The organism is Sphingomonas pseudosanguinis, from assembly GCF_052056765.1.
Taxonomy (GTDB): domain Bacteria; phylum Pseudomonadota; class Alphaproteobacteria; order Sphingomonadales; family Sphingomonadaceae; genus Sphingomonas; species Sphingomonas pseudosanguinis.
Genome location: NZ_CP189888.1, coordinates 1337612 through 1395127, shown reverse-complemented (window position 1 = coordinate 1395127; position 57516 = coordinate 1337612). Strand labels below are relative to the sequence as shown.

Here is a 57516-nt window from a genome sequence, read left to right as displayed (position 1 = left end):
CCGGTTCGCGCAGCTGTGCCGCCGCCGTGCGCGAGGCTAGCGTCACGCCCTCGAACACGCCGCCGGCATAGTTGGGCAGCATCTGCTCGATCGCGCCCCGGAAGGCCGCGCCGTCGTAAATGCCCCGGATCGAGTCGGCGAGCTTGGCATCGCTGCCGATCGCGGCGTCGATCGCATCGAAGGCGCTGACGCCGGCACCATTCAGCCCGAGTTCGGTTTTCGCCTTACGGCTGACCTCGACCGCGATCTCGTTGGGCTGGGTCGCGACGATCGCGCCCTTGTAGAGGAAGGGCATGGCCGAGGGCGCGAGCGACAGATTGTTCGCCCCCGTCAGCGTGCCCGAACGCAGGACGATATAGCGTCCGGTCACGTCCGCCCCGCCCGAGACGCGCAGCGCCAACTGGCTGTTCGCGCCGATGGTGGTCGCCCCGCCGACCTGGATCAGGTTGGCGGTGGGGTTGGTCTTGTCGAGCGCAACGCTCAGGATCGACTGGTCACCCATGCTCAAGGAGGCGATGTTGGTCACGCCATTGGTGGCGAAGGTGCCGCCGCCGCTGGCGACGCTGACCGCGACATGGCCGCTATTCGCCAGCCGTCCGGCGAAGACGCCCTTGCCGGTGATCGACAGCGTATCCTGTCCCAGCCCGGCGAAGTCAGCGACCCCATCGAACCGCGCCGTGCCGCCGATGACCAAGCTGTCAGCACCGCTGCCGAAGGTCGCGGTGCCGGCATAAACACCGGTGCCGCTCATCTCCAACCGGTTGTTGCCGGCCCCGAACCCGACATCACCCGAGACGGTGCCGGCCGCGATCTCCAGCCGGTCGTTGCCGCTGCCGAAGCGGATCGCCCCGGTGATGGTCGGGGCGGCCGCACCCGTCGCCGGGGCGATCTGGCGCACCACCGCGCCGCTGCTGTTCGCCGACAGGTCGATCGCGACGCTGCGCGACGAATCCGCGCCGGCGCCCGCGATCGCGCCACTATTCTCGACCAGGGTCAGACCGCCGGTGCGGTCGAGGATCGCGGTGGCCGAGGCGGTGGCGGCGTTCGCCTTGATGCTGCCGCTGTTGCGGATCGTCGGCAGGCTGGCCCCGCTGTCGATCAGCACCGCCGTGGTGACGGTCGCGGGCGCTCCCCCGCCGGTCGCGGTGATCGTGCCGCCATTGCGGAGTTCCGGGGTAGAGGCCCCTGCGCCGAAGCGGATCGCGGTCGCCTCCGCGCCATTGGCGCTGGCCTGTATCGTTCCGCCGACCGCGACGCCTTGCGCGATCTGGACATTGCCGCCGAGGCCACCGATCGCCAGCGCGGTAGCCTTCACCCCGCTATAGACGCCGACGCCCGAGATGCGGCCATTGACCACCAGCCCCGCCGCCGGGGTCGCGCCACCGGTCGCGCCGATCACGATCGCCCGGTCGGTCGCGCCGATCTGCATCGCGGGGGCGGCGCCGTTGGAGATGATGTCCGCCACCTTGCCCGTGGCGTTGCCCAGCGTGATCCCGCCCGCCACATTGCCACCCACGATCAGGGCCGATCCACCCTGCAGCAGATCGTCGGGATCGAGCTTCGACACATCGGTCGGCAGCGTGGTATAGCGATAGCCGGTCGAGCCGATACCGCCCTCGATCGTGAGCGCGCCGCCGACATCGCCGTCGATCCGCGCGCCCACCGCGCCCTGACCGACCGCCGTGGTGGTGCCGCCCAGCGTCACGTTGCCCGACACCGCACCGGTGCGGACACCGACCGACCGGTCGCCCAGCACGTTGACCTTGCCCGACTGCGCTAGATTGCCGGTCAGCGGCCCGTTCAGATGGATGCCGGCCGAGTCGTTGCCCTCGATCGTGATCTCGCCGCTATTGGTGACATTGCCGGCAAAGGCTCCCGCCGTGCGGATGCCGGTGCGACGCGATCCTTGCGCGAACGGGCCGTCCAGATCGCCGTCCTTGTCGAGGTCGGTCGGCGTATAGCTCTCATCCAGAATGATCTTGCCGCTATTGGTGATCTCGCCCCTCACCCCGGCGGCCGCGCCGATGCCGATCGCGTCATTGGCGTCGGTGATCTGGATGGTGCCGGCATTGGCGACCTTGTTGTTGCTGTCGAGGCTGACCGCCGTCCCGCCGCTGGTGACGACGCTGCCCGCCGCCACGATATTGATGTCGTCGGCCGCGCCGTTCTTGATGGTCGCGGTGCGGACAGGCGTGGTCCGCTTGGTGTCGATCACGGTCTGGGCCGACGCCGCCGAGCCGGCCACCAGGGCAAGCGTCGCGGTCGAGGCGAAAAGCAGGCGATGCACGGATAAGGTCCCCTTTGGATGCTTTTGCCCTTCCAGACGGAGCCGGCGCCGGGGTCCCTTGGTCGCTTCGTGAAAAAAGTGTCAGGGGGCCGGAACTTTCCCGCGCGGGTGTTGACGACCGTCCGCCCCGAGCGCAGAGGGCGGCGCAGGCGTGGGAGCCCCCGCGTCGTTCCAGAAAGCGAGAACATGTCCAGCGACAGTTCCAGTAGCGCCGCACGCCTCGGGCTCGACCGCTAGTTTCGCGACTGGCTTTCGTCCGCCCGGGTCGTGCGGTCGAAAGGTTTACCATGGTCAACGATCTGATTGCCGGCGTCGCCGCCGGTTTCCGTTCATCCCGTCGCGGCGTGTCCATCGCCGACCTCGTCGACATGCTCCAGTCGCTTCCCCTCGAGGATGCGGCCGATGCCCTCACGCAGATGCCCGACGCCCGCGCCGTCGCCGTGCTGGACAGCCCGGAACTGCGCTGCGCCGCCGACCTGCTGACGCGCCTGGCGCCCACTCGCGCCGTCGCGCTGATCTCGCAAATGGCGGAGGACCGCGCCGCCGACGTGCTGGCCGAGATGGACGAGGAGGATGCCGCCGCGCTGCGCGCCGGCCTGCCCGCCACCGTCCGCGCCTCGATCGACACGCTGCTGCGCTGGCCGCCCGACAGTGCCGGCGGCATGATGACCACCGAATATGTGGCCAGCCCCGCCGACGCGACCGTCGCGGACGTGCTGGCGCATATCCGCACCGTCGAGCGCAGCCGCGAGACCGTCTATTCGGTCTTCCTGCTGGAGCCGCAGGGCCGGCTGGTCGCGACCGTCTCGCTGCGCCAGTTGATCGCCGCCGAGCCGGCGTCGCTGGCGATCGATCTGGCGCGCGGCCATGACCCGATCACCGTCGCGCCGACCACCGACCGCGAAGAGGTGGCGCATCTGATCCGCCGCCACGATCTGCTCGCACTGCCGGTCATCGACGAACAGGGCCGCCCGATCGGCATCGTCACCGTCGACGACGTGCTCGACGCGCTGGTCGAGGCGCATACCGAGGATACGCAGCGCTTCGGCGGCGTCGAGGCGCTCGACAATCCTTATCTGGAAACCGGCTTTCTCGCGATGATCCGCAAGCGTGCGGGCTGGCTGAGCATCCTGTTCTTCTCCGAGATGCTGACCGCCAGCGCGATGCAGCATTTCGAGTCCGAGCTGGAGCGCGCCGTCGTCCTGACGCTGTTCATTCCGCTGATCATGAGCTCGGGCGGCAATAGCGGCAGCCAGGCGACCTCGCTGATCATCCGTGCGCTGGCGCTGGGCCAGGTGCGGGTGCGCGACTGGTGGCGGGTTGCTTTGCGTGAATTGCCGGCGGGGCTGACGCTGGGTGCGATCCTGGGGCTGCTCGGCATGGCGCGGATCGCGCTATGGCAGACTTTGGGCTTTTACGATTACGGCCCGCATTGGGGGCTGGTCGCCATGACGGTCGGCACCGGGCTGGTCGGGATCGTGACCTTCGGATCGCTGGCAGGATCGATGCTGCCCTTCGTCCTGCAAAAGCTGGGCTTCGACCCGGCCAGCGCCTCGGCGCCGTTCGTGGCGACGCTGGTCGATGTTACCGGCCTCGTCATCTATTTCACGATCGCGCTGGCGATCCTGTCGGGGACGCTGCTCTAGAGCGTGATGACGTCGTACTCCATCAACACGAGCCCCTCCCCTTCAGGGGAGGGGTTGGGGTGGGGCGTCACCGCAAACTGCCGGCCTATGGAGGCGCCCCACCCCCGGCCCCTCCCCTGAAGGGGAGGGGTGAGTTCATCTCATGTCGTCCCGCTATAAGGCTCCTTCCCATATCGGGGAGGTCATTTTGCCTGCCAATAGCGCACGTAATCGACCGACATGCGCTGGGGCAGCGCGGCATCGTCAACGCCTTTCTTGCCGCCCCAGTCGCCGCCGACCGCCAGATTGAGGATCAGCGCATAAGGTCGGGTGAAGGGCCAGGCCGCCGCCCCGCCCGGCCGATCGTTGCGCACCTTCATATAGGCGCGACCATCGACGCCGATCGTGATCGCCTGCGGCGTCCAGTCGAGTTGATAGCGGTGATAGGCGGTACAGGCATCGGCGACGCGGGTCTCCGCTCCGCGCTGCGTCCCCTTGGCATGATTATAGGCGGCGGAATGGATGGTCGCATGGACGACGTCGGGGTTCCAGCCGACCATCTCCATGATGTCGATCTCGCCCGCCGCCGGCCAGGGACCGCCACTCGTCGGCAGCAACCAGATCGCCGGCCACATGCCCCGCCCGCATGGCAGCCTGGCGCGGACCTCGTAAAAGCCATAGCCAAGCGACTGGCGCGTCACCAGCTTGGCGGAGGTATAGGCCTGCCCACCCCAGTCGGGCGCATCCTTCGCCGCTTCGCGCCGCGCCTCCAGCACCAATGCGCCGTTTTCGACCCGTGCGTTGGAGCGGTCGGGACCGGCATAATATTGCAGCTCGTTATTATACCAGCCGGCCTTGTTGCGCTCGGTATCCCAGCGCCACCGGCCCGGGCCGATGCGCGTGGCGAACTCGTCGCGGAAACTGGGCGCGCCGCCGGGCGTCGGCATAGGCTCATCGGCGGCATAGTTGGTCGCGCCCAGCGAGCCTGTCGGCGTCTCCTGCGCCGCCGCCCCAGTCGCCAGCAACGCCACCGATGCCAGCAAGACCCAATGCCTATCCATGATCCCCTCCGCTTTTGCGCGACTTGTCCCTTCAGCGGACCCGTCGCGCAAGCGGAAAGGTGGATGCCTTACCCGGCGATGGTGAACACCGACCCGGAGTCGACGCGGATACCGGCACCGTTGATGAAGCTCGCCCGCTCCGAACAGAGAAAAGCGACCGCCGCGGCCACTTCTTCGGGCCTGCCGCGCCGCTTCAGCACCATGCCGGGGCGCTCCTCCTCCAGGAAGCTGTCGATCGCCTCGTCGAAGCTGGTGCCCTTCTCCTTGGCCCGCTTCTCCATCATCTTGTCGGTCATCGGCGTGGCGATGAAGGCCGGCGATACCGTGTTCACCAGCACATTGTCGCAACCATAGGCCTTGGACAGCCCCTTGGCCAAGCTGAGGATGCCGGCCTTGGCGGCGCAATAGGGAAGCTCGTCGATATAGGGCTGCACCGCATCCTCCGAAGCGAACAGCACGATCCGGCCCCAGCCCTTGGCGCGCATCGCCGGGATCGCTTCGCGGCACATGCGCACCGCGCCCATCAGGTCGATGTCGAGCGTCTGCTGCCAGCCGGCATCGTCGATCTCTAGGAAGTCGCCGGTGGCCCCGGTCACGCCGGCGGCGTTGACATAGATGTCCGGTTTGCCCAGCCGCTCGCGTACCTCACGCCACAGCGCGGCGACATCGTCGGGCTTGGTCACATCGCCGGTGACCGCGATCACCTCGCCCAGCGGCGCCAGCTCGGCGACCGCCTCGTCGATCGTGCCGCCCGGCTTGTCGGTCAGCGCGACGCGAACGCCGGCCTCCAGGAGCAGGCGTGCGGTTTCCTTGCCCATGCCCGAATCCGATCCGCTTATGAGCGCGATGCGCCCCTTGATACCCAGGTCCATCGTCTCTCTCCTCACTCGACAGGGGCGACCAGACGATGGGCGGACCATCATCTGGATCAACAACCTGGCCTTGAAGAGCCGAAGGCCGATAGGGTTCCTCCGCTAGGAGGCGTGCAAGTCCTTGAACACACGCGGAACAGCGGATGTCCCGATCCGTTCGAACCTCGCCGTCATCTTGACCCAGGCCATTGGCACCGCTGCGCCACCCGGATTAGATGGTCGTGATATTCGAGGACCTCCCATGCCCTTTTCCACGCCCTACACCGCCGATGCCCACCGTTATGACGCCGGCATGCCCTATCGCCGCGTCGGGCGCAGCGGCCTTCGCCTGCCGGCGATCAGCCTGGGGCTGTGGCAGAATTTCGGCGGTACGGACGTCTTCGAGACGGGCCGCGCGATCCTGCGCCGCGCCTTCGATCGCGGGGTCACCCATTTCGACCTCGCGAACAATTACGGCCCGCCCTATGGTTCGGCGGAGGAGAATTTCGGCCGCGTGCTCGCCAGCGACTTCGCGCGGCACCGCGACGAACTGATCATCTCGACCAAGGCGGGATGGGACATGTGGCCGGGGCCTTATGGGGACATCGGCTCGTCCAAAAAATATCTGATCGCCAGCTGCGACCAAAGCCTGAAGCGGATGGGCGTGGACTATGTCGACATTTTCTACTCGCACCGCGTCGACCCGACCACGCCGCTGGAAGAGACGATGGGCGCGCTCGTCCAGCTCCACCGGCAGGGCAAGGCGCTTTATATCGGTCTGTCCTCCTATGAGCCGGGCCTGACCCGCCGCGCCGCCGCGATCCTGGCGGAGGAAAAGGTGCCGCTCTTCATCCACCAGCCCAGCTATTCCATCCTGAACCGGTGGATCGAGCGCGAGCTGCTGGCGACGCTGGAGGATCTCGGCACCGGCTGCATCGCCTTCTCGCCGCTGGCACAGGGCATGCTGACCGACAAATATCTGAACGGCGTTCCCCAGGATGCGCGCGCCAGTCGCGGCGGGTCGCTGTCGCAATCGCTGCTGACCGACGCCAATCTCGCGGCGATCCGCCGGCTGCACGAGATCGCGGCGGCGCGTGGACAGACGCTGGCGCAGATGGCCATCGCCTGGACCCTGCGCGATCCCCGCGTGACCTCCGCCTTGATCGGCGCACGCACCGTCGAGCAGCTGGACGACTCGCTCGACGCGGTACGGCGATTGGACTTCTCGACCGAAGAACTGGCCGCCATCGACCGGGCGGCCGAGGATGGCGGAATCAACCTGTGGGCGGAGTCCTCGGACATCGTCGACATGCCGGCGGCGCAGGGGGTTCCGGTCAACTCGTAACCGCCGCCCATCCTCATATGCGACGGTCGGGTGTCCGACCTGAAAGCCCTTTGCGGACGGTGCGGATTTGCCCGCGTCCGTCCCAAAGGCGAACACATCTCGAAACGCGGCTCCGTCTTCAACGGGCATGTCCGGGCGCATGGCTCGAATGGCTGACGGCCGGCCGCACTAAGGATATGCGACAGGAGTCCGTGCCAAGATTCTGTTTTAAGGTTCTTTTCTGATCTTATCGGCCAACTTCCAAGCCTTGGCGAAGCGGATGCATCACCGGCGCGTCACACGCCGAATGATGCGATTTAACGGGGGCCAATCTCCATACAGCCCGCACGCCATCCGCGTTGCGTCGCACAAATCGCCTATCTAAGCCCGACCCATCGAAGGGGTTGAGATGATCATGGGCTTTGACACCGTGCGATCGGGGATTGGGCATGTCGCGACGGGATCGCTCACGGCGTTCGTTCGGCCGCGCCGGACCGTCGACCTGTATCACGCATAAGCCGGACGGCCCGTCACCATGTCCTCGACCACCCATAACGGCAGCATCGTCGATCCGTTCATCCGTCCAACAGCCATGAATGACCACGACCATCGGCCGGCCGCCGTCGATGACACGCCCGCCGCGCCGCTTCAGCCCAGCAAGATCGCCTACCGCGCCGATATCGATGGCCTGCGCGCGCTGGCGATCGTGCCGGTCGTGCTCTTTCACGCCGGAGTGGAGCTGTTTCGCGGCGGCTTCGTCGGCGTCGACGTCTTCTTCGTCATCTCCGGCTTTCTTATCACGACGGGCCTGCTCCAGGACTCGTCGATCACCCGCTTCTACGAACGCCGCCTGCGCCGCATCCTGCCGGCACTGACCGCGATGATGACGATTTCGACGGTCGCGGCCCTCGCCCTCCTGCTGCCCGGTGACCTGCTGGCGTTCGGCAAGAGCATGGGGTCGGCGCTGCTCTTCGGCTCGAACGTCTATTTCTGGCGGCAGTCGGGCTATTTCGCCACGATCACCGAGACATGGCCGTTGCTCCACACCTGGTCGCTGGGTGTCGAGGAGCAGTTCTACATCTTCTTCCCGCTCTGCATCCTGGTGCTGGGGCGGTGGCACCGGCGGGTCCTGCCGATCGCGATCGTCGCGATGATGATCGCGTCCTTCTGGGCCGCGCAATTCCTCGTCGGGAATATGAAGGGCGTGATGGCCTTCTATCTCATGCCGTCGCGCGCATGGGAATTGCTGGCGGGATCGCTGCTGGCGACGGGGATCATACCGGGGGTGCGCAACCGCGTGATCGGCGCCATGGCGGCCCTCGCCGGCGTGGCGATGATCGTCTATTCAGTCCTGGCCTATAGCGCGACCACTCCGTTTCCGGGCCTCAGCGCCATTCCCCCCGTGCTGGGATCGGCACTGATCATCTGGGCGGGGCAAAAGGGCGAGCATGGCCTGTCGCCCGTCCTGGGGGCGGCACCGCTGCGGTTCATCGGCCTGATCTCCTATTCGCTCTATCTCTGGCATTGGCCGATCTTCGCCTTCGTCCGCTACGCCTATATCGACCCCATCACGCCGGTGATCGCGACGGTGGCGGTCGCGGCGTCGGTCGGCGCGGCCTATCTGTCCTGGCGCTATGTCGAGCGTCCGTTCCGGCATCTGAATTCGTGTGCGAAGATCTGGGGCTGGTCCGCCGCCGCCGGTGCCGTCATGGCGCTGGCCAGCCTGGCGCTCATCGTTGGCAACGGCTTTCCGCAGCGTTTTTCGCCCGCGATCGTCGCCCTGAACGCCGATCAGGACGATAGCTGGCGGTGTGGCCCTTCGTCCTTCGTGCGGCTGGGCGCCTATTATGCCTGCGCGATCGACCTTCCCTCACGCGATCCGCGCAAGGCCGACGTCATCCTGTGGGGCGACAGCCATGCCCAGATGTATGTCCCGGCCTTGCGCGCCGCCTTGCATGGCCGCTCGGCGGTGCTGGTCAACGCCTATGGCTGCGCGCCGACGGTGAACGGCGGACAGGACGCCAATTGCGCGCAAATCCAGAACCGCAATTTCCGCGAGATCGTGGCGCTCCCCGCCAAGACCGTGATTCTGGCGCAGAACTGGCCGCAATATCGCAAGGAGGTCGGCAAGCGGCTGGGCCGCGCCACGCCGCCCGATCAGCGCTTCCTGCCCGCCGCTCGCCGCTTCGCCGAAACCGTCGATGCACTCAACGCGGCGGGGAAGACGGTGTACGCGGTCGCCGCCATCCCCAATCCGGAATATGAATTGCCCAGCGTCGTGTCGCGCGATCTGGCCTTTCATGGCCGACCGCGTCATCGCACCGGCGTGACGAACGCCGCCTTCCGTCAGGACTTCGCCAATGTCCTCGACACGGAAAAGCGACTGGTGTCGGATGGAAAATTGTCGCTGATCGACGTGCGCAAATTCGTCTGTCGGCGTGACGTGTGCAACTTCATCCAGAGCGGCCATAGCGTGTTCGCCGATCACGGCCATGTGACCAATGCCTTTGCGCGCGCCATGGGCCCGACCTTCGACGCGACGCTTCGCCTGGGACCGGCGAAGCCGTGACGGTTCGTGCCCCGACCTTCCCCGGCTTTCGCCATCCCGCCGCCGGTCGGGACATGCGCCCGCGTCCCGCCGCCCCGCCCCGCCATGGCAAGGGGTGGATGGCCGCCCCCTTTTCGGGTCTGGTCTTCCTGTTGCTGACGCTCCGCTTCGGGATGGACCGCGTGCTGATGGGCACCTCCATCTCGCTGGGCTCCACGAACGTCACGCTCGGTATCCTGTTCAACTTCGCCTTCGTGTTCATCGCGTTCAGCCTGCTGGGCTTCACGCTGTTCTCGAACCGGGCGATGCAATCGGACGCCGTCGTTCCGCTTGCCCTGTGGCTTCCCTTCCTGATCTCGCTGTTCGGATCGCTGGCCTATACCGCCTATCCGGTGGACGGGATCAAGTTCGTCTGGAACGTCCTGACCTTCTTCTGCCTGTTCGCGATCGGCTATCATTACAGCCGGTATTTCTCGATAAGCCGGGTCGCCGACGTCATCATCGTGACCGGCATATTTCCGATCCTGATCTCGATCGTCTTCTATGCCATGGACGGGTTCGGACAGCGCCTGCAAGGTGCGGCGGGCCATCCCAACATGCTGGCCTTCTTCCTCTTCTTCTATGTCAGCTTCTGCTATCACGGGCTGATCTGGGGCTGGATAAAGAGCCGCGCGATCCGCAACGTCGCGATCCTCTTCTGTGCGGTGGCGACCCTCGAACTGCTGCTCACGGGCACCCGGTCCGCCTTCGTCGCCCTGTTCGCGTTCATCCTGGTATCGACGCTGCGCCGCCCCCTGTGGCTGTTGATGGTCCTGCCGGCGCCGTTGCTCGCACTGGCCATACCCAGCGTCAACGAGCGCATCACCGAGGTCTTCCATTCCAAGCCGACCGTCAGCTACGAATATTTCGTCGCAACGGCACGCGGCGACACCGAAACCGAAGGCGGGGTGGAAGCCGATTCGGGGACGTGGCGCATGTTCCTGTGGAAGGCGGCGTGGCCGGTCATCCTGGAGGCACCGCTGCTGGGCCACGGCGCCTATTCCTTCCTGCCTAGTTCACCCGACTTCTTCCCGTTGAAGGCGGCCGGCGGATCGGGGGCGCACAACATCTTCGTGCAGATCACGTTCGAACAGGGCTTTGTCGGGCTTGCAACCTATCTCTGGCTGATCTTCGGGATATGCGCGCTGGCGATCACCCGGTTCCGGCGTGACCCCGGGCTGGCGATCTTCATCATCATGCTGACCCTGTGCTTCAACGTCGCCGGGCTGAGCGACAATATGCTCTATTATCTGATCGACCAGATTTATATTTGTTTCGCGTCGGGCATCACGCTGGGCCTGTTGATGCGCGCACCGCCGCCCAAGCCAGCGGCATTCAGGCGGTTCCGCGCGGCGTAGCAAGTCCCGCCGGAAAGGCTCCGTTTCGCGAAACGACGCATCCGCCCTGATGCGTCGGACACGCATTGTGCCTATCTTACCCCCATGAAAAAGATCGGCTTCCTCTCCTTCGGCCATTGGTCCGCCTCGCCCCAGTCCGCCACGCGTTCGGCGCAGGACGTGCTGCTCCAGTCGATCGACCTCGCGGTCGCAGCGGAGGAACTGGGGGCGGATGGGGCCTATTTCCGGGTCCATCATTTCGCGCAGCAGCTTGCCTCGCCATTTCCGCTGCTCGCCGCCGTCGGCGCGCGGACGTCGCGGATCGAGATCGGCACGGGCGTCATTGACATGCGCTATGAGAACCCGCTCTACATGGTCGAGGATGCCGGGTCGGCCGATCTGATCAGCGGCGGCCGCTTGCAGCTGGGCATCAGCCGGGGTTCGCCCGAGCAAGTGATCGATGGCTGGCGGCATTTCGGCTATGGCCCGGCGCAAGGTGAGACCGACGCCGATATGGGCCGTCGCCATGCCGAGGTCTTCCTGCACCTGCTGAACGGTCAGGGCTTCGCCAAGCCCAATCCGCGGCCCATGTTCCCCAACCCGCCCGGCCTGTTGCGGTTGGAGCCGCATTCGGCCGGTTTGCGCGATCGCATCTGGTGGGGGTCCGCGTCCAATGCGACGGCGGTCTGGGCGGCGCAACAGGGCATGAACCTGCAGAGCTCGACCCTGAAGGCCGATGAGAGCGGCGAGCCGTTCCATGTCCAGCAGGCCAAGCAGATCCGCGCCTATCGCGAGGCATGGGCGGCGGCGGGCCATCAGCGAGAGCCGCGCGTGTCCGTCTCCCGCTCGATCTTCGCGCTGACCAATGATCAGGACCGCGCCTATTTCGGGCGCGACGACAGCAGCGATCAGGTCGGCGTCATCGACAATATGCGCGCCGTCTTCGGCCGTTCCTATGCCGCCGAGCCGGAAAAGCTGATCGAGCAGCTCCGTGTCGACGAGGCCATCGCGGAGGCGGATACGCTGCTACTCACCGTGCCCAATCAACTGGGCGTGGCGTATAACGCGCATGTGATCGACAACATCCTGCGCCACATCGCCCCCGCCCTCGGCTGGCGCTGATCGCCTTGCTGCGTCCCGGCATCGGGCCGGGGCGCCGCATGCGGCGAGGCACGCTGGATGACGGTGCGTTGTTTTATCGATGATAGAAAATGGCGCGCCCGGAACGATTCGAACGTCCGACCCTCAGATTCGTAGTCTGATGCTCTATCCAGCTGAGCTACGGGCGCGCATGGGGCCTCTGTCGAGGCCTGATATGTGATCCACTGGCGCGCCCGGAACGATTCGAACGTCCGACCCTCAGATTCGTAGTCTGATGCTCTATCCAGCTGAGCTACGGGCGCGCTGTGGAGGTGGGCTGATAGAAGTCGTTTCGGATTGTGGCAATAGCCTTTCTGCGGTTATCCACAATTTCTTCGCGCACGGCACGCAAGCGCGTTTGCGGCATTTTCTCGGCGCGCCTTCCATGTCTAGGGTGATCCGCGATGATGCACGCTTCTCTCCGCCCCCGCCCGGCCCTGTCATGGCTGTTCCTCGGCGTCGCGCTGGCCGCGCCGCTCGCCGGATGCTCGCGCGATGCCACCCGCTATCCCTCGCTCGCGGTTCGCCCCGCCGAGAAGCAGGGTTTCGCCGAGCCAGAGGTGACGCCGGTTGTGCTCAAGCCCGACCCGGCGCTGGACAGCGCGATCGGCGACCTGAGCGGCCGGCTGGACGCCATCGAGGCCGAGTTCGCCAAGGCCCACGCACAAGCCCGCACCAGTGCGGGCAAAGCGCGCGGACAGGCGGTGGGCAGCGAGGCCTGGCTGACCGCGCAGACCGAATTGGCGACGCTGGACGAAATCCGGGCGCGCACCTCGGCCATTCTCGCCGAGATCGACGACCGCGCGATCGCCCGTGCGGCCGAACTGCTGCCCGACTATCCCGCGCTGGTCGCCCTGCGCGCCCGTACCACAGAGGTCATCGCGCGTCAGGGCAGCCAGATCGATACGCTGGCGGCCAGCCTGCCGACCGCCTGAGACGGTCAGAACCGGCGGATGAAGGGCAGGACCGTCGAGTAATCGTCGGTCCAGGCGCGCAGGCCTGGCGGTGCGGTGACGGTCGTCCAGTCGCCGCCCGTCGCTTCCAGCGCGGCGAGCATTCCGCGATCCCGCGACAGGGCCAGCCACACCGAGTTGGTCGCCTGCACCTCGCGGTCGAGATCGGTCGGGTTATAGGCCAGCTTGCGCACCACCCAGCCGCCTGCGCGCGCGGCGGCGGCCACCACCGGTTCCAGATCGACGAAGCGGTTGGAGATATGCACGAGCAGCAATCCTCGCGGCGCCAGGACCCGGCCATAGGTCGCAAATGCCTCCTGCGTCAGGAGATGGGCCGGGACTGCATCGGAGGAGAAGGCGTCGAGTGCCAGCAGGTCCAAACTCGCGCTGCGATCCTGGCTCAGACGGATACGCGCGTCGCCGATGCGAATGACCGGGTCTGGCCGGCAATGCCGCAGATAGGTGAACTGGCCGGTATCGCGCGCGATACGAACCATGACCGGATCGATCTCGTAGAAGCGCCAGTGCTGGCCGGGCCGGGCATAGCAGGCCAGCGTTCCGGTCCCCAGACCGACGACCCCGATCCGTGCGCCAGGGCCATATAGCGAGGGCGCGGCCCGCATGGCACGGCCCACCCCCGAAAAAGGCGCGTAATAGGTGGTGGGGGTCCGCTCACGCTCGACCGAGCCGCGCAACTGGATGCCATGGACGGTCGATCCGTGATCCAGCTCGCGATAGCCGGCGACGTCGCGCACCGTGTAGACGCCGAAATAGCTGCGCATCCGGGCGTCGTGCGCCATGGAGAGCGCCAGCGAGCGATAGCCGCCGAACATGACGAGCGTCACCGCCAATAGCAACGTGAAGCCCGCGCGTGCACCGATCGTCAGAAACCCGAACGTCGCGATGACGAGGAAGGCCGGCCCTTGCTGATCCTCGCCGAACCAGCGATCCGGCCCGACAAGTCGCAGGTCCAGGAACACGCCCAACATAACCGCCAGCGCGATCAGCATCGTCCGATGATGTCGCCGCCACAGCCGCCGCAATCCCTCGGTCAGGAACATCTGCGGGATCAGCGCGCCCGCCGCCAGGATCAGCAGCGGATATTCATAGGTCCAGTCGAAGACGACCGGCGCGACCATGCCGGCGAAAATGCCGCCCAGAACGCCGCCGACCGCCATCCAGAGATAGAAGCCCGTCAGCCGGTCCGCCGCCGGCCGCGCGCGATAAAGTGCGGTGTGCAACCCGACCGAGACCATGAAGAGCAGCGCCAGCGCGACGCCGGCGTTGAAATAGGGACGCTGCGGATGGCCATCCATGATGACCCCGCCGAACAGCAGCAGCGTCACCGGTGCGATCCGGGTCAGGATGTCGGCCACCCCGCGTCGGGTGGCGAAAGCGATGATGAAGCTGAGCAGATACAGCCCCAACGGCAGCACCCAGAGCAGCGGCATCGCGACGATGTCGGTGGTGATATAGGTCGAGGTCGCGAGCACCAGCCCCGAGGGCACCGCCGACAGCGCGACCCACAGGCCGATCCGCCGCCACCCGGGTGCCGGCGATGGTTCGGGCACCACCGCCGCGTCCCGACCGATCGCCGGCAACCGGGTCGCGCAAACCAGGACCAGCAGCCCGAGCAGCGCATAGCCCGCGCTCCACATCAGGCTTTGCGCATGCAGCGCCATGCTCGGCTCGACCAGAAGCGGATAGGCGACCAGCCCGGCAAAGCTGCCCAGGTTCGACGCGGCGTAAAGCGCATAAGGATTGCGCCCCGGCTCGGCGAGCGCGAACCAGCGCTGGATCAGTGGCGCCTGCGCGGACACGGCGAAGAAGAGCGGGCCGATCGACAAGCCCAGCAGCCAGGGCACCCATATGGCCGGTTCGGCATCGGCCGAGGGCTGCACCGCGATCAGCCCGATGGGCAGCCACAAGGCCGCGATCAGCAGCACACCGATATGGATCGCCGCCTGCACACGCGGCCGCCATCGCCCCAGGGCGTGCGCATAGGCATATCCGCCCAGCAGCAGCGCCTGATAGACCAGCATCGCCGAGTTCCACACCGCCGGCGCGCCCCCCAGCCGGGGCAGCGCCATGCGCGCCACCATCGGCTGGACCAGGAACAGCAGGAACGACCCGGTCAGGATCGTCGCGACGAACAGCGGGCGTACCAGACGCGTCAGGGGCATCACGGGCGGCGGAGCGGGCGCGGCGATGGTCAGGCGTTCAACAGGCGCGCGGCATGGGCGGCATGATAGGTCAGCATCCCCGAACAGCCGGCGCGCTTGAACGCCATCAGCGTCTCCAGCACCATCGCGTCACGGTCGGCGGCACCGGCGGCGACCGCCGTCTCGATCATCGCATACTCACCCGACACCTGATAGGCGAAGGTCGGCACGCGGAACTCCTCCTTCACCCGGCGGATGATGTCGAGATAGGGCAGGCCCGGCTTCACCATGACGCTGTCGGCGCCCTCGGCGAGGTCGAGCGCGACCTCGCGGAGGGCCTCCTCGGCATTGGCGTGATCCATCTGATAGGTCTTCTTGTCGCCCTTCAGCAGGCCGCGCGTGTTCACCGCGTCGCGAAACGGGCCGTAAAAGGCGCTCGCATATTTGGCGGCATAGGCCATGATCTGGACATTGGCGAAGCCCTCCGCCTCCAGCGCGCTCCGGATCATACCGATCCTACCGTCCATCATGTCCGACGGCGCGATCACGTCCGACCCCGCGCGCGCCTGGGTCAGCGCCTGCTGGACCAGCGCGTCCGCCGTGCTGTCATTGACGACATAGCCAGCCTCGTCGACCAGCCCGTCATGGCCGTGCGTGGTATAGGGATCGAGCGCGACATCGGTGAGTACGCCGATCTCCGGCACCGCATCCTTGATCGCGCGGATCGCGCGGCACATCAGATTGTCGGGGTTCAGCGCCTCGCGCCCGTCGTCGCTGCGCAGGTGCGACGGCGTATTGGGAAACAGCGCCAGGCAGGGGATACCCAGATCGGCCGCCTCGCGCGCGCGCGCCACGATTCCGTCGAGCGACCAGCGCGATACGCCGGGCAGGCTGGCGATCGGTTCCTCCACCCCCTGCCCCTCGGTCACGAACAGCGGCCAGATCAGATCGGCCGGGGTCAACACCGTTTCGGCATGAAGCCGCCGGCTCCAGGCGGAGGCGCGAGTACGGCGAAGGCGAAGCGCGGGATAGGAAGCGGTCATCATATTGGCATTTGGGGGATCATACCCGGCTTGCCAAGCGTTGCGCGAGCGAAAGGAACCCAGGTTGAGAGAGATACGATCGGCCGCCATGGTCGTGAACGCCAAATCCCGGCGCGGCCAGGCGCTGTTCCGCCGTGCCTGCGCGGCGCTGTCCGACCTGCCCTACAAGGTCGACGCGCGCGCCGTGGAGGACCCCGAGGAGCTGGAGCCGACGGTCCGCGAACTGCTGGCGGCCAAGCCCGACCTGCTGATCCTGGGCGGCGGCGACGGCACGATCAGCGGCCTTGTCGACCTGATGGTCGGGCATGACGTGATGCTGGGCGTGTTGCCGCTGGGCACGGCGAACAGCTTCGCGCGCTCGCTCGGCATCCCACTCGACATCGAGGGCGCGGTGGAGGTGATCCGCACCGGTCGCCCGCGCCGCATCGACCTGGGCATGATCGACAACGACTATTACGCCAACTGCGCCGCGATGGGGATCAGCCCCAAGATCGCCGAGACCGTGCCCCATGGCCTGAAGCGCGTGGCGGGGCGGCTCGGCTATCTCGGCTGGGCGGCCTATCAGTTCCTGCGCTTCCGCCCCTTTACGCTGATCGTCGAGCAGGACGGCCAGCGCGAGCGGCTGCGCGTCGTCGAGGTGCGGATTTCCAACGGCCCCTATCATGGCGGCACCGAGTTGGTGGAGTCCGCCGCCGTCGATTCGGGCGAGATCGTGGTGCAGGCGGTGTGCGGCCATGTGAAGCGCCGGCTGATCGTCAACTGGGGCGCCAGCATCCTGCGCAGCGACTATCGCAAGGAAAAGGTGCGCGAGTTCCGGGGGCGTGAGATCAAGCTCAACACCATCCCGCCGCTGCCCATCTCGATCGACGGCGAGGTCCTGGCGCGCACGCCGGTCACCGCCCGCATCGCGCCGGGGATCATCGAGGTGATCGCCCCGGCGTGACGCGCAGGCGGGATCAGCCGACCGGCATCGCCTTGTTGGTCGGCTGTCCCTCGGCCATCGCCTGTTCATGGCATTCCTCCGGCGCGGCGGTCAGCTTGCCCTTGCGCCAGCCGCCACGGCGATAATAGGCGATCGTCATCAGCATCGAGGCCAGCGATCCGGCCGGAAAGCTCCACCAGATCGCATCCGACCCGAGCATCGGCGACAGCGCATAGGCCAGCCCGAAGCGTACCGGGAACATAGCGATGGCCAGGATGACCAGTGGCCCCACCACCGCGCCATTGGCGCGCACCGTCGCCGCCAGTACCATCGAGATGCCGAACAGCATGAAGCTCCACCCAGCGATCAGGTTGATCCGCGTCGCGATGTCGATCGCCGCCGGCTCGCTGCCCAGGAACAGCCACAGCACATGCCGGTCGAGCAGCGTCACGATCGCGACCAGCGCGCCCGTCAGCAACAGGTTCATGCGCAGCCCGGCACGGGTGACCCGGTCGACCCGGTCCCACTGCCCCGCCCCGATATTCTGCGCCACCATCGCGCTGACCGCCGCACCCACCGCCATCGCGGGCATCTGGATATAGGTCCAGAGCTGGTTCGCCGCGCCGTACGCCGCCGTCGTCGCGGTGCCGTGCCGGTTGACCAGCCCCATCATGGCGAGCGCGGAGGTGGAGACGACCAGCATCTGCAGCCCCATGGGAAAGCCCTTGACCACGATCGTCCGCAGCAGCTCGGTGGAGGGCATCAGATAGCGCCACTCGGCCCCGCGCAGCCGCACGACCAGATCACGCGCATAGATGAAGCCGACCAGTCCGATCAGCGACGCCGCATTGGCGATCAACGTCGCGAGCGCCGATCCCTGGATACCCAGCGCCGGCAACGGCCCAAGGCCGAGAATGAAGACCGGGTTCAGGATGACGTCCAGCATCGAGCCGAGCGCCATGAACTTCAGCGGCGTGACCGAATCGCCGACACCCCTCAGCGCCATGGTGAACAACACGCTGACGAACCCCGGCGGCATCGCGACGAAGATGATGCGCAGATAGGCCAGTGCCAGCGGATAGACATCGTCCGGCGTCGACAGCGCGCGCAGGATGGCGGGCGCGGCGAGCCAGCCGACGATCACCGTCAGAACGGAGATGATCAGGAACAGCCCCAGCGCCGCGCCCAGCACCCTCCGTGCCGCGTCGACGTCGCGCCGCCCCATATTCTGGCCGATCAGGATTGTCGCCGCCATTCCGAACCCGAAGGTCGCCGCGACCAGCAGAAACATGATGATATTGGCGTTGGTCGTCGCGGCCAGCGCCCGCGCGCCCAGAAACTGGCCGATCCAGATCGCGTTGATCGAGCCGTTCAGCGACTGCAACACGCTCGATCCCAGGGTCGGCAACGCGAACAACAACAAGGTGCGGCCGATCGGCCCGGTGGTCAGGTCGCGGCGACCGGCATTGGCTGTCACGGTGTCTTGTCTCCGCCGTTGATCTCGTCCTCGACGAAACGCGCCATGGCGGCATATTGAAGCGCAGGCGCGCGATTTCCCTGTCCCGCATAGAGACCGCGCAGATAGCCCCAGTCGAACGCGGTCAACGCGCCCGGCGCGGCGTCCCCCTCAAACAGGGTCAGGATGGTGGAGACGCCCGATGCCTGACGCGGACGCACGACGGCCAGCGCCCGCATCGTCGCATAGTCGGCGATCTGCTCGACCGTCCTGCCCATCACGGCATCGCGCTCGATCATCACGACGGCCGCCGCGATATGCGACTTGACGGGCAGGTTGATCCGGCTGGCGCTGGGGATATGGAGGGTCGGTAGCTCACCCGGCATGGCGATGAGGGGATCGCCGTCACGGCTGGTCATCGCGGTCATGTGCCAGGCATGGACCGGCCCCTTGTCCTTCGCCAGCGCGCGGACGTCGGCATAAGCAAGTTCACCGAACATCCCCGGGCGATGATCGATCAGCCATGCGATGTGGGCAGGCCCGTGATCGACGAACAGGATCAGGACATTGGGCCGGCATTTCTCGCCGCCCAGCTTGATCCCCAACCGCTCGGCGTGCCCCAGCATCCGGTCGGCGATCGGCAGCGCCAGCGTCGCCGGCAAGCCGCTGCTGGCGATGCAGAGCGGCTCGGTCAGGCGGGACAGCGGCCGATCGCTGTCCGGATAGCCGGATATGGCGCCGAACCAGCGCAACGTCTCGCGTCTCGGCGGCAAGGGCCGTGCGGTGACGATGACGGGATCGGTTGCACCCCCCGGCGCGGCGGTCGTTTGGGCACCGGCCAGTGCGGGCAGACAGGCGATTGCCAGGATCGGCCCACGCCACATCGCCCTCATGGTGTGGTCGATGCTTCGCGAACGCCGCGCGCCATATTGGCGATCAGTTGCGTAGCGCCGGCATGGCGCGGCGACTGGTACAGCCCGCCCAGCAGGCCGCGATCGAACTCGGTGAACTCTGTCGGCGCGGTCGCATCCTTGTCGAACAGGGTCAGAATGGTCGGGACCGCCGCGTCGGCCACGGGTTTGGTCGCCGCCATGCTGCGCATGACCGCATAGTCGGCGATCTGCACCAAGGTCTTGTTGAGCAGCGCCTTGCGCTCGATCACCACGACCGAGGCGGCGATGTCCTGACGAACGGGGGTCAGCAGGCGCGATGCGGCGGCGACCTTCATCTCGGCCCAATTCTCCTGTTGCACCGCCAGATCACCGTCGCGCGAGACCCGTACCGCCGCATTCCAGGCATAGACCGGCCCCGGCCCCTTCACGATACGGCTGACCGCCGGGCGCGTCAGGTCGCCGAAGATCTGCGGCGATCGGGTTCGCAAGCCCAGCAGTTGCTCCTGCGGATTGTCGGCGAAGAGGATCAGGATGTTGGGCCGGCATCCATCGGGTGCCATCGGCATGCCCAGCGACTGGACCGTCGCCATCATCCGCCGCAGGATTTCCTCACTCGCGGCGACCGGCAACCCGGCGGTGCCGATACAGACCGGCTCGCGAAACCGCATCAGCGGCATGTCCGATCGCGGATGACCGGTCACCCCGACGATCTGATCCTTGATCTCGGCCTCGCGCGGGATCGGCCGGGCCGTAATTACCACCGGATCGCTGGTCGCGGTCGGCGCGCTCTGCTGCGCCGCTTGCGCCAAAAGGGGCGAAGGCAAGAGGAGCATGACCCCCGCCAGCAGGGCCGTCATCCGTCTCTTGTCCATCGCCGCTCTCCCCTTGGCTGTTGTCGTCCGTTACCCCGCCAGCACGTCCCGCACCGCCTGGAGCGCCTCTGCGCCCTTGGTGCCATCGGGGCCGCCGCCTTGCGCCATGTCGGGACGGCCGCCGCCGCCCTGCCCGCCCAGCGCCGCCACCGCCTTGCGCAGCAGGTCGACCGCATTGTGCTTGGCGGTCAGATCGTCGGTCACGCCGACCGCGACCGAGGCGCGGCCATCATTGACCGCGACCATCACCGCGACGCCCGATCCGCCCAGACGCTGCTTGGCATCGTCCACCGCGCCGCGCAGCCCCTTGGCCTCGAAGCCGTCGAGCACCTGGCCGATGAACGCCACGTCGCCGATCTGCTCCGGCCCGGCCGCCGCGCCACCGGCCCCGCCGCCCATCGCCAGCGCCTTCTTGGCCTCGGCCAGTTCGCGCTCCAGACGACGGCGATCCTCGACCAGCGCGGCGATGCGCGCGGGCACCTCGTCGGGCGTAGTCTTCAGCGTCGCAGCGGCCGCCTTCAGCATGTCGTCGCGATGCGACAGATAGGCGCGCGCCCCTTCGCCGGTCAGCGCCTCGACCCGGCGAACGCCGCTCGACACCGCGCCTTCGGACACGATCTTGAAGACGCCGATCTCACCCAGCGCGTTCACATGCGTGCCGCCGCAGAGTTCGAGGCTGTAGGTGCCATCGGCATCCTCGCCCATCGACACGACGCGAACCTCGTCGCCGTACTTCTCACCGAACAACGCCATCGCGCCCATTTCGATCGCCTCGTCGGGCGTCATCAGGCGGGTCACGACCGGACCGTTGCCGCGCACCTGCTTGTTCACCTTCGTCTCGACCTCGGCAATGTCGTCGGCCGTCATGCCGACCGGCTGCGAGAAGTCGAAGCGCAGCCGTTCGGGCGCGACCAGCGAGCCCTTCTGCGCGACATGGGTGCCCAGCCGCTGGCGCAGCGCCTCGTGCAGCAGGTGCGTCGCCGAGTGGTTGGCGCGGATCGCGGCGCGGCGGGTCGTATCGATCGCCAGCTTCACGCTGTCGCCGACCTTGATGCCGCCTTCCTGGATTTCGGCATTATGCACGAACACGCGGCCGAGTTGCTTGGAGGTGTCGGTGACGACCGCCTTAAGCCCGGTATCGCCGGAGATCGTGCCGCTGTCACCGACCTGACCGCCGCTCTCGCCATAGAAGGGCGTCTGGTTGACGATGATCGACACGGTATCGCCTGCCACCGCGCTGTCGACCCGCGCGCCGTCCTTGACCAGCGCCAGCACTTCGCCCTCGCCGGTGTCGGAGGCATAGCCCAGGAATTCGGTCGAGCCGGTTTCCTCGGCGATGTCGAACCAGACGTCGTCCGACGCCTTCGCACCCGAGCCCTTCCACGCGGCACGCGCGGCGCGCTTCTGCTCGGCCATGGCGGCGTCGAAGCCCGCCCGGTCGACCGACAGGTTCTGCGCCCGCAGCGCGTCCTCGGTCAGGTCATAGGGGAAGCCATAGGTGTCATAGAGCTTGAACGCCGTCTCACCCGCCAGCGTCGCGCCGGGGGCCATGCCCGCGGTCGCTTCATCGAGCAGCTTCAATCCCTTGTCGAGCGTCTGGCGGAAGCGCGTCTCTTCCTGCTTGAGCGTGGCTTCGATCAGCGGCTGGGCGCGGACCAGTTCGGGATAGGCCGCGCCCATCTCCGCGACCAGCGCCGGGACGAGCCGGTGCATCAACGGCTCCTTGGCGCCTAGCAGATGCGCGTGACGCATCGCACGGCGCATGATGCGACGCAGGACATAGCCGCGCCCTTCATTGGCGGGCAGCACGCCGTCCGCGACCAGGAACCCGGCCGAGCGCAGGTGATCGGCGATCACGCGGTGCGAGGCCTTCTGGCCGTCTTCCGCCTTGGTGTGTGTCAGTTCACACGAAGCGGCGATCAGCGCCTTGAAGGTGTCGGTGTCGTAATTGTCATGCACGCCCTGCAGGACGGCCGCGATCCGCTCCAGCCCCATGCCGGTGTCGATCGACTTCTTGGGCAGTTCGCCGATGATCTCATTGGCTTCCTGCTCGAACTGCATGAAGACCAGGTTCCAGATCTCGACGAATCGGTCGCCATCCTCCTCGGGGCTGCCGGGAGGGCCACCATAGATATGGTCGCCGTGATCGTAGAAGATTTCGGAGCACGGACCGCACGGCCCATTCTCGCCCATCGCCCAGAAATTGTCCTTGGTCGGGATGCGGATGATTTTGTGCTCAGGGAGTCCCGCGATCTTCTTCCACAGGTCGAACGCCTCGTCATCGGTGTGATAGACGGTGGCGGTCAGCTTTTCGGCCGGGATGCCCCAAACCTTAGTCAGCAGGGTCCAGGCATGGGTGATCGCCTGTTCCTTGAAATAGTCGCCGAACGAGAAATTGCCGAGCATTTCGAAGAAGGTATGGTGCCGCGCCGTATAGCCGACATTGTCGAGATCGTTATGCTTGCCGCCCGCACGCACGCACTTCTGCGAGCTCGTCGCGGTGGAATAAGGCCGCGATTCCAGGCCGGTGAACACGTTCTTGAACGGCACCATGCCCGCATTCACGAACATCAGCGTCGGGTCGTTCTGCGGCACGAGCGGCGCGGAGGGCACGATCTGGTGCCCCTCGCTTCCGAAATAGTCGAGAAAGCCGCGGCGGATGTCGTTGGTCGAGGTCATGAAACGCGACTTAGGCGAGGTTTCGCGCGCGCTCAAGCGCCCGCGCGTTCGCCTCGTTCCGTCGCATCGATATGCGTTGCAGGACGACGCCACCACCAATACCAGATCAGGGCAAGGCCCAGCACGTCGCCGACCAGTCGGCCGGCCGGATGTCCCGCCATGTCGGCGACATCCCCGAGCCGCCCCAGCGTCAGACCGAGGACGAAGACGAAGGCGGGAAGTCGCGGATCGGTTACGTGAAAGACACGGCCCAAAAGCCAGTGAACGACGACACATGCGATGACGGCGTTCAGCAGGCCATTAGTCAAGCCGACCAGCAATTCGACGAACAGATCCGCGTTCATGAGATTCTTCCTTGTCCATCCGTGCCCCAGCACAAGCCGCCGGGCAAGGCGTCCGCCGACAGATCGATCTGCAAGACCCGTCGATGCCGCCTGGGCCGGGACCGGGCCGAGGCGTGGAGGATCAGCGTATGATAGAACCAGACCGATCCGGCGCCGGCAAGACACATGGCTTCACCAAGGCGGGCAACGACGTCGCCGATCGCCGCTTCGGGAATGAGGCCGAGGCGATGCGACCCTGGTGAGACCAGCAGCGGCGCATTGTCGGCATCCACCGGGTCGAGGTGAAAGCGCACGGTTCGCATCCGCTCCAACAGCGACACGGGCGGCGCGACATGCACCCGCCCCTGCTTGACGGTCCATGGCCCGAAGCCATCCGTGTCGCGGCGCTCCGCGACCTCGATGGTGCGATCCTGATGCCATGCCAATGCCCAGTTCGCACCGTCCTGCTTGTCGAACAGGATGGCCCGGACGGGACGAAAGTCCACGCCCAGAGCCGCACATACATGCCCGACGAACGAGAACCCCCTGATCCGCGCCGGATCGATCCGCTGCCCCAGACAGCCGCAGGGCCAGTCGGCAAACAACGCCGCCAACTCCGCCAGTGCCGCATCGTCGAGACGCGTCGGCGAGAGGGCATAGCCGCGCGCGTCCAGCTCCTTGTTCATCCGATCGGCGCGTCGATCGAGCGCGGCGGCTGCGAGAACCATATCGGCCCCGCCTCGGTCATGTGGAAGCAATCCTCCAGCCGGATGCCGAACTTGCCCGGCAGATACAGCCCCGGCTCGTTGGAGAAACACATGCCCGGTGCCAGCGGCGTCGCCTCGCCGCGCACCAGATTGACCGGCTCATGCCCGTCCATGCCGATGCCATGGCCGGTGCGATGCGACAGGCCCGGCAAGCGATAATCGGGACCATAGCCCTGCGCGGTGTAGAAACGCCGCACCGCATCGTCGATGCTGCCCGCCGGTGCGCCGATCCGCGCAGCCCCACGCGCCACCTGCTGGCCCTTCGCGACCATATCCCAGACCTTGCGCTGCTCGGCCGTCGCGGTGCCATGGACCCAGCTTCGCGATACGTCCGACTGATAGCCCTGCACGGTGCAGCCGCAGTCCATCAGCACGACCTGCCCGTCCGCCACCCGGTGGACCTGCTTGCTGCCATGCGGATAGGCGGAGGCTTCGCCGATCAGCGCCATGCTGAATTCGGGCGCACCGCCCAGCTTGCTGGTCGCGGCGCTCATCAACGCGCCGACTTCCGCGCCGGTCATCCCTGCCTCGACGCGCGGATGGAGCCAGCGATAGGCCGCCATCGTCACATCCGTCGCCATCTGCATCAGTGCGATCTCGGCGGGCGTCTTGATCATCCGGCATCCGCGCACCACCGGATTGGCGGACACCAGCCGCGCGTCGGGCAGCACCCTTTGCAACCCGTCAAAGGCGAAGAAGCGCGCCGTTTCCTCGATACCGACCGGCCGGTTCGCCAGCTTCCGATCGCGCAGGAAGCCCGCCACGACCGCCAGCGGGTTCCGATCCTCCTGCCACACCCGCACCTCGGCCGGGACCGACAGCGTCTCGCGCACCGAGGGTTCCTCGAAAAAGGGCGTGACGATGCACGGTTCGCCCTCGACCGGCAGGATCGCGGCGGTCAGCCTTTCGCTACGCCCCCAGCGCACGCCGGTGAAATAGACCATGCTCGATCCCGGCTCGATCAGCACTGCGCCGATGCTGTTCGCCTTCATCAGGCCTTGCGCGCGCGACAGCCGCCGCGCGCGTTCGGCCGCGTCGATCGGGACCGCACCGGTGGTGATGTCGCGCAAGGCCGACAGATCGGGTTCGGCGGCGCGCAACAGCCCTGGCCGGACGAAAAGCGGCAAGGCGGCGGCGGCGATCAGCGCGCGGCGGGACATCAGGGTCTGCATGGCCGCGATGATAGAATTCTTGACCTGAGCGCCGCAATGCCCTTGGCTCGCGCGCGCAATTGGAATTTGGGGTATGCATGGCCAAGCGGCTGACCTTGTACATCTTCATCGGGCTGGTGCTCGGCCTGATCGTCGGCCTGGCGCTCAACCTGTCGATCGACGACGGCAGCGCCGCCGCGACCGAGCAACTTAAAGCGATCGCCGGCTATTTCGCGATCGTCACCGGCCTGTTCCTGCGGCTGATCAAGATGATCATCGCGCCGCTGGTCTTCGCGACCCTGGTCTCGGGCATCGCGCAGATGGGCGATACCAAGGCGCTGGGGCGGATCGGCATCCGCTCGCTCGCCTGGTTCCTGTCGGCCAGCCTCGTCTCGCTCAGCCTGGGCATGATCCTGGTCAACCTGCTCCAGCCGGGGGTCGGCATCAACCTGCCGCTACCCGCCGTCACCGCCGATAGCGGCGTGGTGAAGGCCGGGTTCGATCTGCAGAAATTCGTGACCCACCTCGTCCCGGCCTCGCTGATCGAGGCGATGGCGACCAACGAAGTGCTCCAGATCGTCATCGGATCGCTGTTCCTGGGCGTCGCGATCACGGCGGTGGGCGAGCGCGCGGCGCCCTTGGTCCGTGCGGTCGACGCGCTGGTCGCGGTGATGTTGCAGGTCACCGATTATGTGATGCGCGTCGCGCCGATCGCGGTGTTTGCCGCGGTCGCCGGCACGCTGGCCGAGCGCGGCCCCAGCGTCATCGGCAAGCTCGCCTATTTCATGGGCAGCTTCTATCTGGGGCTGTTCCTGTTGTGGCTGGTCCTGATCGGCGTGGCGACGCTGTTCATCGGCGGCAAGATCCGCGAGCTGCTGGCGCATATCCGCGCGCCGCTGATCCTGGCCTTCTCGACCGCCTCGTCCGAGGCCGCCTATCCTCGCATCCTGGAGGGGTTGGACCGGTTCGGCGTGCCGCCGCGCATCGCCAGCTTCGTGCTGCCGCTGGGGTACTCGTTCAACCTCGACGGTTCGATGATGTACATGACCTTCGCGGCTTTGTTCATCGCGCAGGCCTATGGCATCGACCTGTCGATCGGGCAGCAGATCACGATGCTGCTGGTGCTGATGGTCACGTCGAAGGGGATTGCCGGCGTGCCGCGCGCCTCGCTGGTGGTGATCGCGGCGACCATGCCGATGTTCAACATCCCCGAGGCTGGCTTGCTCCTGATCCTGGCGGTCGACCATTTCCTCGACATGGGCCGCTCGGCGACCAACGTCATCGGCAATGCGGTGGCCAGCGCGGTGATCGCCAAATGGGAAGGGCCGCTGGACCCGCCCGAGCCGGTCGACGTCGCCTCGCTCAAGGCCCCGTCGGGCACGCCGGCCGAACCCGCCCCCGACAGCTTCCGCCAGATCGGGGGGCATTGATCGCCGGTCCCTATGCCTCACGCATAGGCATAGGGACCGCCCTTGGCGAGCGCAGCCTGATAGGCGGGGCGGGCATGGATACGCTCGAGCCACGCGATGGTGGCCGGCCGCCGCTCGTCCAACCCGGCGCGCGCACGGGCAGCTTCCAGCGGAAAGCTCATGATGATGTCGGCCGCCGTCATCTGATCGCCTGCGAACCAGGGCGATTTGGCCAGTTCGCTTTCGACATAGTCGAGGTGCCGATCGACCATCGGCTGGAACCGCTTCATCGCGGTCTTGCCCATTAACGGAATCCGGCTGAGCACGAGCAGCACGAAGAGCGGCGGCATCAGCGAGCCTTCGGCATAATGCAGCCAGAAGCGCCAGCGCTGCATCGCCTCGCGGTGCGCGGGCGGACCCAGGCGTCCATCGCCCTTGCCGACCAGATATTCGATGATCGCACCCGTCTCGGCGACCACCAGCCCGTCATCCTCGATCACCGGCGACTTGCCGAGCGGATGCACGTTGCGCAGTTCGCGCGGCGCCAGCATCGTCTTGGGGTCGCGCTTGTAATGCCGGATGTCGTACGGAAGCCCCAGCTCCTCCAGCATCCAGAGGATACGCTGCGACCGGCTGTTTTCCAGATGATGGACGATGATCGTCATGATGGCTCCCCTTGTGCGGGCGCGATAACGCATCAGGTGCGGGGGCGGGTTCAACGGGGGTTTATCGGGCGATCGGAGGCCTCGTGACGGCGACGCCATGGCTGCATTTGAAAGCGCGGCCCACCCTGAGCCGGATCGACATTGGTTTTAGTTTTGCCCGGAGCGGGAGACGACAGACCGGCAGCCTGACGAGGGGTGTTCTCGCCTGTAAGATGGGACCGTCGTATCTACAATCGGTACCCCACACCATTCCTGCAATGTGTGCGATCGAGATAGCCCCCCTGGGCGTCATCTCGCCGTGCCGGGGGCATGCCAAAACCGGCCCACATAAGGGAGAAGATCGAGCCAGGTCGGATAGACCTTCATCCTATCCTCCCCTCGAAGGGGATCGTTGCAAAACCTTTCAGACCACCCCGGCGCAGGCCGGGGTCCAGTTGGGTCAGCGCTGATAAGCAATGGAAGGCGTCCAGCTTCTGGACCCCGGCCTTCGCTGGGGTGGCGCGTGATCAGTAGGGAAGCGCCAGTTTCACTACGATCCCCTGGAAAGGGTGGCAGGCCGCAAGCTTGACGAAAGGCTGTCCCGGTTGATCACTTAAAGCAGGATGACATGAAGTGAACCCACCCCTCCCCTGAAGGGGAGGGGCTCGCTTTGATTCCAGACAATGTCATCCCGGTCTAGACCGCATCGACGACGTGACACTCCCACCATCCGTCGGATGTGTGCGAGCGAGATGGAGCCCTGGGCACGACAAAGGTCGCTCCCCACCCCCCTTACCGGTGAGGAAAAGAAAGATGGTGGCCTGATTGTCGATCCGGCCCAAGCTCAAATACTGGCCGTTGCGCGCCAGATCCACGCGCTGGCCGGCAAGACGATCCGGTCGTCGACACGATAGTTCGCCAGTATCCCCCGGAGGACGTCGGCGATACGGGCGTGCTCGGCCGCGTCACTCACCGCCATGGCGCGCGCCGCCGGGCCGATGCGGGACAGGAAGTACAGAGCATCCTCGACCGGATCGTCGCCCTGCCCCGCGACATAGTCGAACGCGATGCGCGCCGCCCCTTCGGGGTGCCAACCACCGTTCTCCAGCCAGTCTGCCACCCGATCGCTGTCGGAAAAGGCGAAGGGGCCCGGCTCATAGCCGTCGACCGGCGGTGGCGTGACGCCGACCGCTTCATCCGCCACCGTCGCGAAGCTGTTGCGGGAGCGATCGTCGAAACAGGAAAAGATCATCTGTGCGCCATCGCTTGCAGCCTGACGCAGCCCGGCAAAGGCGGCGACGGGGTCGGGAAAGAACATGACGCCGTGGCGCGAGACGAAGAGGTCGAACGGCCCCTCCGTTCGTGCCACCGCGATCGCATCGCCGCATACGAAACGCGGACCATCCGCCCCGCCCTGTTCCGCCCGCTCCTTGGCCAGGGCGACCAGTTCGGGCGACAGGTCGACCCCGGTCACCTGCAACGCCGGTCGTGCCGCCTGCAACGCCATGCTGGTCGACCCAGCACCGCTGCCGATGTCGAGCGCACGGCCGCTCTCCGGGGCATTGTTGGCGATCACCTGATCCAGATGACGGGCCAGATCGGCGAAGCTCCGTTCCGTCCGCCGCCATTCGGCCGCCCAGACATCGCCGACACGCCCCTGCCAATCCTGCCCACTGGTCATCGCCCTGCCCCCTTTAGCCACCCCGTGGGGCGGCCCATGGAAAAACGGCCCGCCGTCGCCGGCGGGCCGCTTTTCGTCAGATGTCGTCCTCGGCATCGGGGCCGGTCATCATTTCCTCGGCCACCTTCTCGGTCCGCTGGCGGATCGCCCGTTCCAGACGGTCGGCCATGTCGGGATTGTCGCGCAGATAGTTCTTGGCGTTCTCACGCCCCTGCCCGATCCGCACCGAGTCGTAGGAGAACCAGCTGCCCGACTTCTCGACCAGACCGGCCTTGACGCCCAGGTCGAGGATTTCGCCGATCTTCGAGATGCCTTCGCCATACATGATGTCGAATTCGACCTGCTTGAACGGGGGCGCGACCTTGTTCTTCACCACCTTCACACGCGTCGTGTTGCCGGTGATGTCCTCGCGATCCTTGATCTGGCCGGTGCGACGGATGTCGAGCCGAACCGAGGCGTAGAATTTCAGCGCGTTGCCGCCCGTCGTCGTCTCCGGATTGCCGTACATCACGCCGATCTTCATGCGCAGCTGGTTGATGAAGATCACCATGCAGCGCGAACGGCTGATGGAGCCGGTCAGCTTGCGGAGCGACTGGGACATCAGGCGAGCCTGAAGGCCGACATGGCTGTCGCCCATCTCGCCCTCGATTTCCGCACGCGGCACGAGGGCGGCGACCGAGTCGACCACCAGCACGTCGATCGCGTTCGAGCGGACCAGCGTGTCGGTGATTTCCAGCGCCTGCTCGCCGGTGTCCGGCTGCGACACGATCAGTTCGTCGATATTGACGCCCAGCTTCTTGGCATAGACGGGGTCGAGCGCGTGTTCGGCGTCGACGAAGGCGGCGGTGCCGCCCATCTTCTGCGCCTCGGCGATGACGTGCAGCGCCAGCGTCGTCTTACCCGAGGATTCAGGCCCATAGACCTCGATCACGCGGCCGCGCGGCAAGCCGCCAACGCCCAGCGCGATGTCGAGACCCAGCGAGCCGGTCGAGATCGCCTCGACCTGCATCGTCTCCTTCTGCCCCAGCTTCATCGCCGAGCCCTTGCCGAATGCCCGGTCGATCTGAGCGAGCGCGGCGTCGAGCGCCTTTTGACGGTCTGCGTTTGCGGTTGCCATGCCTGTTTCGATCACTTTCAGATTGGCGGCCATCAGATGCTTCCCTCGCTAGACCAACCTCGTGGTCCGTTCAACGCATCTGCAATGTATGTGTTTTGTTCCATGAGAACAAGATGGGAACAAAGATCAGGTCAAAAAAGTCGCCAGCGTCCACCAGCCCCGATCGCCGGCCGCCCGCGCCGCCGCGTCGCGCGCCGCGATCGACGCGAACACGGCAAAGCAGGTCGCGCCCGATCCCGACATGCGCGACAGCAAGACACCCGGCGCCCGGCCAAGCAGATCCAGCACCTTGTCAATCGCCGGGGCCAGCACACGGGCGGGCGGCTCCAGATCGTTGCGCCCCGCCGCCGCCATCGCCCAGACATCACCGTCACCCAGACCACCGCGATCAACGCCGTCCCAGCGCGCGAACACCGCCGCCGTCGATACGCCCACTCCCGGATTGATCAGCAGCACGGGCCGATCGCCCAGCGGTGCCAGTGGCTGCAGGGCATCGCCCTTACCCTGGCCCAGCGCAGTCCGGCCGAGCAGACAGGCGGGGACATCTGCCCCCAATTCCGCCGCCAGCGCGAACAGCTCGGGGTGATCGATGGCCACACCGTGCAGCCGGGCGAGCGCGCGCAAGGTCGCCGCCGCATCCGCCGATCCGCCGCCGATGCCCGATGCGACCGGCAGATGCTTGTCGAGCGTGATGGCATGGCCATCCTCGACCCCGAAGCGTGCGCAAAACCCGCGCGCGGCACGCATCACTAGATTATCGTCGGTCGCCTCGCCCGCCAGCACGCCCGCGAATGGCCCGGTCAGCGTCAGATCGGTCGCATCGGCACACGTGACCGTGACGACATCACCGTCCCGGCAAAAGGCGAACAGCGTCTCCAGCTCGTGATAGCCGTCATCGCGACGACGGCGGACATGGAGCGCCAGATTGATCTTGGCGGGCGCGGGTTCGACAATAGCGGTCATGGATCGTCCATGCGATGTCGGCCCGTCAGCGGCAAGCGCGATCAGCGGGCGATCTTGGCGGCCAGTTCCACCTTAGCGCCCTCGTCCGCCGTCAGCGCGGCGGCACGCCAGGCATAGCGCGCCTCGTAATGCCGCCCCAGTGCCCAGTAGATGTCGCCGAGATGATCGTTGATCTCGCTATTGGCGGGTTCGGCCATCGCGGCCTGTTCGACCAGCGGCAGCGCGCGGCGCACCTGTCCCGCCTTGTAATAGCCCCAGCCAAGCGAGTCGGTGATCGACGCATCCTCGGGCGCCAGCTTGCTCGCGCGTTCCAGCAGGGCAAGCGAGGCCGGAACATCCTGTCCCCGCTCGATCCGGGCATAGCCCAGATAGTTGAGCGCCAGCGGCTCGTCCGGGCCGAGCGCCACGGCCCTGGCAAGTGCGGCATCCGCCTCGTCCTTGCGGCCGGCCTGATCCAGCGCGCCGCCATATTGCAGCCACGCCGCCCAGGGCAGCGCCGGATCGGCTTCGGTCACCTTTTCATACCAGGCAGCCGCGTCAGCGGGTCGGCCGGCGGCGATCAGCTGGTCGGCATAGACCTGCCAATCGTCGACCGTCGCGCGTTTGTCCGTCGCCAGCCCCTTGGCCAGCATCAGCGCCTCACCCTGTCGATCCGCCGCCGCCAGCAGGCCGATACGCACGATCGCGGCACGGTGCGCGAAGGCGCCGCGTGGATCGACATCCTCCAGAGCGGCGATCGCCGCCGTCCACGCCTCGTCCTTCGACAGCGCCTCGGCCAGCACGAGCCGGGCGCGGTCATTATGCGGGTCCGCGATCAGCGCGGTGCGGCCGAGCGCGATGACCAGCGGACGCGGTCCTTCGCTCACCAGCTCGCCCGCCACGCGCAGCAGCAGACGCGACACGCCGAAGCCGAGGCTCGGCTTGGCCCCCAGCGTCTTGCGAGACGCCAGGACAAGCGGGTCGGTCAAAAGCGCGCGCGCCGTCGCCTCGTCCCCGCGCCCGGCGATCAGCGACGCGGCGGCGATGCGGGTGTCGGCGGGCGGGCGCATCGCCTCGATCAGCAGTCGGGCCGCCTTCCCATCCAATTGCCGGGCGGACATCGCGATCAACAGCCGGGTTTCATCCGCCAGCTTGCGCGCCACCGGCTCCTTGCCGGCCCCCGCCAGCGCCGGCTCGACCGGCTGGCGGCGATCCCAGGCGGCCCAGCCGCGCAAGCTTGGCGACAGGATGCGCAACGGCCCCTCGTCCAGCCGCGCCACCGCCGCATCGAAGCGTTTCGCATCGCCCTCCCGCGCGGCGACCGCCAGGTCGAGCAAAACCACGTCCATCGGGGCGACCTTCTCGGCCTCCAGCACCCGTGCGGCGCGCAGCGCCAGCGTCTCGTTGCCGCTGATCATCGCCTCGCGATAGGCGCGCACGGCGACCGCCGGGTCATCGGGCCAGCCGCCGAGCGCGACCGCGAAATCGTCCGCCGCCGCCTTGGCCCGCCCGTCCGCCGCCGCGACCCGCGCGGCGAGATAGGCCGCCAGCGGCTCGGACGCCGCGACCGCCGGGCCGGCCCAGCCGGCGGCGATCGCGATCATCAGGATCGAAGGAAGAAACGGACGCTTACATATTGGGATAATTGGGTCCTCCGCCGCCTTCCGGCACGACCCAGTTGATGTTCTGGGTCGGGTCCTTGATGTCGCACGTCTTGCAGTGGACGCAGTTCTGGGCGTTGATCACGAACTTCGGATCGCCCTCTTCCACGCCCACCACCTCGTAAACACCGGCGGGACAGTAGCGTTGCGCGGGCTCGTCGAACAAGGGCAGGTTGTGTTCGATCGGCACATCGGCGTTCTTGAGCGTCAGATGGACCGGTTGATCCTCCTCGTGATTGGTGTTCGACAGGAACACCGAGGACAGCCGGTCGAAGGTCAGCACGCCGTCGGGCTTGGGATAATCGGGCTTCTTCACCTGATCCTTGCGCCACAGGCTTTCGTGATCGGGCTTGTGCTTCATGGTGAAGGGCATTTTCAGCCCGAAATGCTCGGCCCACATGGTCACGCCCGCCAGGCCCGAGCCCAGCGTATCGCCGTACTTCTTGACCAAGGGCACGACGTTGCGAACGGTCGACAGCTCCTTGTAGAGCCAGGACGCGCGGAACGCTTCCGGATAGTCGGTCAGCTCGTCACCCTCGCGGCCCGCCTGAACGGCGGCGAACGCGGCTTCGGCCGCCAGCATCGCCGATTTCATCGCGCCGTGCGTGCCCTTGATGCGCGGCACGTTGAGGAAGCCCGCCGAACAGCCGACCAGCACGCCGCCAGGGAAGGTCAGCTTCGGGATGGCCTGAAGCCCACCGTCATTGATCGCGCGCGCGCCATAGGAGACGCGCTTGCCGCCCTTCAGCAGTTCGGCGATGACAGGGTGGGTCTTCCACTTCTGCATCTCCTGAAAGGGGGAGATATAGGGGTTGGTGTAGTTCAGCCACGTCACGAAGCCGAGCGCGACCTGCCCTCCCGCCTGATGATAGATGAAACCGCCGCCATTGGCATCGTCGCCCAGCGGCCAGCCCTGGGTATGGATCACCCGGCCCGGCACATGCTTGGCGGGATCGATGTCCCACAGCTCCTTGATGCCGAGGCCGTAAACCTGCGGATCGCTGTCGCGGGCGAGGTCGAACTGGCGGATGATCTCCTTGGACAGATGACCGCGAACGCCCTCCGCGAAGAAGGTGTATTTGGCGTGGAGCTCGAGACCCGGCTGATAATCGGGCTTGTGCGTGCCATCGCGGCCTACGCCCATGTCGCCGGTCGCGACGCCCTTAACTCGGCCATCCTCGTGGAACAGGATTTCGGCGGCGGCGAAACCGGGGAAGATCTCGACCCCCAGCTCCTCGGCCTTGCCCGCCAGCCAGCGGCACAGATTGCCGAGGCTGCCGGTATAGGTGCCCTTGTTGTGCATGAACGGCGGGGTCAGCGCGTGCGGCAGGTTGCGCTGCTTGGTGGCGCTCAAGATCCAGTGGAGGTTCTCGGTCACCGGCACCTCGGCCAGCGGACAGCCATCCTCGCGCCAGTTCGGCAGCAGCTCGTCGAGCGCGATCGGGTCGATCACCGCGCCCGACAGGATGTGCGCGCCGACTTCCGAACCCTTTTCTAGGACGCAGACCGCCAGCTCGCCACCCGTCTCCGCCGCCAGCTGTTTCAGCCGGATCGCCGCCGACAGGCCCGCCGGGCCAGCGCCGACGATCACCACGTCATAGGGCATCGATTCGCGTTCGCTCATGGCATCCTCGCTTTTGGTCCGCGCCGCTGCCGTAGCGTCCCGCTGATCGGGCTCGTCCGGGCGCGGACGGAAAACATTCTGTCCTGACAGCCGATCCGACAGATTGACGCGCACGTCAACCTTGCAGCATGGGCTAATGTCATATGGGGGCCATTCCGACGTTCGACACCGCACCGCTCGACAGTGCACTGGCCGCCAGCCTGCTGGATTGGTGGCATGACGCGGGCGTCGACCTGCTGGTCGAGGACGCACCGCGCGACTGGATGGCGGAGCCGGTCCAACCCGTCACCTTCGCGCCGACGCCACTGACCCCCGCCGCGCCTCGAACGGCCGCCCCCGTCATGGCCCCCGCACCGACGCTTTTGCCCGACACGCTGGCGGCGTTTCTGGAATGGCGGCTGTCCGATGCCGCGCCCGAAGCATCATGGGACGGCGTGTCGCTGACCGCGACGGGGCCGGCCGACGCGGCGCTGATGGTGCTGGTCGACTGTCCCGACCGCGACGATGGCGAGGCGGGGCAGATCCTGTCGGGCGCGCCCGGCCGGCTGTTCGACCGGATGCTGGCTGCCATCGGCCAGTCGCGCGATACGGTCCACCTCGCCTCGGTCTGCGCCAGGCGGCCGCTGGCGGGTCGCACGCCCGCCGATCTGGAGACGCAGCTGGCCGACATTGCACGCCACCATGTCGGGCTGATCCGCCCGCGCGGGCTGCTCCTGCTTGGCAATGCGGCGAGCCGTGCCGTGCTCGGGACCGAATTAACCAGTGCGCGCGGACATTTACATGCCGTTGACCATAAGAACGGCAAAAGCCAGGCGATCGCCAGCTTCCATCCGCGTTTCCTGATCGAAAAGCCGATGGCGAAGGCGGAAAGCTGGAAGGACTTGCAATTGCTCATGGGGGAATTGGCGAAATGAAGCTGGGGCACGCCGTCATACGCACGTTGTCGATCGGGGCCGTGCTGGCCGCCGGGACAGCGATGAGCGGGGCCGCGATGGCCGATCCGCTCGACGCCGCGACCAGCCGCAGCCCCGCCGCCCTGAAAGCCCCGCCCAGCATCCCCACGCTGCTCGATGCCGACCAGAAGGCCGGCTATGCCCGCGTCTTCGCCGCGATCCGCGACGGCCGCTGGACCGATGCGCAGTTGCAGCTCGACTCGCTCAAGCCCGGCCCGCTTCACGCCATCGCCCGCGCCGAACTCTACACCGCCAAGGGATCGCCCAAGGTCGATGTCGAGCGGTTGGTCGCGCTGCTCAACGAAGCCCCCGAACTGCCCCAGGCCGAACAGCTGGCGCGGCTCGCCCGTTCGCGCGGCGCACAGGACCTGCCGCCGCTGCCCGAAACCCACACACTGATCTGGCAGGACGGCGCCCCCCGCCGCACCCGCGCCAAGAGCGTGAAGAGCGACATGATCGCCGCCGACCTGGCGGTAAAAATGCAGCCCTTCGTGAAGGCCGATGACGGGGCCTCGGCGCAGGCGCTGCTCGATTCGACCTCGGGCCTGTCCTCCGATGCGCTGACCGAGTGGCAGCAGCGGGTGGCGTGGATGTATTTCCTGTCGGGCGACGACGCCAATGCCCGCGCGATGGCGACCAAGGCGGCCAATGGCTATGGCGACTGGGCGATCCAGGGCCGCTGGACGATCGGCCTGTCCGCGTGGCGGCAGAATGACTGCCAGACCGCACAGTCCGCGTTCGAGGGCACGGCGGCGCGCGCGACCGACATCGACCTGCGCGCGGCGGCGCTGTACTGGGCGGCGCGCGCGGACATGGTGTGCGGCCGTCCCGACCGGATCGAGGCCCGTCTGCGCACCGCCGCGCAGTATCGCGAGAGCTTCTACGGCCAGCTCTCGCGACAGGCGCTGGGCATGCAGGGCGAGCGCGAGCCGCGCGGGCAGCTGGTCGCGACCGACTGGGCCGCGCTCGATCGTCGTCCCAATATCCTTGTCGCCGCCGCACTCGCCGAGATCGGCGAGACCGAGCTGGCCGATCAGGTCATCCGCCAACAGGCGCGGATCGGCCAGCCGACCGAATTCCGCAGCCTCGTCCGCCTGGCCGAATCGCTCGACCTGCCCGCCACCACCGTCTGGCTGGCACACAACTGCCCGGCGGGCGTCACCGCCACCGCCGAGGCACGCTATCCGACGCCCAGCTGGACGCCCGATAGCGGCTGGCGCGTCGAAAAGGCGCTGGTCTATGCGCATACGCTGCAGGAAAGCGGCTTTCGCAACAAGGTGGTCAGCCCGGCGGGCGCCTATGGCCTGATGCAGATCATGCCCGCCGCCGCCACCGATTTCGCGCGCGAACGCGGCGTGTCGATCGACCGATCGGCGCTGACCAAGCCGTCGACCAACATGGACATCGGCCAGCGCCATCTGGAGCGGCTGCGCGACATGACCGGCGTCACCGGCGGCCTGCTGCCCAAGGTGATCGCCGCCTATAATGCCGGGCCCAAGCCGGTCGGCGAGTGGAACAGCCTGGTCCGCGACGGCGGCGACCCGCTGCTCTATATCGAGAGCATCCCTTATTGGGAGACGCGCGGATACGTCACCATGGTCCTGCGCAACTACTGGATGTACGAGGGGCAGACCGGCAAGGCCAAGTCGCCCAGCCGCGCGGCGCTGGCGCAGGGCATGTGGCCGCGCTTCCCCGGCCTGCCCGGTGCATCGGCGGTGCGGCTGCAACGCCCGAACGTCGCGCAGGCTAGCGTCGCGCCGAAGACGACGATCGCGCTGAACGCGACAGTTAGCCCGCAATCGAATACCGCGCTTCCCCAGGCGAATTGATCGGGTTCGGGGCCGGGGGAATTCCCTTGGCCTTCGACTGCGCTCAGGCTGAACGGGGGTTGGACTTTAGGGCTAGTCCAGACATCCGTTCACGCTGAGCGAAGTCGAAGCGCACGCTCCGCGCTCCGTTCAGCCTGAGCGAAGTCGAAGGCCACGCCCCACCACCAGCCAAGCCGCCCCCGAAACCCGCGCAGAGACGTTCACCCCGCCATGCCCATCGACACCACCCGCCGCTTCACCCCCGTCCGCGTCGCGGTCCTGACCGTCTCCGACACTCGCTCGCTGGCGGAGGACCGCTCGGGCGACACGCTGGTCGGGCTGCTGACCGATGCCGGGCACGAACTGGCCGACCGCACCATCCTGCGCGATGACGCCGACCAGATCGTCGCGCAGCTCAACCAGTGGATCGACGACGCCAGCATCGACTGCATCCTGACCACCGGCGGGACCGGCGTCACCGGCCGCGACGTGACCCCCGAAGCGGTCGAGCGGGTCGCGACCAAGATGATCCCCGGCTTCGGCGAACTTTTCCGCTGGCTGAGCTTCCAGACCATCGGCACCTCGACCATCCAGTCGCGCGCCTGCGCCTGCGTCGCGCGCGGCACCTATATCTTCGCGCTGCCCGGCTCGACCGGCGCGGTCAAGGATGCGTGGAACGGCATCTTGCGCGACCAGCTCGACAGCCGCCATCGCCCCTGCAACTTCGTCGAGCTGATGCCGCGCCTGTTGGAGCGCTGACTCAATCGGGCTGCATCGCGGCCAGTTCGTGGCCGTCGACATCGCGGAAATGAAAGCGCCGCCCGCCGGGAAAGGCGAAGATCGGCACGCAGGCGGTGCCGCCCGCCGCCTCGACCGCCGCTAGCGTCGCCTCCAGATCATCGACCCGGATCACCGGCAGCATCGCCCTGACCTTGTCGGCTGCGGCGTCCAGCCCAACATCGGTATCGCCGCTCATCGTCGCGGCATAGTCCGGCCCGAAATCGATGAAGGTCCAGCCGAACGCCTCGGCATAAAATCGCTTCGCCGCCGCCCGGTCGCCGACCGGCAATTCGAGATAGTCCAGACGTGCCATGATCGACTCCATCGTTCTTGCTATGTTCCGGCCATAATCCTACTCTGCGACCATGGGCAAGGGCGATATGGCGAAGCGGATACAGCGGGGCGCAACGATTAACGCGACCAGCCGACGCTTCGCCTTGCCGCAAACGATGGCGGACGGTGACTGGCTCGACATGCAGGACATGGTCGATGGCGCGTCCCCGCCTCTGAAAACCAGCGTCACCGTCGAAAATCCCCGTACGATTCTCAGCCGCAATAGCTCGCCCGACGTGCCGTTCGACCGCTCGATCAATCCCTATCGCGGCTGCGAGCATGGCTGCATCTATTGCTTCGCACGGCCGACTCATGCCTATCACGACCTGTCACCGGGGCTGGACTTCGAGAGCCGTTTGTTCGCCAAGCCCAATGCCGCCGAACTGCTGCGCGCCGAGCTGGCCAAGCCGGGCTACCGCGTCGCACCGATCGCGCTGGGGACCAATACCGATCCCTATCAGCCGGTCGAGGGCGAATGGCGGATCACGCGCGCGGTCCTGGACGTGTTGGCGGAAACCAGCCATCCGCTGGCGATCACGACCAAATCCGACCGTGTCGTGCGCGACATCGACATCCTTGCGCCGATGGCGGCGAAGGGGCTGGCGACCGTTTGCATCTCTGTCACCTCGCTCGACCCCAAGGTCGCGCGGACGATCGAGCCCCGCGCACCGACGCCCGAGCGGCGGCTGGCGGCGGTGGCCAAACTGGCGGCGGCGGGCATACCGACCTATGTCTCGATCGCACCGGTCATCCCGGCGATCACCGATCACGAGATCGAGCATCTGATCGCGCGCATCGCCGAAGCGGGCGCGCGCCACGCCTTCTTCATCCCCGTCCGCCTGCCGCATGAAGTCGCGCCGCTGTTCCGCGCCTGGCTCGACACGCATTTTCCGGATCGCGCGGGCAAGGTGATGGCGATCATCCGGTCGTTGCGCGGCGGGCGCGACAACGACCCCGATTTCTTCACCCGGATGAAGGGGCAAGGACCATGGGCGGAGCTGCTGCGGGTCCGGTTTCACCGCGCCTGTCGTCTGCACGGGCTGAACCTCGATCGGCCTCAGCTCGATACGGCCCGTTTCCGCCCGCCCAAAGGCCCGCAAGGCGAGCTGTTCTGAGGATCGTCCCGCTTCGCCAAAGCGTTATGCCATCGAAGGAGAGAAAAGATGATCACCGATCCCGAACAGACCAGCCCGGAAAACCTGCCCAACGACGATGAGGCCGACAGCTCGGGCGGCGGCTATGGCAATCATGGCGAAGCTGGCGATGAGGAGCAGGACCGACGCGAAGTCGGCGGTTGATATATGCGTACCCCGGCGAAGGCCGGGGTCCAGTCGGGTTAAGTGTCAGAGGCGAAGGTGGCTTCCTTGCCGGATGGGGCAATCGGACCCCGGCCTTCGCCGGGGTGGTCAAACCGAACCAAGCCGCGCCTTATCCCACTAGCGCCAACCGCGCCTCCGACGACTTCATCGCCACCGCCGTCACGCCCGGCAGATCCTCGATATGGCTGGCCAGCTCGGCGTCGAGCAGGAAATTGCGGCCGAGCATCAGCAGCGTATCGCCCTCCGGCCCCGTGATCCGCGCGCGCACCTCACCCCGGCCGTTGCGCAGCGGGTCGAGCATCGCATGCAGCGCCTTGAACGCCGCCTTGTCCGCCACCGTGACCTCGACCACGAACTTCGCGGTGCTGGCGAGGCCATCGAAGGGCTGGACCCGCTTGATGCTGACACGCGGCGCCTCCTCGCCCGGCCGGCGATCGAGTTCGACGGTGACCAGCGCGCAATCGCCTTCCTTGGCCGCCTTTTCCAGATCGCCCGCGACCGAGTCGTCGAAACAGGTCGCCAGGAACTGCCCCGTCGCATCGGATAGCTGCGCCATCATATAGCGCTTGCCGCGCGCCGAGGTCCGCCAGCGGGCGTCCTCGACCAGCACCGCCATGGTCGCGCCGATCCGCGCGCCGTCATCGGGAATGATCAGCTCGGTCAGCGAGGTATAGGTCCGCGCGCCGTGCATCTTGGCGATATGCGCGTGGCGATCGACCGGATGCGCCGAGAAATAGAAGCCGAACGCCTCCTTCTCCTGCTCCATCCGCTGCGACAGGCTCCAGCGGGTGCCGGTCGGCAGCTTGATCGCGTCGCCCGCCACTTCGGTCTCGCCGAACAGCCCGCCCTGCCCGCTCGTCCGCCCCTCATGGGTGCGCGCGGCGATGGCGAGGATCGTCTCGGCAACCGCATGAACGCCCGCGCGGTTGGGCGTGATCCCATCGAACGCGCCCGCCGACGCCAGCGTTTCCAGCTGGCGCTTGTTCATCAGGCGCGGATCGACCCGCTTGGCCAGCGCATCGAGCGTGTCGAACGGGCCACCAGCGTTGCGCTCGACGACCAACCTCTCCATCGCGCCTTCGCCGACTGACTTGAGCGCGCCGAGCGCATAGCGGACGCCCAGGCCATCCTCATGCGGCTCGACATCGAATTCGGCCTGGCTGGCGTTGATGCACGGCGGCAGCATCGTCACGCCCATGCGCCGCGCGTCGTCGACGAAGATCGCCAGCTTGTCGGTCAGCGCCATGTCGTAGCACATCGACGCGGCATAGAATTCGTGCGGGTGATGCGCCTTCAGCCATGCGGTCTGATAGGCGAGCAGCGCATAGGCGGCCGCGTGGCTCTTGTTGAAGCCATAGCCGGCGAACTTGTCGATCAAGTCGAACAGCTCGTTGGCCTTTTGGGCGGGGATGCCGTTCACCTCCTGGCAGCCCTTGACGAAGATGGCGCGCTGCGCGTCCATCTCCGCCTTCACCTTCTTACCCATCGCGCGACGCAACAGGTCGGCGCCGCCCAGCGAATAGCCCGCCAGGATCTGGGCGGCCTGCATCACCTGTTCCTGATAGACGAAGATGCCGTACGTCTCGGACAAGATCTGTTCGAGCAACGGGTGCGGGTAGATGATCTCCTCGGTCCCCTGCTTGCGGCGACCGAAGCTGGGGATATTGTCCATCGGGCCCGGTCGGTACAGCGACACGAGCGCGATGATGTCGCCGAAGTTCGACGGGCGGACGGCGGACAGGGTGCGCCGCATGCCTTCCGATTCCAGCTGGAACACACCGACCGTATCACCCTTCTGGAGCAGCGCGTAAGTCGCCTCGTCATCCCATGCCAGCGCGCCGAGATCGATCTCGACCCCGCGCTTGGCGAGCAGCTGCACCGCCTTTTGCAGGACCGACAGGGTCTTGAGGCCGAGGAAGTCGAACTTGACCAGCCCCGCGCCCTCGACGAACTTCATGTCGAACTGCGTCACCGGCATGTCCGAGCGCGGATCGCGATAGAGCGGCACCAGTTGCGCTAATGGCCGGTCGCCGATCACCACACCGGCGGCGTGGGTGGAGGAGTGGCGCGGCAGGCCCTCCAGCTTGGTGGCTAGGTCGAGCAGGCGGCGGACCTGGTTGTCGTTGGCATATTCCTTCGCCAACTCGGGCACGCCGTTCAGCGCACGCTTCAGGTCCCAGGGATCAGTCGGATGGTTGGGCACCAGCTTGGCGAGGCGGTCCACTTGACCGTAGCTCATCTGGAGCACGCGGCCGGTATCCTTCAGCACCGCGCGCGCCTTAAGCTTACCGAAGGTGATGATCTGCGCCACCTGATCGCGGCCGTACTTCTCCTGGACATAGCGGATGACCTCGCCACGCCGGGTTTCGCAAAAGTCGATGTCGAAGTCGGGCATCGACACGCGTTCCGGGTTCAGGAAGCGCTCGAACAGCAGGCCCAGCTTCAACGGATCGAGGTCGGTGATGGTCAGCGCCCAGGCGACGACCGAGCCCGCGCCCGAACCACGACCCGGCCCCACGGGGATGTCGTGGTCCTTGGCCCATTTGATGAAGTCGGCGACGATCAGGAAGTAGCCGGGGAAGCCCATCTGGATGATGATGTCGACCTCGAACTTCAACCGTTCGTGATAGGCCTCGCGCCAACCGGGTTCGCCTTCGCCCTCCAACTCGGCGATACGGTCGAGTCGGGCCTCCAGACCGGCGGTCGCGTCGCGACGGAGCATCGCCGCCTCGCCCTCTCGGTCGCCCGCCAGGCTGGGGAGGATCGGCTTGCGCCACGGGGCCATTACCGCGCAACGCCGTGAGACGACCAGCGTGTTCTCGATCGCTTCCGGAAGATCGGCGAAGAGCTGCTTCATCGTCTCGGCGGGCTTCAGCCATGCCTCAGGGCAGCTTTTCGGGCGGTCGTCCATTTCGACATAGGTCGAATTGGCGATGCACAGCATGGCGTCATGCGCGTCGCGGAAGCCGCTATCGGCGAAGCAGCAGGGATTGGTCGCGACCAACGGCAGGTCGCGTTCATAGGCGAGATCGATCAAATCCTGCTCGGCCGCCATCTCGATCGCGTCGTCGCGGCGGGCGAGCTCGACATAGAGCCGGTCGCCGAAGATCGTCTGGAGCCGGTCGGCATAGGCCTTGGCGCGGTCCGGCTGGCCTTCCGCAAACAGGCGCGCGATGCCGCCCTCGCCACCCGCGGTCAGCGCGATCAGGCCGGTGCTGAACTTTTCCAGCACGTCGAACCCGACATGCGCGGCCAGTTCGATCGGCCGCTCCAGATGCGCCGCCGATACCAGCGCGCACAGATTGTCGTAGCCGGTCATGTCCTGCGCATAGAGCGCGACCCAGTCGACGACCGCGCCGACATTGTCGGGCATGTCGGGGCGCGCAATGCCAAGCATCGTGCCGATGATCGGCTGCACCCCCGCCTTCTTCGCGGCGTCCGAAAAGGCCATCGCGGCATAGAGGCCGTTGCGGTCGGTCAGGCCAGCGGCGGGAAAGGCATTGGCCTTGGCTTGCGCCGCAATCGCCTTAGGATCGATCGCGCCGTCGAGCATCGTGAAGGAGGAAAAGATGCGAAGCGGCACATATCCGGAATGCATCGCCCACCCCTACCCGCTTGCGCGTGATTCGACCAGCGCGGAACCCGCCCCCCACCAATCCGTTACGGTGACAGAAGGACTTGATCCAGATTGGGGCGAGAGACGATGACCGACACCGACCGTTCCTTTGCCACCGCGCTGCGGCCCGGTGCGGGCTGGGGCTGGATACTGGCCTATGGCGTCCTGTCGGCGCTGCTCGGCCTTGCGGCGTTCGTGTTTCCCGTGCCCGCCACGCTGGCCGCGACCTTGGTCGTGGGGGCGTTCCTGATCGCCTCCGGCCTCGTGTCGGTGGGGGCCGGGATTTTCGGCAAGGGGCATGAAGGGCGCGGCTATGCGATCGGCTTTGGTCTGGTCACGCTGATCATCGGTCTGATCATGGCGTTCGAGCCGGCGACGGGCGCGATCTCGATCACCATTCTGGTCGCGGTATGGCTGGGGCTGCGCGGCGCGCTGGAGATCGGTCTGGGCGCGAAGATGCGGCGGCGACGCGGGTGGATGATCGCGATGGGGGTGCTGAACATCATCCTGGCGCTGTTTGTGCTGGCCACCCTGCCGTGGAGCGCGATGACGCTGCCGGGCTATATCGTCGGGATCAGCTTCCTGTTCGGCGGCATCACGGCCATCGCCTCGGCACTGGATCATAAAAAGGGTGCCAGCGCGTTTTCGATGTGAGGGTGGCACTTGGCCTTCGACTTCGCTCAGGCTGAACGGGTGTTGGGCATAAATCGTCCACTCCGTTCACGCTGAGCGAAGTCGAAGCGCACGCCGGCACATCCGCCAAGAACACCGACTTCCTCTCGCCTTTCGAATGAACGGAGGCTGCCCTTAAAGCAGCCCCTCAATGTCCTTGACCAAATCCTCCGGCTTGGTCGTGGGCGCATAGCGATCCACCACCTTGCCATCGCGATCGATCAGGAACTTGGTGAAATTCCACTTGATCGCCTTGGTGCCCAGCACGCCCGGTGCCTGCCCCTTCAGCCACGCGAACAGCGGATCGGCATCGTCGCCGTTGACGTCGATCTTCGCCATCACCGGGAAGCTGACATCATAGGTCAGCGAGCAGAAGTTCGCGATCTCCGCCGCATCGCCCGGCTCCTGCGCGCCGAACTGGTTGCAGGGGAAACCCAGCACGGTCAGCCCCCGCCCTTCATAACGACGATGAAGCGCTTCCAACCCCTCATATTGCGGCGTGAAGCCGCATTTCGACGCGGTGTTGACGATCAGCAGCACCCGCCCCGTAAAGGTCGACATGTCGACGGCCGCGCCGTCCGCCGCCTTGACGGTGAAATCCGCGATACCGCTCATGCATGCTTCCCCAGCAGATAATCGAGATTGGCGCGCACGCCCGGCCATTCGCGGTCGATGATCGAATAGACGACGCTGTCACGGATGCGCCCGTCGGCCATCATCTGATGCCCGCGCAGCACACCATCCTTTTTCGCGCCCAGCCGCTCGATCGCCGTCTGGCTGCGCTTGTTGAGCGCATCGGTGCGGATCTGGATCACCTGACACTCCATCACCTCGAAGGCATGGGCGAGCAGCATCCGCTTCGCCTCGGTATTGACGCCGGTCCGCTGCACGCGCGTGGCGTAGAAGGTGCCGCCGATCTCCAGCCGGCGATGCTGCGGCGACATCCGCATATAGCGTGTCGTGCCGACAATCTCGCCCGCCGGCGTCTCGACCGTGAAGAGCAGCGCGCGGCCCACGTCGCGCTCTTTCAGCGCCGCCGCCAGCCAGCGCTCGGGCGTCTTCATCATCGAGACATTGGCGTAGAAGATGTTCCAGAGATCACCCTCGCGCGCGACCTCGACCAGCGACGGCAGGTCGGCCTCGACGAACGGGCGCAGACGGACATGGCGACCCGTCAGGGTCGGCGTCTCCGTCCAGGCGGTCACTGCAACCGCCCCTCGTGCAGCCGGACCACACGGTCCATCTTCAGCGCCAGCCGCTCGTTATGCGTCGCGATCAGCGCCGCCGAGCCTTCGCCGCGCACCAGCCGCAGGAACTCGGCCAGCACCACCTCGGAGGTATGCTCGTCCAGATTGCCGGTCGGTTCGTCGGCCAGCACCAAAGGCGGCTGGTTCGCGAGCGCGCGCGCCACCGCCACGCGTTGCTGCTCGCCGCCCGACAATTGGCTGGGGCGATGGGTCAGACGATGGCCTAGGCCCAAGGCGGTCAGCAGGCCCTTGGCGCGCGTCTCGGCGGCGACGGGCATCTTGCCCTGTACGAGCTGCGGCAACACGACATTCTCGGTCGCGTTAAAGTCGGGCAGCAAATGGTGAAACTGATAGACGAAGCCCAGATAGTCGCGCCGCGCCACGGTGCGACCATGCGCGTCGAGCTTCGACACCTCCTCGCCCGCGATGCGGATCGATCCCGAAAAGCCGCCCTCCAACAGGCCGACCGCCTGCAGCAGCGTCGACTTGCCCGAGCCGGAGGGACCGAGAAGCGCCACGATCTCGCCCGGCGCGATCGCCAGCTCGACGCCGCGCAGTACCTCGATCGTCTGGCCGCCCTGGGTGAAGCTGCGCGACAGGCCCACCGTCTCCAGCACCGGCTCGGCGGCGCGCGGCGCGATGGCGCCGCCCATGCGGATGATCGGATCATTCATAGCGCAGCACCTGAACCGGGTCCGTGCTCGCCGCCTTCCAGGCGGGGTAGAGCGTGGCGAGGAAGGAGAAGACCAGCGCCATCGCCGCGATGACGACGATCTCGACGGGGTCGGGCTTGGAGGGCAACTCGGTCAGATAGCGGATCGACGGGTCCCAGAGATTCTGGCCCGTGACGAACTGGACGAAATTCACCACCGCCTGGCGGTAGAACAGGAACACCGCGCCCAGCACCAATCCCGCGACCGTGCCCAGCGCGCCGATGGTCGTGCCCACCGTCATGAAGATACGCATCAGCCCGCCGCGCGTCGCGCCCATGGTGCGCAGGATGGCGATGTCGCGCGTCTTGGCACGGACCAGCATGATCAGCGACGACAGGATGTTGAACACCGCGACCAGGATGATGATCGACAGCACGGTGAACATCGCCACCCGCTCGACCGCGAGCGCCTCAAACAATTGCGCGTTCATCGTCCGCCAGTCGGCGATCACTGCGCGCCCGCCCAGCTTGTCGGCGAGCGGCGCCAGGATCTGCCCGACCCGGTCCGCGTCGGTCGTCTGTATCTCGACCATGCCGACCGTGTCGCCCATCAGGAGCAGCGTCTGCGCATCCTCGATCGGCATGATGACATAGGCCTTGTCATAGTCGTACACCCCGATCTCGAAGATCGCGCCGACCGTATAGCTGACGATGCGCGGCACCGTGCCGAAGGGCGTGGTCTGCCCCTGCGGGCTGATCAGCGAAATCTCCGAGCCGACGCTCGCGCCCAGCGCCTCGGCTAGGCGGCTACCGATCGCGATCCGGCCGCTGCCGGGCGTCACGCTCATCAGGCTGCCCATGATGACCTTGGAGCGGATCGCCGAGTTGCCGCGCATGTCGCCGACGCGCATGCCGCGCACCAGCACCGCCTCGACCCGGCCGTTATAGCTGGACATCAGCGGCTGCTCGATCATCGGCACCGCGCTGGTGACGCCCGGCGTCGCCTTGGCCTCGCGCACGATGTCGCGCCAGTCGGGCAGGCGACCGCCCGCCCCCTGCACCACCGCATGGCCGTTCAACCCGACGATCTTGTCGAAGAGCTCGGCGCGGAAGCCGTTCATCACGCTCATGACGATGACGAGCGCGGCGACGCCCAGCATGACCGCGACCAGACTGATCGACGCGACGAGGAAGATGAACGCTTCCCCCTTGCCCGGCAGCAGATAGCGCCGGGCGATCATCCGTTCATAGCGAGACAGGATCATGCAAGTCCGATCGATCCATGGGAAACCTAAAGCAGAAGCGGCTGTAGGGGCGGCTCCCCATGCTGGCAATGCCACCCCCCAGTCGCAGAGCCAAACCGGCCAAGCCCCCGATTGTTGCAGGCCGGACACACTTCGACTTCAATCGTAGCAGCGATGCCGCAAGGGGATGGCAAAAGCCGCAGCGCTGACGTACCACAATCTCACTGAGACACAGGCAGCAACGGCCGTGGTTCGGGGATTGCTCCAACGCTCACCCAACGAGGTTGATGCGGGAGCGGGAAAAGGGGGCTGACGAGCGATCGTCACGCAGGCGCCCGGATCGGAAACGGTCCGGGCGTTTGGCATTATGGCAACAGCACCTTCGACGTCACCGCGAAAAGCCGCCGAGACCGGCGAGGGAACAGGGAGCTTCCAGACTGCCGTTCCCAGGTGCCGGCCCGGCGCCCGTACGGGACCTTTGCTATAGCAGATCAAGATGAACGGAATCTGGACGGCGGAGGAATTCGACTCGAATTTCCCCCGCGCGCCCTCGGTCGGCTCCGATCAGAAGGATTTGGAGATGGTCACGCCGTACGTACGCGGATCGCCCGGCTGGCCGACGATCAGGCCGGTCGAGCCCGACTGGGTGGCCAGCACCTCATAGTAATCATGGTCGAACAGGTTGCGGACCCAGGCGAAGGCGTTGAAATTGCCCGGCGCCTTGAAGCCCGCACGCAGGTTGGACAGGCTGTAGCCGTCGATATCGGTATAGGCGGAGCGCGACGGGTTGGACGAGAATTTCGAGCGATAGCTGCCGTCATAGCCCAGATAGAATTGCCCCTCGACGCCACCAACGGTGGCCGGCAGGTCATATTCTGCGCCATAGGAAAAGGCCCAGCGCGAGACGCCGGGCAGCCACTGGCCCGAGATATTGCAATAGGGCAGCGAATTGCCCGGCGTCCCGGCGGCGGCCGGCGTGCCCACGATCTGGCCGTTCAAGACCGGCAGCGCGGTGCCGCCCGACAGTTCGGGGGGGCATGGCGCATTGGTGAAGCGGGTGTAGCGCGCGTCAGTAAAGGCGCCATTGGCGTAGATATTGAAGCGGCTGGTTGGACGGAAGGCCGAGTCGATCTCGATCCCGCGCGTCCGCACGCGGCCCGCATTGGCGAGGTAACCGCGCAGCACGTTGACCTGCAGGTTGTTCACCGTCGCCTGATAATCGCTGATTTCGGTCCAGAAGCCGGCGATGTTCACCGTCGCGCGCCGGTCGGCGAACTGGGTCTTCAGCCCCAGCTCGAAATGATTGACCTTTTCGGGGCGCACCGTCTGCGTCGCCAGGATCGGATTGCTCTGGGCATCGAGCGGCAGGCCCGATAGGTTGATGCCGCCCGACTTATAGCTGCGCGCATAGGTGGCGTAGTAATGGACGTTGGGATTGAATTCATAGGCGACGGTCAGGTCGCCCGACAGGTTCCAGTTGGTGAAGGACGGCGTGTAGCTTTGCGGCGACAGCACGCCGCGCTGATCGCTGGTCAGCGTGCTGGAGCCCGCGCCGTTGGTCACGGTCGACAGATAGTTGCCGTCCTTGCGATCATAGTTCAGCCGCAGGCCGGGCGCGACCGACAAACGATCGTCGACATGCCAGGTCAGCTTGCCGAACAGCGCCGCCGAGGTGTTGGTGAAGCCGATCGTGTTGCGCGACGTCAGGCCGTTGAGCGTCGCCGGATTGCGTCCGCCGGCGCTCGCCGGGTTGAGCAGGAAGGCGCTCGCCGCCGGTCCCTGAACCTGCAACCCCTGCGTGTCGATCGACTGCCAGAAGTAGAAGGCGCCGAGCACATAATCGAGCGTCCGCTTGCCGTTCGAGGCGATGCGAAGCTCTTGCGTCACCTGGCTCTGCTGCGACGGATTGGCCGAGACGGTGGTGATCGGCAGGCCGATGAAATCGCGGTCGTTCGACGGGTCCCAATGCCAAAAGCGCCATGCCGACACGCTGGTCAGCGTCGCTTCACCGACATCCCAGTTGGCGACCAGCGACAGCCCGCCCAGTTCCTGCTTGGCGCGCAGATCAGTATCGACATCGGTCAGCCGGTCGAAGGCGTTGGTCGAGGGCACGCTATAGCCCTGCGCGGCGGCGAGCCGGGGATATTGCCGATCGAGCGGCCGCTGCGTCGCGCCCACCCGCGCATAATATTGGACGCAGCAATTGGGGTTCTGCCGCGCATAATCGCCCGACAGGGTCAGGTCGAGCGTTGGCGTCGCGTGCCACAGGAACTGGCTGCGCAGCGACAGATTGTCTTGCGAATTCTGCCATTCCTGCTGGCGGGTATTGTAGATGGTGCCCCGCCGCGTCGTGATCGAGGTCGACAGCCGCACCGCCACCTTGTCATCGACCAGTGGGCCGGACACCGACGCCTTGCCCTGGAAGAAGTCGTAATTCCCCGCGCTCAGCTCGACCCGCGCCTCGGGCGTGAAGCTGGGCGCGCGGGTGATGATGTTGATCGCGCCCGCCGTGGTGTTCTTGCCATAGAGTGTGCCCTGCGGCCCGCGCAGCACCTCGATCCGCTCGGTATCGGTGAAGTCAAACGTCGCCGAGGCGATGCGGCTGTAATAGACCTGGTCGACATAGATGCCGACGCCCTGCTCGATCCCGTCATTGGTGAGGCCGAAGGGCGCACCCAGCCCGCGGATATTCGCCGCCGAATTGCGCGGGTTGGTCGAATAGAATTGCAGCGTCGGCTGGATCTGGGTCAACCGGTTGACATTGTACGTCCCCGTCTCGGCCAATGCGATGCCGCCGATCACCGACATGGCGATGGGGACGGTCTGGATCGTCTCGGCACGACGGCGGGCGGTGACGACCACATCCCCTCCCCCCTGCTGCGCGGTGCCCAGCCGCCCCTCGGCCTGGGGAGGCGCGGGGTCCTCCTGCGGAGGCACGGCCGGCGTCGTTTGGGCGGCAAGGATCAGTGCGAGGGTCAAGGACATGGAAGCTCCCTTTCTTATTTCATCTCCCATTCACACATCGATTTGATAGGTATTCAATCCACAGACGGCTTGGCGGGACCGAAGTTTTGCTTTTCGATCCTGCGTGGCCCTTGAAGCCATGTTTACATGAACCATATCGGTTCTCGTACGGTGCCGATGACGGGCCGTACGGATGGGCAAGGCCCCGGCTCATGTGCAGGCGGGGCGGCCGATCCTCTTCAATTCGCTTCTGATGGAGGTTTTGACATGCGTATCGATCTGACCCCGTATCGCCGCTCGACCATCGGCTTCGACCGGCTGTTTGACCTGCTGGAGGCCAATTCGCGCGGCGCTTCGGCGGAAAACTATCCCCCCTTCAACCTCGAGCGTCTGGCGGACGACCGCTACCGCATCACCCTGGCGGTGGCAGGCTTTGCCCGTGACGAGATCGAGATCACCGCGCAGCAGAACATGCTGCTCGTCACTGGCAAGAAGGATGACAAGGCCAACGCGCCCAACTTCCTGCATGTTGGCATCGCCAATCGCTCGTTCGAGCGACGCTTCGAACTGGCGGACTTCGTGTTCGTCGAGGATGCGCGCCTGAACGACGGCCTGCTCGTCATCGACCTCGTCCGCGAGGTGCCCGAGGCGATGAAGCCCAAGACGATCGCGATCAAGACGGGCCAGCCGCTCGCGGCGGTGGAGCATCACGCCGGTGAGGCCGACGCGGCCAAGGCGGCGTAAACCACTCGGCGTCTTTCCCTCCCTGAAGACGTCGCGGGGCGTCCGGACCGACGGGTCCGGGCGCCTTCTGTTTTTTGTCGGCCTTCTCTACTTCACCATTCCGGCTGAGTGTTGTCGAAGCCCAAGCCCTGCCATCCGCCAAGCGGGCAGAGGTTTTCCCGTGGCCTTCGACTTCGCTCAGGCTGAACGGGGGGCGGGAATTTTGCGACGGGTGATCATCGCCAAAACGCCGACACCACCCCGTACCGCCGTTCAGGCTGAGCGCAGGCGAAGCCCACACCCCGCCATCCGCCAAGCGGGCAGGTTTTCCCGTGGCCTTCGACTTCGCTCAGGCAGAACGGAGGGTGGAGATTTTTGCGACGTGTGATCATCGCCAAAGCGCCGACACCACCCCGCACCGCCGTTCAGGCTGAGCGCAGTCGAAGCCCACGCCCAGACATCCGCCAAGCGGGTAGGTTTTCCCGTGGCCTTCGACTTCGCTCAGGCGGAACGGAGGGTGGGGGTTCTACGACGGGTGATCATCGCCAAAGCATCGACACCATCCCCCACCGCCGTTCAGGCCGAGCGCAGTCGAAGCCCACGCCCCACCACCCGCCAAGCAAACAACATGGCCCCAACGAAAAACCCCGCCTCCATCGGGATGCGGGGTTTTCAGATCAAACCAGCCGGCTCTGCTTCACCGCCGCTTCGACGAAGCTGGCGAAGAGCGGATGCGGGTCGAAGGGTTTGGACTTCAACTCCGGGTGGAACTGCACGCCGACGAACCAGGGATGGTCGGGCCGCTCGACGATTTCGGGCAGCGTGCCGTCGGGCGACATGCCGCTGAACACCAGGCCGCCCTGCTCCAGCGCGTCCTTATAGGCGGTGTTCACCTCATAGCGGTGACGGTGCCGCTCGGAGATGTCCTCCGAGCCATAGATCGACGCGACGACGCTGTTGCCCGCCAGCTTGGCCTGATAGGCGCCCAGCCGCATCGTGCCGCCGAGGTCGCCGCTCGCCTCGCGCTTTTCCAGGCCGTCGCGGCCCATCCATTCGGTGATGAGGCCGACGACCGGCTCCGAGGTCGGACCGAACTCGGTCGACGACGCGTCGGCAATGCCCGCCAGATCGCGTGCGCCTTCGACGCAGGCCATCTGCATGCCGAAGCAGATGCCGAAATAGGGCACCCGGCGTTCGCGCGCGAAGCGCACCGCCGCGATCTTGCCCGCCGCGCCGCGCTCGCCGAACGCGCCGGGGACGAGGATGGCGTGGCACGGCTCAAGCTGCTGCGCGACCTCGCTCTCGTCGCCCTCGAACAGCTCGGCGTCGATCCAGCGGATATGGACCTTCACCTTGTTGGCGATGCCGCCATGGACCAGCGCTTCGTTGAGCGACTTATAGGCGTCCTGCAGGCCGACATATTTGCCGACCACGCCGATCGTCACTTCGCCTTCCGGATTGGTCAGGCGGTCGACGATCTCAGTCCAGCGCGACAGGTTCGGCGCGCCCGCCGGCTCGATCCCGAATGCGCGCAGCACTTCCGAATCGAGACCCTCGGCATGATATTGCAGCGGCACCGCATAGATGCTCGATGCGTCGAGCGCCGGAATGACGGCGGACGGCGGCACGTTGCAGAACAGCGCGATCTTGGCGCGGTCCGAGGCCGGCAGCGGATGCTCGCAGCGGCAGACCAGCACGTCGGGCGACACGCCGAGCGCCGCGATCTCGCGCACCGAATGCTGGGTCGGCTTGGTCTTCAGCTCGCCCGCCGCCGCGATATAGGGCACCAGCGTGACGTGGATGCTGATCGACTGGCCACGACCCAGCTCGTTCTTGAGCTGACGGATCGCCTCGATGAAGGGCAGCGATTCGATGTCGCCGACCGTGCCGCCAATCTCGCAGAGGACGAAGTCGAGGTCCTCGCCATTCTCGTCGACCGTATCGGCCCGCGCGAACGCCTTGATCGCGTCGGTGACGTGCGGGATCACCTGGACGGTCGCGCCCAGATAGTCGCCGCGCCGCTCGCGCTCGATGATCGTCTTGTAGATCCGGCCCGAGGTGACGTTGTCCGACTGGCGCGAGGCCACGCCGGTGAAGCGTTCATAGTGGCCGAGGTCGAGGTCGGTCTCGGCCCCGTCGTCGGTCACATAGACCTCGCCATGCTGATACGGGCTCATCGTGCCCGGATCGACGTTGAGATAGGGATCGAACTTGCGGATGCGCACGCGGTAACCGCGTGCCTGCAGAAGAGCCGCAAGAGAGGCCGCCATGAGGCCCTTGCCGAGCGACGAAACCACGCCGCCGGTGATGAAGATATACCGCGCCATGGGAAGAATCGCCTAGCTTGGATGGGGTGGATACGACAACAGCAAAGATGCGCGCCGCCGGAAATTGTCGGCGGCGCGTCGGCCTATGCTGCGATGGAAACGAGGTTTAGCGGGCGAGCGGAACCGCCGAATTGTCGGCCGGCTGGGTCGCGGGCGCCGCACCGGTGGGAACCGGGGCGGGCGCGGGCTGGGTGATCGGCGCCTGGGTCGCGGGCGTACGGGCCAGCGAGGTGTCGATCGCGGGCGCGCCGCGCGTCGCGGCCAGGACCGCGAGCAGGATCGAGAAGCCGACGAATGCGGTCGCCAGTACCGCGGTCGCCCGGCTGAGGAAATCCGCGGCACCCCGTGCCGACATCAGGCCCGACGGGCTGCCGCCCATGCCCAGACCGCCGCCTTCCGACCGCTGCATGAGGATCACCGTGACCAGAGTCGCGGCGATGATGGCGTGGATGACGAGCAGGAATGCGAACATGAGGCGCGTATGATCCCGATGAAAGGGTGTGCGAAAGCGCGCACATAGGCGAGGCGCGGGCCGCGATCAACCATGCGTAGGGAACGGGGCCATGATCGAGGCGCCAAATGGTTCCCCGAATGCCGCATTTTAAGATGTTGCGGAGCGGGGAACAGGAGTGGAAACCAGCACGAACAAAGGGCGTTATGACATCGAAACAACGCCCGGCAAAGCCCGGCACAGCCATTGGAATCGCCATCGTGTCCCACCCACACGAACCGCAGTCGCTGTTGGCCTGGATGAGCGCCCTGGTCGATTATGTCCGCTCGGGTGAACCCGACCTGACCAATCGCCAGATGGCCCTGCTGCTCGTCGTCTATCTTCGTCCCGGCCCTCATACGGTGCGCGGTTTGGCGCGCGCCTTGAACGTCTCGAAACCTGTCGTTACCCGCGCCTTGAATAGATTGGGAACGCTGGGCTATCTGCGCCGCCAACGCGACGATAGCGACAAGCGCAACATCTTTGTCGCCAGGACACCTGAAGGGGCGGACTTTCTTGAAGAATTCGGACATTTCATCGGCGCTGGCGACGCCCCCGCCCTCCAGCGGGCCAGCGCGTAAGAGCTTCGCACTGCAGGGGCGCACGGTGCGCCTCGACCCGCGCACCAATGCGGTGCGCCCCGATCTGGCGGACGTGCGGCTGGCTGAATACGTATTCGCGCCGCATTACGCCGCCCCCCTCTCCTATCGCACCAACGCCCCCGCTACGCTGCGCGAAGGGCGTCGCCTGGATTCGGCGGTGCTCGCCGAACTGAAGGCCGGTGAGGCCTTTGAAGTGCTGGAACTGGCGGGTGGCCACGCCTGGGGCATCGCACCGCTGCTCGGGCTGGTCGGCTATTGCGACGCGGCATTGCTGGAGAAGGTGCAGTGACGAAGACGGTGTTCATCGATGGCGGCGCCGGCACCACGGGGCTGGAGATCGCCGACCGGCTGTCGGGTCGCGCCGACCTCTCGATCGTCACCCTGCCCGATGACCGCCGCAAGGATGCCGAAGCGCGGCGCGAGGCGATCAACGACGCCGATTTCGTAATTCTCTGCCTGCCGGACGATGCCGCGCGCGAGGCCGTTTCGCTGATCGGCAACGACCGGACGCGGGTCGTCGACGCCTCGACCGCGCACCGCACCACGCAAGGCTGGGTCTATGGCCTGGCGGAACTGGAGCCGGAGCAGCAGGACCGGATCGCGTCGGCGCGCTTCGTCTCGAACCCCGGTTGCTATCCCACCGGCTTCCTCGCACTCGTCCGGCCGCTGGTGCGCGCCGGCATCATCCCCGCCGATTGGCCGGTGTCCGTCAACGCCGCCTCGGGCTATTCGGGCGGCGGCAAGGCGATGCTCGCCGAATATGAGACCGCCAAGGAACGCGCCTTCCGCCCCTATGGCCTCACCCTCGCGCACAAGCATGCGCCAGAGATGCAGGCGCATTCGGGTCTGACCCATGCCCCGATCTTTGCGCCCGCCGTGGTCGACACCTATCGCGGCATGGTCGTCGAGGTGCCCCTGCCCCTCTACGCCCTGCCCGGCGCGCCCTCGCTCGACCGTATCGCCGACGCGCTGGCCGAGGCCTATGCCGACAGCCGCATCGTCCGCTTTTCGGCCGATGCCGTAGCGGCGGTGAACATCGAGGAAAATGCCGGAACCGACCGGATGACCTTGCGCGTCTGCGGCAATGCGGCCACGGGTCAGGCGCGACTGATCGCCACGCTCGACAATCTGGGCAAGGGTGCCGGGGGTGCGGCGGTCCAGAATCTGAACATCATGGCCGGGCTTGATCCGACCGCCGGCCTGGTCCTTTAAGCTCCGTTTTCGAAGGAGACGTCATGACGCGCAATCCCGTAGGCAAGCTGCTGCTGTTCGGCGCGACCGGCGATTTGTCGCAGCGCATGTTGCTGCCCTCGCTGTTCAACCTCCATGCCGATGGCCTGTTGCCAGAAGGGCTGACCATCACTGGTACGGCGCGGTCGGATCATGACGATGCCAGCTTCCGCGAATTCGCCGCGCACGCGCTCGACACCTTCCTGCCCGAGGATCGCAAGAAGCCCGAATGGATCGACGGCTTCCTGCAGCGCCTGCAATATCAGTCGCTCGACGCCTCCTCGACCGAGGGCTTCCCGGCGCTGGCAGAGAAGGTCGGCGACGTGTCGAATGGCCTCGCCATCTATCTGTCGACCGCGCCCAGCCTGTTCGAGTCCACCATCAAGGGCCTCGAATCGGTCGGCCTGGCGGGAGAGACGGTGCGGATCGGGCTGGAAAAGCCGCTCGGCTACGACCTCGCCTCCTCCAAGGAGATCAACGACGCGGTCGCGTTCGGCTTCCCCGAGGAGCGGACCTTCCGCATCGACCATTATCTGGGCAAGGAAACCGTCCAGAACATCCTGGCGCTGCGCTTCGGCAATTTCTTCTTCGAGCCGATCTGGAACGCGCATGGCATCGACAACGTCCAGATCACCATCGCCGAGACGGTCGGTCTGGAGGATCGCGCGGGCTATTACGAGGGCGCCGGTGCGCTGCGCGACATGGTGCAGAACCATATCCTGCAACTGCTCGCGCTCATCGCGATGGAGCCGCCGGCCCGCTATGACGGCACCGCGATCCGCGACGAAAAGGCCAAGGTCTTCCGCTCGCTGCGCCTGATGACGCCCGAGGAAGTCCCGCACAACACCGTCACCGGTCAATATGCGGACGGCGCGGTGGGCGGCAAGATCGTCGGTTCCTATGCCGACGAGCTCGGCAAGCCCTCCAAGACCGAGACCTTCGTCGCGATCAAGGCGCATGTCGACAATTGGCGCTGGCAGGGCGTGCCCTTCTATCTGCGCACCGGCAAGCGCATGGCCGCACGCCGTTCGGAAATCGCGATCCAGTTCAAGCCCGTGCCGCACTCGATGTTCGCCGGACGCGGCGGGCTGCTCCAGCCCAACACGCTGGTCATCCGTTTGCAGCCGGAGGAATATATCCAGCTGCTGGTGATGGCCAAGGAGCCGGGCCTCGACCGTGACGGCATCCGCCTGCGCGAGGTGCCGCTGAACCTGTCGCTCGACGCCGAGTTCGCCGGCACCCGCCGCCGTATCGCCTATGAGCGGTTGCTGCTCGACCTGATCGAGGGTGACCAGACCCTGTTCGTCCGCCGCGATGAGGTGGAGGCGCAATGGACCTGGATCGACGCGATCCGCGCCGGCTGGGACGCCAATGACGTCAAGCCCAAGACCTATCCGAGCGGCAGCTGGGGTCCGTCCGCCGCGATCGCGCTGACCGAGCGCGACGGCGTGACCTGGCAGGACGATTGACCGATTCCGGCTTCGTAATGAAGCCGGGCCTTATTCGCGCGATCTCGGCCCGCTCGCATGGCGGGCCGGTTACCGCGCTTAGATATTCGGGGTACGAGCATAATGACCGACGAAATCGAATGGTGGGATTACGAGGACACCACCGAGATGGCGAACGCGCTGGCGGGCGACATCCAGTTCATCATCGAAAGCGCGATCGAGGCGCGCGGCGCGGCGGTGATCGCGCTGTCGGGCGGCAAGACGCCGATCCCGGTCTATGAGAAACTGGCCCAGGCCAAGCTCGACTGGAAGCGCGTGACCATCGTCCCCGCCGACGAGCGTATCGTGCCGCTGGGCGATCCGCTGTCCAACGTGACGATGATCGGCAAGATCTTCCTGCCCAAGGGCGCGCGCGTCATGCCGATAGTGCCGCAGGCGACCTCGGACTATAAGGCGGCTGGCCGCTCGGCCGATGCGCTGATGCAGGAACTCCACTGGCCGCTCGACCTGGTGCTGCTGGGCATGGGCACCGACGGCCACACGGCCTCGATCTTCCCGGGCCCGGATTATGACGAAGCGCTCAACGGCCCGAAGGAA

Annotated in this window: 47 protein-coding genes and 2 tRNA genes (2 of these 49 only partly in view); 20 read left to right on the top strand and 29 right to left on the bottom strand. The window is 66.4% G+C overall.

Going from position 1 to position 57516, the window contains the following annotated elements:
• On the bottom strand, nt 1-2287 hold the 5' portion of the coding sequence (locus tag ACQHGV_RS06325) for an autotransporter outer membrane beta-barrel domain-containing protein (protein WP_440979840.1). It extends 860 nt beyond the left edge of the window; the window shows 2287 of its 3147 coding nt (coding positions 1-2287); the start codon lies at nt 2285-2287; its stop codon lies beyond the left edge, outside the window.
• 287 nt (nt 2288-2574) lie between these two features.
• Here ACQHGV_RS06325 and mgtE point away from each other — a divergent pair, with 287 nt between their 5' ends.
• Nucleotides 2575-3933, top strand: coding sequence for a magnesium transporter (gene mgtE / locus ACQHGV_RS06320; protein WP_440979839.1), 1359 nt, complete (start codon nt 2575-2577; stop codon nt 3931-3933).
• A gap of 182 nt (nt 3934-4115) precedes the next feature.
• Here the strand turns inward: mgtE and ACQHGV_RS06315 are convergent, their stop codons facing one another.
• Entirely contained in the window at nt 4116-4973 is an 858-nt protein-coding gene (locus tag ACQHGV_RS06315) for a glycoside hydrolase family 16 protein (protein WP_440979838.1), read from the bottom strand.
• 68 nt (nt 4974-5041) lie between these two features.
• Nucleotides 5042-5845, bottom strand: a complete 804-nt coding sequence (locus ACQHGV_RS06310; protein WP_440979837.1) for an SDR family NAD(P)-dependent oxidoreductase — start codon at nt 5843-5845, stop codon at nt 5042-5044.
• 241 nt (nt 5846-6086) lie between these two features.
• Between ACQHGV_RS06310 and mgrA the strand changes: the two genes are divergently transcribed.
• From mgrA to ACQHGV_RS06290, 4 genes are all read left to right on the top strand, one after another.
• The gene (gene mgrA, locus ACQHGV_RS06305; RefSeq protein ID WP_440979836.1) at nt 6087-7169 is read left to right on the top strand and encodes an L-glyceraldehyde 3-phosphate reductase; all 1083 of its coding nucleotides are present in this window, start codon (nt 6087-6089) and stop codon (nt 7167-7169) included.
• Between the two features lie 514 nt (nt 7170-7683).
• The gene (locus ACQHGV_RS06300) at nt 7684-9717 is read left to right on the top strand and encodes an acyltransferase family protein (RefSeq protein ID WP_440979835.1); all 2034 of its coding nucleotides are present in this window, start codon (nt 7684-7686) and stop codon (nt 9715-9717) included.
• Entirely contained in the window at nt 9714-11093 is a 1380-nt protein-coding gene (locus tag ACQHGV_RS06295; RefSeq protein ID WP_440979834.1) for an O-antigen ligase family protein, read from the top strand. The genes ACQHGV_RS06300 and ACQHGV_RS06295 overlap by 4 nt, the downstream gene beginning before the upstream one ends.
• Before the next feature lie 84 nt (nt 11094-11177).
• A complete protein-coding gene (locus tag ACQHGV_RS06290; RefSeq protein WP_440979833.1) occupies nt 11178-12194 on the top strand; it encodes an LLM class flavin-dependent oxidoreductase in 1017 nt (338 codons plus the stop codon).
• A 90-nt stretch (nt 12195-12284) separates the two neighbouring features.
• Here the strand turns inward: ACQHGV_RS06290 and ACQHGV_RS06285 are convergent.
• Together ACQHGV_RS06285 and ACQHGV_RS06280 are read right to left on the bottom strand one after the other, a co-directional pair.
• Nucleotides 12285-12361: transfer RNA gene (locus ACQHGV_RS06285), tRNA-Arg, on the bottom strand.
• A 37-nt stretch (nt 12362-12398) separates the two neighbouring features.
• Nucleotides 12399-12475: transfer RNA gene (locus ACQHGV_RS06280), tRNA-Arg, on the bottom strand.
• 141 nt (nt 12476-12616) lie between these two features.
• Between ACQHGV_RS06280 and ACQHGV_RS06275 the strand changes: the two genes are divergently transcribed.
• Nucleotides 12617-13147 carry a hypothetical protein gene (locus ACQHGV_RS06275; RefSeq protein ID WP_440979832.1) on the top strand — a complete coding sequence of 177 codons (531 nt, stop codon included), beginning with the start codon at nt 12617-12619 and terminating at the stop codon, nt 13145-13147.
• Between the two features lie 5 nt (nt 13148-13152).
• Here the strand turns inward: ACQHGV_RS06275 and ACQHGV_RS06270 are convergent, their stop codons facing one another.
• Together ACQHGV_RS06270 and hemB are read right to left on the bottom strand one after the other, a co-directional pair.
• Complete coding sequence (locus ACQHGV_RS06270; protein WP_440979831.1) at nt 13153-15348, bottom strand: spermidine synthase; 2196 nt, start codon at nt 15346-15348, stop codon at nt 13153-13155.
• Nucleotides 15349-15377: 29 nt separating this feature from the next.
• Nucleotides 15378-16370, bottom strand: a complete 993-nt coding sequence (gene hemB / locus ACQHGV_RS06265; RefSeq protein WP_440980153.1) for a porphobilinogen synthase — start codon at nt 16368-16370, stop codon at nt 15378-15380.
• 88 nt (nt 16371-16458) lie between these two features.
• Here hemB and ACQHGV_RS06260 point away from each other — a divergent pair, with 88 nt between their 5' ends.
• Nucleotides 16459-17313 carry a diacylglycerol/lipid kinase family protein gene (locus ACQHGV_RS06260; protein WP_440980152.1) on the top strand — a complete coding sequence of 285 codons (855 nt, stop codon included), beginning with the start codon at nt 16459-16461 and terminating at the stop codon, nt 17311-17313.
• A gap of 13 nt (nt 17314-17326) precedes the next feature.
• Here the strand turns inward: ACQHGV_RS06260 and ACQHGV_RS06255 are convergent, their stop codons facing one another.
• The 7 genes from ACQHGV_RS06255 to ACQHGV_RS06225 are packed head-to-tail and all read right to left on the bottom strand — an operon-like array spanning nt 17327 to nt 25454.
• Nucleotides 17327-18769 (bottom strand): MATE family efflux transporter, encoded by a 1443-nt coding sequence (locus ACQHGV_RS06255; RefSeq protein WP_440979830.1) that lies wholly within the window; start codon nt 18767-18769, stop codon nt 17327-17329.
• On the bottom strand, nt 18766-19641 hold the full coding sequence (locus tag ACQHGV_RS06250) for a hypothetical protein (protein WP_440979829.1): 876 nt from the start codon (nt 19639-19641) through the stop codon (nt 18766-18768). Before ACQHGV_RS06250 ends, ACQHGV_RS06255 begins: the two co-directional genes overlap by 4 nt.
• A complete protein-coding gene (locus tag ACQHGV_RS06245) occupies nt 19638-20513 on the bottom strand; it encodes a hypothetical protein (protein ID WP_440979828.1) in 876 nt (291 codons plus the stop codon). Before ACQHGV_RS06245 ends, ACQHGV_RS06250 begins: the two co-directional genes overlap by 4 nt.
• Nucleotides 20514-20543: 30 nt before the next feature.
• Nucleotides 20544-23192 carry an alanine--tRNA ligase gene (alaS, locus tag ACQHGV_RS06240; protein WP_440979827.1) on the bottom strand — a complete coding sequence of 883 codons (2649 nt, stop codon included), beginning with the start codon at nt 23190-23192 and terminating at the stop codon, nt 20544-20546.
• 32 nt (nt 23193-23224) lie between these two features.
• Nucleotides 23225-23536, bottom strand: coding sequence for a hypothetical protein (locus ACQHGV_RS06235; protein WP_440979826.1), 312 nt, complete (start codon nt 23534-23536; stop codon nt 23225-23227).
• On the bottom strand, nt 23533-24243 hold the full coding sequence (locus ACQHGV_RS06230; protein ID WP_440979825.1) for a phytanoyl-CoA dioxygenase family protein: 711 nt from the start codon (nt 24241-24243) through the stop codon (nt 23533-23535). The genes ACQHGV_RS06235 and ACQHGV_RS06230 overlap by 4 nt, the downstream gene beginning before the upstream one ends.
• Nucleotides 24198-25454 carry a M24 family metallopeptidase gene (locus ACQHGV_RS06225; protein WP_440979824.1) on the bottom strand — a complete coding sequence of 419 codons (1257 nt, stop codon included), beginning with the start codon at nt 25452-25454 and terminating at the stop codon, nt 24198-24200. The genes ACQHGV_RS06230 and ACQHGV_RS06225 overlap by 46 nt, the downstream gene beginning before the upstream one ends.
• A 77-nt stretch (nt 25455-25531) precedes the next feature.
• Here ACQHGV_RS06225 and ACQHGV_RS06220 point away from each other — a divergent pair, with 77 nt between their 5' ends.
• Nucleotides 25532-26863, top strand: a complete 1332-nt coding sequence (locus tag ACQHGV_RS06220; protein WP_183950711.1) for a dicarboxylate/amino acid:cation symporter — start codon at nt 25532-25534, stop codon at nt 26861-26863.
• Between the two features lie 17 nt (nt 26864-26880).
• On the opposite strand, the gene ACQHGV_RS06215 is transcribed toward ACQHGV_RS06220, so the two are convergent.
• The 6 genes from ACQHGV_RS06215 to ACQHGV_RS06190 form a co-directional block, all read right to left on the bottom strand.
• A complete protein-coding gene (locus ACQHGV_RS06215) occupies nt 26881-27507 on the bottom strand; it encodes a glutathione S-transferase family protein (protein WP_183950710.1) in 627 nt (208 codons plus the stop codon).
• A gap of 823 nt (nt 27508-28330) precedes the next feature.
• A complete protein-coding gene (locus ACQHGV_RS06210) occupies nt 28331-29167 on the bottom strand; it encodes a class I SAM-dependent methyltransferase (protein ID WP_440979823.1) in 837 nt (278 codons plus the stop codon).
• A 76-nt stretch (nt 29168-29243) separates the two neighbouring features.
• Complete coding sequence (gene recA, locus ACQHGV_RS06205) at nt 29244-30317, bottom strand: recombinase RecA (protein ID WP_058716777.1); 1074 nt, start codon at nt 30315-30317, stop codon at nt 29244-29246.
• 93 nt (nt 30318-30410) lie between these two features.
• The gene (locus tag ACQHGV_RS06200) at nt 30411-31247 is read right to left on the bottom strand and encodes a 4-(cytidine 5'-diphospho)-2-C-methyl-D-erythritol kinase (protein ID WP_440979822.1); all 837 of its coding nucleotides are present in this window, start codon (nt 31245-31247) and stop codon (nt 30411-30413) included.
• A gap of 41 nt (nt 31248-31288) precedes the next feature.
• Nucleotides 31289-32830, bottom strand: a complete 1542-nt coding sequence (locus ACQHGV_RS06195) for a tetratricopeptide repeat protein (protein WP_440979821.1) — start codon at nt 32828-32830, stop codon at nt 31289-31291.
• A gap of 25 nt (nt 32831-32855) precedes the next feature.
• Nucleotides 32856-34511: an electron transfer flavoprotein-ubiquinone oxidoreductase gene (locus ACQHGV_RS06190; protein ID WP_440979820.1), complete on the bottom strand. Its 1656-nt coding sequence runs from the start codon at nt 34509-34511 to the stop codon at nt 32856-32858.
• 143 nt (nt 34512-34654) lie between these two features.
• On the opposite strand from ACQHGV_RS06190, the gene ACQHGV_RS06185 reads away from it, so the two are divergent.
• From ACQHGV_RS06185 to moaB, 3 genes are all read left to right on the top strand, one after another.
• On the top strand, nt 34655-35425 hold the full coding sequence (locus ACQHGV_RS06185) for a uracil-DNA glycosylase (protein ID WP_440979819.1): 771 nt from the start codon (nt 34655-34657) through the stop codon (nt 35423-35425).
• Nucleotides 35422-37293: a lytic transglycosylase domain-containing protein gene (locus tag ACQHGV_RS06180; protein WP_440979818.1), complete on the top strand. Its 1872-nt coding sequence runs from the start codon at nt 35422-35424 to the stop codon at nt 37291-37293. The genes ACQHGV_RS06185 and ACQHGV_RS06180 overlap by 4 nt, the downstream gene beginning before the upstream one ends.
• A 210-nt stretch (nt 37294-37503) precedes the next feature.
• A complete protein-coding gene (moaB, locus tag ACQHGV_RS06175; RefSeq protein WP_440979817.1) occupies nt 37504-38031 on the top strand; it encodes a molybdenum cofactor biosynthesis protein B in 528 nt (175 codons plus the stop codon).
• Nucleotide 38032: 1 nt separating this feature from the next.
• Here moaB and ACQHGV_RS06170 read toward each other — a convergent pair whose 3' ends face one another.
• Entirely contained in the window at nt 38033-38365 is a 333-nt protein-coding gene (locus ACQHGV_RS06170) for a VOC family protein (RefSeq protein ID WP_440979816.1), read from the bottom strand.
• A 67-nt stretch (nt 38366-38432) separates the two neighbouring features.
• Here ACQHGV_RS06170 and ACQHGV_RS06165 point away from each other — a divergent pair, with 67 nt between their 5' ends.
• Entirely contained in the window at nt 38433-39500 is a 1068-nt protein-coding gene (locus tag ACQHGV_RS06165; RefSeq protein ID WP_440979815.1) for a PA0069 family radical SAM protein, read from the top strand.
• A gap of 48 nt (nt 39501-39548) precedes the next feature.
• Complete coding sequence (locus tag ACQHGV_RS06160) at nt 39549-39683, top strand: hypothetical protein (protein ID WP_440979814.1); 135 nt, start codon at nt 39549-39551, stop codon at nt 39681-39683.
• A gap of 130 nt (nt 39684-39813) precedes the next feature.
• Here the strand turns inward: ACQHGV_RS06160 and dnaE are convergent, their stop codons facing one another.
• A complete protein-coding gene (dnaE, locus tag ACQHGV_RS06155) occupies nt 39814-43302 on the bottom strand; it encodes a DNA polymerase III subunit alpha (RefSeq protein ID WP_440979813.1) in 3489 nt (1162 codons plus the stop codon).
• Nucleotides 43303-43407: 105 nt separating this feature from the next.
• Here dnaE and ACQHGV_RS06150 point away from each other — a divergent pair, with 105 nt between their 5' ends.
• Nucleotides 43408-43974 (top strand): HdeD family acid-resistance protein, encoded by a 567-nt coding sequence (locus tag ACQHGV_RS06150; protein WP_183950699.1) that lies wholly within the window; start codon nt 43408-43410, stop codon nt 43972-43974.
• Between the two features lie 153 nt (nt 43975-44127).
• On the opposite strand, the gene ACQHGV_RS06145 is transcribed toward ACQHGV_RS06150, so the two are convergent.
• The 5 genes from ACQHGV_RS06145 to ACQHGV_RS06125 form a co-directional block, all read right to left on the bottom strand.
• Nucleotides 44128-44607 (bottom strand): glutathione peroxidase, encoded by a 480-nt coding sequence (locus ACQHGV_RS06145; protein ID WP_440979812.1) that lies wholly within the window; start codon nt 44605-44607, stop codon nt 44128-44130.
• Nucleotides 44604-45197 carry a GNAT family N-acetyltransferase gene (locus tag ACQHGV_RS06140; RefSeq protein ID WP_440979811.1) on the bottom strand — a complete coding sequence of 198 codons (594 nt, stop codon included), beginning with the start codon at nt 45195-45197 and terminating at the stop codon, nt 44604-44606. Before ACQHGV_RS06140 ends, ACQHGV_RS06145 begins: the two co-directional genes overlap by 4 nt.
• Entirely contained in the window at nt 45194-45892 is a 699-nt protein-coding gene (locus ACQHGV_RS06135) for an ABC transporter ATP-binding protein (protein ID WP_440980151.1), read from the bottom strand. The genes ACQHGV_RS06140 and ACQHGV_RS06135 overlap by 4 nt, the downstream gene beginning before the upstream one ends.
• 13 nt (nt 45893-45905) lie before the next feature.
• Nucleotides 45906-47156 carry a lipoprotein-releasing ABC transporter permease subunit gene (locus tag ACQHGV_RS06130; protein WP_440979810.1) on the bottom strand — a complete coding sequence of 417 codons (1251 nt, stop codon included), beginning with the start codon at nt 47154-47156 and terminating at the stop codon, nt 45906-45908.
• Nucleotides 47157-47699: 543 nt separating this feature from the next.
• Nucleotides 47700-50120: a TonB-dependent receptor gene (locus ACQHGV_RS06125; protein WP_440979809.1), complete on the bottom strand. Its 2421-nt coding sequence runs from the start codon at nt 50118-50120 to the stop codon at nt 47700-47702.
• Between the two features lie 246 nt (nt 50121-50366).
• On the opposite strand from ACQHGV_RS06125, the gene ACQHGV_RS06120 reads away from it, so the two are divergent.
• On the top strand, nt 50367-50843 hold the full coding sequence (locus tag ACQHGV_RS06120) for an Hsp20 family protein (RefSeq protein WP_183950694.1): 477 nt from the start codon (nt 50367-50369) through the stop codon (nt 50841-50843).
• 656 nt (nt 50844-51499) lie between these two features.
• On the opposite strand, the gene ACQHGV_RS06115 is transcribed toward ACQHGV_RS06120, so the two are convergent.
• Both ACQHGV_RS06115 and secG read right to left on the bottom strand, forming a co-directional pair.
• Entirely contained in the window at nt 51500-53149 is a 1650-nt protein-coding gene (locus tag ACQHGV_RS06115) for a CTP synthase (RefSeq protein ID WP_440979808.1), read from the bottom strand.
• A gap of 106 nt (nt 53150-53255) precedes the next feature.
• Complete coding sequence (secG, locus tag ACQHGV_RS06110; protein ID WP_409792772.1) at nt 53256-53621, bottom strand: preprotein translocase subunit SecG; 366 nt, start codon at nt 53619-53621, stop codon at nt 53256-53258.
• A 278-nt stretch (nt 53622-53899) separates the two neighbouring features.
• Here secG and ACQHGV_RS06105 point away from each other — a divergent pair, with 278 nt between their 5' ends.
• From ACQHGV_RS06105 to pgl, 5 genes are all read left to right on the top strand, one after another.
• Entirely contained in the window at nt 53900-54220 is a 321-nt protein-coding gene (locus ACQHGV_RS06105; RefSeq protein ID WP_058732142.1) for a MarR family transcriptional regulator, read from the top strand.
• Nucleotides 54221-54245: 25 nt separating this feature from the next.
• Nucleotides 54246-54530 (top strand): SH3 domain-containing protein, encoded by a 285-nt coding sequence (locus tag ACQHGV_RS06100; protein WP_409792775.1) that lies wholly within the window; start codon nt 54246-54248, stop codon nt 54528-54530.
• Nucleotides 54527-55453 (top strand): N-acetyl-gamma-glutamyl-phosphate reductase, encoded by a 927-nt coding sequence (gene argC / locus ACQHGV_RS06095; protein ID WP_440979807.1) that lies wholly within the window; start codon nt 54527-54529, stop codon nt 55451-55453. The genes ACQHGV_RS06100 and argC overlap by 4 nt, the downstream gene beginning before the upstream one ends.
• 23 nt (nt 55454-55476) lie before the next feature.
• The gene (zwf, locus tag ACQHGV_RS06090; protein ID WP_409792780.1) at nt 55477-56940 is read left to right on the top strand and encodes a glucose-6-phosphate dehydrogenase; all 1464 of its coding nucleotides are present in this window, start codon (nt 55477-55479) and stop codon (nt 56938-56940) included.
• Between the two features lie 102 nt (nt 56941-57042).
• Nucleotides 57043-57516 carry the 5' portion of a 6-phosphogluconolactonase gene (gene pgl, locus ACQHGV_RS06085; RefSeq protein ID WP_440979806.1) on the top strand. It continues 237 nt past the right edge of the window, so only the first 474 of its 711 coding nucleotides appear in the window; it begins with the start codon at nt 57043-57045; its stop codon lies beyond the right edge, outside the window.

Bases quoted from the DNA above. Each gene is read 5' to 3' on its own strand.
- zwf (WP_409792780.1), top strand. From the start codon at position 55,477: ATGACGCGCAATCCCGTAGGCAAGCTGCTGCTGTTCGGCGCGACCGGC.
- mgtE (WP_440979839.1), top strand. From the start codon at position 2,575: ATGGTCAACGATCTGATTGCCGGCGTCGCCGCCGGTTTCCGTTCATCC.
- ACQHGV_RS06115 (WP_440979808.1), bottom strand. From the start codon at position 53,149: ATGGCGCGGTATATCTTCATCACCGGCGGCGTGGTTTCGTCGCTCGGC.
- ACQHGV_RS06190 (WP_440979820.1), bottom strand. From the start codon at position 34,511: ATGAGCGAACGCGAATCGATGCCCTATGACGTGGTGATCGTCGGCGCT.
- recA (WP_058716777.1), bottom strand. From the start codon at position 30,317: ATGGCCGCCAATCTGAAAGTGATCGAAACAGGCATGGCAACCGCAAAC.
- ACQHGV_RS06260 (WP_440980152.1), top strand. From the start codon at position 16,459: ATGGTCGTGAACGCCAAATCCCGGCGCGGCCAGGCGCTGTTCCGCCGT.
- ACQHGV_RS06230 (WP_440979825.1), bottom strand. From the start codon at position 24,243: ATGGTTCTCGCAGCCGCCGCGCTCGATCGACGCGCCGATCGGATGAAC.
- alaS (WP_440979827.1), bottom strand. From the start codon at position 23,192: ATGACCTCGACCAACGACATCCGCCGCGGCTTTCTCGACTATTTCGGA.
- ACQHGV_RS06225 (WP_440979824.1), bottom strand. From the start codon at position 25,454: ATGCAGACCCTGATGTCCCGCCGCGCGCTGATCGCCGCCGCCGCCTTG.
- ACQHGV_RS06195 (WP_440979821.1), bottom strand. From the start codon at position 32,830: ATGATCGCGATCGCCGCCGGCTGGGCCGGCCCGGCGGTCGCGGCGTCC.
- ACQHGV_RS06105 (WP_058732142.1), top strand. From the start codon at position 53,900: ATGAGCGCCCTGGTCGATTATGTCCGCTCGGGTGAACCCGACCTGACC.
- secG (WP_409792772.1), bottom strand. From the start codon at position 53,621: ATGTTCGCATTCCTGCTCGTCATCCACGCCATCATCGCCGCGACTCTG.
- ACQHGV_RS06120 (WP_183950694.1), top strand. From the start codon at position 50,367: ATGCGTATCGATCTGACCCCGTATCGCCGCTCGACCATCGGCTTCGAC.
- dnaE (WP_440979813.1), bottom strand. From the start codon at position 43,302: ATGCATTCCGGATATGTGCCGCTTCGCATCTTTTCCTCCTTCACGATG.
- ACQHGV_RS06250 (WP_440979829.1), bottom strand. From the start codon at position 19,641: ATGAGGGCGATGTGGCGTGGGCCGATCCTGGCAATCGCCTGTCTGCCC.
- ACQHGV_RS06165 (WP_440979815.1), top strand. From the start codon at position 38,433: ATGGCGAAGCGGATACAGCGGGGCGCAACGATTAACGCGACCAGCCGA.
- ACQHGV_RS06200 (WP_440979822.1), bottom strand. From the start codon at position 31,247: ATGACCGCTATTGTCGAACCCGCGCCCGCCAAGATCAATCTGGCGCTC.
- hemB (WP_440980153.1), bottom strand. From the start codon at position 16,370: ATGACCGCTTCCTATCCCGCGCTTCGCCTTCGCCGTACTCGCGCCTCC.
- ACQHGV_RS06270 (WP_440979831.1), bottom strand. From the start codon at position 15,348: ATGCCCCTGACGCGTCTGGTACGCCCGCTGTTCGTCGCGACGATCCTG.
- ACQHGV_RS06300 (WP_440979835.1), top strand. From the start codon at position 7,684: ATGTCCTCGACCACCCATAACGGCAGCATCGTCGATCCGTTCATCCGT.
- ACQHGV_RS06145 (WP_440979812.1), bottom strand. From the start codon at position 44,607: ATGAGCGGTATCGCGGATTTCACCGTCAAGGCGGCGGACGGCGCGGCC.
- ACQHGV_RS06135 (WP_440980151.1), bottom strand. From the start codon at position 45,892: ATGGGCGGCGCCATCGCGCCGCGCGCCGCCGAGCCGGTGCTGGAGACG.
- ACQHGV_RS06215 (WP_183950710.1), bottom strand. From the start codon at position 27,507: ATGACGATCATCGTCCATCATCTGGAAAACAGCCGGTCGCAGCGTATC.
- ACQHGV_RS06220 (WP_183950711.1), top strand. From the start codon at position 25,532: ATGGCCAAGCGGCTGACCTTGTACATCTTCATCGGGCTGGTGCTCGGC.
- ACQHGV_RS06180 (WP_440979818.1), top strand. From the start codon at position 35,422: ATGAAGCTGGGGCACGCCGTCATACGCACGTTGTCGATCGGGGCCGTG.
- ACQHGV_RS06130 (WP_440979810.1), bottom strand. From the start codon at position 47,156: ATGATCCTGTCTCGCTATGAACGGATGATCGCCCGGCGCTATCTGCTG.
- ACQHGV_RS06185 (WP_440979819.1), top strand. From the start codon at position 34,655: ATGGGGGCCATTCCGACGTTCGACACCGCACCGCTCGACAGTGCACTG.
- ACQHGV_RS06310 (WP_440979837.1), bottom strand. From the start codon at position 5,845: ATGGACCTGGGTATCAAGGGGCGCATCGCGCTCATAAGCGGATCGGAT.
- ACQHGV_RS06125 (WP_440979809.1), bottom strand. From the start codon at position 50,120: ATGTCCTTGACCCTCGCACTGATCCTTGCCGCCCAAACGACGCCGGCC.
- ACQHGV_RS06210 (WP_440979823.1), bottom strand. From the start codon at position 29,167: ATGACCAGTGGGCAGGATTGGCAGGGGCGTGTCGGCGATGTCTGGGCG.
- ACQHGV_RS06150 (WP_183950699.1), top strand. From the start codon at position 43,408: ATGACCGACACCGACCGTTCCTTTGCCACCGCGCTGCGGCCCGGTGCG.
- ACQHGV_RS06315 (WP_440979838.1), bottom strand. From the start codon at position 4,973: ATGGATAGGCATTGGGTCTTGCTGGCATCGGTGGCGTTGCTGGCGACT.
- ACQHGV_RS06290 (WP_440979833.1), top strand. From the start codon at position 11,178: ATGAAAAAGATCGGCTTCCTCTCCTTCGGCCATTGGTCCGCCTCGCCC.
- ACQHGV_RS06275 (WP_440979832.1), top strand. From the start codon at position 12,617: ATGATGCACGCTTCTCTCCGCCCCCGCCCGGCCCTGTCATGGCTGTTC.
- ACQHGV_RS06245 (WP_440979828.1), bottom strand. From the start codon at position 20,513: ATGGACAAGAGACGGATGACGGCCCTGCTGGCGGGGGTCATGCTCCTC.
- ACQHGV_RS06170 (WP_440979816.1), bottom strand. From the start codon at position 38,365: ATGGCACGTCTGGACTATCTCGAATTGCCGGTCGGCGACCGGGCGGCG.
- moaB (WP_440979817.1), top strand. From the start codon at position 37,504: ATGCCCATCGACACCACCCGCCGCTTCACCCCCGTCCGCGTCGCGGTC.
- ACQHGV_RS06160 (WP_440979814.1), top strand. From the start codon at position 39,549: ATGATCACCGATCCCGAACAGACCAGCCCGGAAAACCTGCCCAACGAC.
- mgrA (WP_440979836.1), top strand. From the start codon at position 6,087: ATGCCCTTTTCCACGCCCTACACCGCCGATGCCCACCGTTATGACGCC.
- ACQHGV_RS06235 (WP_440979826.1), bottom strand. From the start codon at position 23,536: ATGAACGCGGATCTGTTCGTCGAATTGCTGGTCGGCTTGACTAATGGC.